Here is a 57,671-nt window from a genome sequence, read left to right as displayed (position 1 = left end):
ATGTCTCGATAGGTTTCGTGGCGCGCCTGCTCGCAAAGCTCGGTGTAGATGGTGATGTTGCCGCCGAACAGGGTCTGCAGTCCGCCAAGGAAATTTCCGACGATCGAGCGGGACCGCACCGTAATGCCGCGGACCAAACCCAGGTTGCGAGCGATCCTGTAACCCGGGAGTTCCAGCGCAGTCGTCACCATCGCGTCGTTCAGAGGCGAGACGGCCGTATGGGTTGCCGAGGAGTTGTATGGATCGGTCATGTCGGCTCCTGGTCGAACGCTCGTTGGGCCGCCAGCCAGCGGCAACCGGCCGAGTATGCCGCATCCTCAACCGATTCGAGCCGGCGGACAATTACTGCCGGCCCGCTGGATTTCTGCCTTCCGCGGACCTGCACGTCACCTCGTCCGTGCCAACGCCAGGGCCAGGGCCAGGGCCGTGCCGACGATGCTACTCCCCCGCCCCCACCGGCAACACCACATCCATCAACGTCGCATCCTCTGGGTCCGGCGTGGCCTTGAACCCCAGGTGTTCGCACATCGCCAGCATGGTGCGGTTCTCGCGCAGGACCTGGCCTTCGACGACGTTGAGGCCGAGCCAGCCGGCGTATTCGATCATGATCCGCATCAGCTGCCAGCCGATGCCGTGGCCCTTGAGGTCGGAGCGGATCAGGATGCCGTATTCGCCGCGGTCGTAGTCGGCGTCGGCGTGCAGGCGCACCGCGCCGAGCATGTCGCCGGTCTTGGGCTCGATCGCCACCAGGGCGATCGAGCGGGCGTAGTCGAGCTGGGTCAGGCGCGCGATGAATTCGTGGCTGAAGTGCTTCACCGCCTGGAAGAAGCGCAGGCGCAGGTCCTCGTCAGTGACGCGGGCGAAGAAGCTGCGGAACAGCGCATCGTCTTCCGGGCGCACCGGGCGCACGAACGCGGCGGCGCCGTCGTTGAGCACGATGCGCCGCTCCCACTCCTTCGGATACGGGAAGATCGCGAAGCGCGGGTGACCGCGGCCCTTGTGCAGGCGCCGCGACGGCGCCACCGCGACGCGCGCGTCCACCGCGATCACGCCGTCGCGGTCGGCCAGCAGCGGGTTGATGTCCAGTTCGCGGATCTCGGGCAAATCGGCGGCCAGCTGCGCGAGCTTGACCAGCACCATCGCCACGGCGCGCTCGTCGGCCGCGGGCACGTCGCGGTAGGCCTTGAGGATGCGGCTGACGCGGGTACGGCCGATCAGTTCGTGGGCCAGGCGCAGGTCCAGCGGCGGCAGCGCCAGTGCCTTGTCGTCGATCACTTCCACCGCGGTGCCGCCGCGGCCGAACACGATCACCGGGCCGAAGGTGGGGTCGTCGGCGATGCCGGCGATCAGTTCGCGCGCCTTCGGCCGCAACAGCGTGGGCTGCACCAGCACGCCGTCGATGCGCGCGTCCGGTCGCGCGGCGCGCGCGCGGGCGAGGATGCCTTCGGCCGCGTCCTGCACCGCCTGCGCGCTGACCAGGTTCAGGCGCACGCCATCGACGTCGGACTTGTGCGGGATGTCGGCCGAATGGATCTTCACCGCGACCGCCAGGCCGTCGGCCAGCATCGGCGCCGCCGCGTGCGCGGCCTCGGCCGCAGTGGCGGCGTGCACCACCGGCGCGGTCGGGATGCCGTAGGCCGCGAGCAGGCGGTTGGTGGCCAGCGGGTCGAGCCAGGTCTGCCCGGCGGCCAGGGCGGCATCGACGATGCCGCGCGCGGTGGCGGCATCGAACACGAAATCCTCGGGCAGGCTTGGTGGCGTCTCCATCAGTGCCGCCTGCGCTTCGCGGTAGCGCACCAGGTGCATGAAGCCGCGCACCGCGTCGGCCTCGGTGGCGTAGGTGGGGATGTGCGCGGCGTTGAGGGTGGCGGTGGCGCTTTCGTCGTTGCCGAGCCAGACCGCGAACACCGGCTTGTCGCGATGGTGGCGCGGGCGCAGGCCGAGGGTGCGGGTCAGCGCCTGCGCGGCGTCGGCCGAGGAGGTGAACGCGGTCGGCACGTTGACCACCAGCACCGCGTCGTTCTCCGGATCGGCCAATAGCGCTTCGGCGGCGGCGGCGTAGCGCTCGCCGTCGGCGTCGACCACGATGTCCACCGGGTTGGCGTGCGACCACTCCTGCGGCAGCGCCTGCTCCAGGCGTTGCAGGGTCTGCGGCGACAGCGCGGCCAGGGTGCCGCCGAGGTCGGCCAGCTTGTCCACCGCCAGGCGGCCGACGCCGCCGCCGTTGCTGAGGATCGCCAGCCGGCGGCCGGGGAAGGTGCTGAGCCGGCCCAGGGTCTCGGCGGCAGCGAACAGTTCGTCCAGCGCGCGCACGCGCAACAAGCCGGCGCGGGCGAAGGCGGCGCCGTAGACTGCGTCGGAACTGGCCAGCGCCTGCACGTGGGTGTCGGCATTGGGATCGATGCGCAGCTGGCGCCCGGACTTCACCACCACCACCGGTTTGGCGCGCGCCGCGGCCCGCGCCGCGGACATGAACTTGCGCGCGTCGCGGATGTGTTCGACGTACAGCAGGATGGCGCGGGTGCGGTAGTCGGTGGCGAAGTAGTCGAGCAGGTCGCCGAAGTCCACGTCCAGCGCATCGCCCAGCGACACCACCGCGGAAAACCCGACCGAGCGCGCCACGCCCCACTCCACCAGCGCCGCGGCGATGGCGCTGGACTCGGAGATCAGCGCCAGGTCGCCGGGCTGCGGGCAGTGCGCGGCGATGCTGGCGTTGAGCTTGGCGTGCGGTGCGATCACGCCCAGGCAGTGCGGGCCGAGGATGCGCAGGCCCTTGGCGCGCGCGGCCGCTTCGACCCGCGCCGCGGCCGAGCCCGGGCCTTCGCCCAGGCCGGCGGTGAGGATGATCGCCGCGGCCACGCCGCGCCGCGCGGCGATGGCGACGATGCGCGGCACGATCCGCGCCGGCGCGGTGATGACCACCAGGTCCGGCACCCACGGCAGATCGGTGAGCCGGCGCACGGTGGGCACGCCGTCGATCTCGCGGTAGCGCGGGCTGACCCAGCCGATCTGCCCGGGAAACCCGGCCGCGCGCAGGTTGCGCACCACCGCGCGCCCGGCCGAGCGCTCGCGCGGACTGCCGCCGACGATGGCGACCGAGGCGGGGCGGAACACGGACTGCAGGTGATAGGTGCTCATGGCGGGCGCGGGGCGGGCAAGCGGTGCGACAACGGTACACGGCTGATGCTGGCGTGGGGATGATCGGAAGATGCGCGCTCCGCGGCCTGCCGCATCGCGGCTTCGGCCGATGCGGGAAGACCAGTGGGTTGCGGCGTCCGCGCGTCGGGGCTGAAGCCCCTCCCACAGTGCACCCATCGGCCAATCGCGAGCTCCTTGGAGCGGTTGCAACCGCGGCCAGCGCAGCCGCGGACATTGCGAAACCGGATCCTGTGGGAGGCTGAAGCCCCTCCCGCAGTGCCCCATCGGTCAATCGCGAGTTCCCTGCAGGAGCAGGTGCAACCGCGACCAGCGCAGCCACGGACATCGCGGCGCCGGGTCCTGTCGGGGCCGAAGCCCTTCCCACAGGGAATCGGAATCTGGCCGCAAGTCCCTGTGGGAGCGACTTCAGTCGCGACGAACGAAGCAGGTCCGCTCGCCTAGCTAGCGCCCTTTCGGAGCCGACGGCCCAAGGCCGCCCGGCATCCCTCCCGCGGCTTCCCTCCACCGCACCTGACGGCGCCGCAAGCCTGGACCCGCCTGCCTACCCCAATCCGGGGTAAGCGAATGGTCGCGTGGCGGCTGCATAATGTCCGGATGGAGACGACTCGTGCATAGCGGCGGCCTGGAGCTGGCGCTGGTCTTGCTGCTGGCCGCGGTCATCGCGGTGCCGGTATTCAAGCGCCTGGGCCTGGGTGCGGTGCTGGCCTATCTCGCCGCGGGCGTGGTGCTGGGTCCGGACGGGCTGGGCTTCGTGCAGGACACCGACCGCATCCTCAACGCCGCCGAGATCGGCGTGGTGATGCTGCTGTTCCTGATCGGCCTGGAACTGTCGCCGGCGCGGCTGAAGCTGATGCGCCGCGCGGTGTTCGGTGCCGGCACCGCGCAGGTGGTGCTGACCGCGCTGCCGTTGGGCGCGCTGCTGCTGTGCCTGGACCTGAACTGGAAAAGCGCGCTGGTGGTGGGCCTGGCGCTGGCGCTGTCGTCCACCGCGGTGGGCCTGCAGTTGCTGGCCGAGCGCAAGGCGCTCAACAGCGACTACGGCCGGCTCGGGTTCGCGATCCTGCTGTTCCAGGACCTGATCGCGATCCCGCTGCTGGCCGCGATCCCGCTGCTCGGCGGGGCCAAGAACGACACCCTGACCTGGCCCGAAGTGGCGCAGGCGCTGGGCGCGCTGGCGGTGGTGGTGCTGTGCGGCCGCTTCGTGCTGCGCCACCTGTTCCGCATGGTGGCGCGCACGCGCATGCCCGAAGTGTTCACCGCCAGCGCGCTGCTGGTGGTGCTGGGCAATGCGTGGTTCCTGCAGAAGGCCGGGCTGAGCCCGAGCCTGGGCGCGTTCCTGGCCGGCGTGTTGCTGGCCGATTCGGAATTCCGGCACGAACTGGAAGCGCAGATCGAACCGTTCCAGGGCCTGCTGCTGGGCGTGTTCTTCATCGCCGTGGGCATGGGCATCGACCTGGACCGCATCGTCGCCGAACCGTGGCTGATCGCCGGCGGCGTGGCCACGCTGCTGCTGGTCAAGTTCAGCCTGCTGGTCGGCATCGGCCGGGTGGCGCGGCTGCCGCTGCGCAGCGCATTGCTGCTGGGCAGCCTGCTGTGGCTGGGCGGCGAGTTCGCGTTCGTGGTGTTCACCGAGGCGCAGCGCGTGAAGCTGCTCGACGACGCCAACCACGACCGCCTGGTCGCGGTGGTCGGCGTGTCGATGGCGCTGACCCCGCTGCTGCTGATCGGCATCCAGCGCCTGCTCGACGGCAGCGAGACGGCCAAGGCCAAGCGCGCGCCGCCGCCGGCCGCCAGCTACGACACCGTGGACGAGCAGCGCGCGCAGGTGCTGATCGCCGGCATGGGCCGCTTCGGCCAGATCGTGGCGCGCCTGCTCACCGCGCAGCGCATCCCGTTCGTGGCGCTGGAGCACAACCCGGACACGGTGGAAGACCTGCGCCGCTTCGGCAACAAGATCTACTACGGCGACCCCAGCCGCCCGGACCTGCTGCGCGCGGCCGGCAGCGACGGCATCCGCGTCTTCGTGGTGGCGATGGACGACCCGGAGACCAACATCAAGACCACACGGCTGATCCGCCGCCTGTACCCGAAGGCGCAGGTGCTGTCGCGCGCGCGCAACCGCCAGCACGCCTGGCGGCTGATGGACCTGGGCGCCGAACCGTTCCGCGAGGTGTTCGCCTCCAGCCTGGAGCTGAGCGAGAAGGTGCTGGTGAACCTGGGTCTGAGCGCGGACACCGCACGCGACCGCATCGCCCGTTTCCGCCAGCACGACGAGCAGCTGTTGCGCGCGCAACACCTGGTGTACGACGACGACACGGCGGTGGTGCAGACCTCGCGCGATGCGCGCGCGGATTTGATGCAGCTGTTCGAAGCGGACGTGAGCGAGGCGCCTGTGGAAGCGGCGGACCGCGAGGCGGTCGTTAAAACGCAGGCGTAGCGGCTGATCGCCAGATGGCGTGTCTCTGTGGATCGTTGCAGGGACACGTGCGGGAGGGGCTTTGGCCCCGGCACGGCCCCAAGCCTGGCGACTCCACCGCTTCGTTCGTCGCGGCTGAAGCCGCTCCTACACGGGGTTTACGGGCGGTCGCGGCCTTGCGTGGCTGCGGCGCTTGTAGGAGGGGCTTCAGCCCCGACAGGATCCGGAGCCGGTCAGCTCCATCGCTTCGTTCGTCGCGACTGAAGTCGCTCCCACAGGTGTTGCTGCCAGGTACTTGGCGCACTGTTGGAATGGCTCCATTGGCATTGGGCCATTGGCGCCGACTAGGGGCTGGAGCCTGGCAACTTCGCCACTTCGCTCGTCGCGGCTGAAGCCGCTCCTACAGGGTTTTACGGGTGGTCGCGGCGCTTGTGGGCTGTGGCGCTTGTAGGAGGGGCTTCAGCCCCGACAGGATCCGAAGCCGGCCGGCTCATCGCTTCGTTCGTCGCGACGACGGCCGCGGCCTCGCCCGCCGCGAGGGCGAGGGCGAGGGCGAGGGCGAGAGCGGCAAGGGCCGCCTTCATCTGAAGTCGCTCCCACAGAAACTTGCGGCGAGCTGGCTGGGTGCACTGTGGGAGGGACTTCAGTCCCGACTGCAGCCATGTCCTCGTCGTTCGAATGGCCCAAGACCATCCGAAGCCGCCCAGACGGGCGTCGCGCGTTGCCGGTCAGCGCTCGGTCCCGGATCGCTTGGCCGGCGTCGCGGGCGGTTTCTTCGCCACGCGCCCGGTCGCTTTCCCGGGCGCGGATTTGACCGCCTTCCTGGGCCCGGCCGTCTTCTTGCGTGCTGCCGTTGGCTTGCCCTCGGCTGGCCTCGTCGCCTTGGCCGCCTTCCTGGGCGAAGCGGCAGCGGCAGTGGCCGCGGCGGTTTTCTTGGACTTGGCAGCGCCTGGCGCCGTCTTGGCCTTGGACTTGGCCTTGGCTACGGCAGGCTTGGCCGCAGCCTGGCGCTTCGCTGGCGCCGCCGGCTTGGCCTCGGCACCGCCTTCCGCTGGGCGCCGCGGCGGTGGGCGGCGGCCGGCGGTCAGGGTGCGCCAGGCGTGGCCGCCGTTGAGCGCGAGCAGCGCGTCGGCGGTGGCCGGGCCGGCGCTGCCGGCCGGGTATTGCGCCACTTCGTCGGACGAGCCCTGCCACGCGTCCAGGATCGGCTGCACGATGCGCCACGCCGCTTCGACCATCGTCGCGTCCTGGAACAGGCCGGCCTCGCCGTTCATGCAGTCCTGCAGCAGGCGTTCGTAGCCGACCGTGTATTCCTTCGGGAACCAGTCGCGGTAGCGGAAGTCCATGCGCACCGGCGCCAGGCTGACCCGTGCGCCCGGGCGCTTGACGTCGAACTGCAGCGAGATGCCTTCGTCGGGCTGGATGTGCAGCACCAGCCAGTCGGGGCCGTAGCCGCCGATCTCGGCGCTGCGTAGCGGCGCCAGCGGCGCCGGCTTGAAGCGGATCGCGATCTCGGTGGTGCGTTCGCGCAGGCGCTTGCCGGTGCGCAGGTAGAACGGCACGCCGGCCCAGCGCCAGGTGTCGACCTGCAGCTTCATCGCCACGTAGGTTTCGGTGTTGGAGTCGGCCGGCACCGTGTCTTCCTCGCGGTAGCCGGGCACCGCGTTGCGCCCGATCGCGCCGGCCGCGTACTGGCCGCGTACCACGTCGGCCGGGGTCAGCGGCCGCACCGCCTCGATCACCTCGGCACGCCGGCGCAGCATCGCGGTGGGAGTGAACGCCGCCGGCGGCTCCATCGCGATCATCGCCAGCAACTGGAACAGGTGGTTGGGCACCATGTCGCGCAGGCAGCCGGTGGGATCGTAGAAGCGCCCGCGACCTTCCACGCCGATGGTCTCGGCGGCGGTGATCTGCACGTGGTCGATGCGGTCGCGGTTCCACACCGGCTCGAACAGGCCGTTGGCGAAGCGGAAGGCGAGGATGTTCTGCACCGTCTCCTTGCCCAGGAAGTGGTCGATGCGGAATACCTGGTCCTCGTCGAGCACGCGGCCGACGATGGCGTTGAGGTCCCTGGCGCTTTGCAGGTCGTGGCCGAACGGCTTCTCCACGATCACCCGCCGCCAGCCGCCGTCGGCGCGCTGCTTGACCAGCCCGGCCGCGCCCAGCTGCTCGATCGCCGGGCCGAAGAAGCGCGCCGCGGTGGCCAGGTAGAACAGCACGTTGCCGCCGGTCTGGTACTGCGCGTCGTACTTTTCGATCACCTCGCCCAGCGTGCGGTAGGTCGCCGCGTCGGCGAAATCGCCGCGCAGGTAGTGCATGCGCGTGCGCAGCCAGCCCCACACTTCCTCGTTCAGGCCATCGGCCTTGAACTCGGCGTCGCGGTCGGCGATCAGGCCGCGCAGCGCGTCGCCGAGCATGCGCCGCCAGCTGGCTTCGCTGATGTCGCCGTGGTCCACGCCGATCACTGCGAACTGCTCGGGCAGCGCGCCGCTGCGGCGCAGGTTGTACAGCGCCGGCAGCACCAGGCGCCGGGTCAGATCGCCGCGCGCGCCGAAGACCACGATCAGGCAGGGCGGAGTCGCTTGCGTCGCATCGCTCATGGATGGGTTTCCTGTTCGCCGAGTAAGCCATGCAGGCGCAACGCGGCGTGGACCAATGCCACGTGCGAGTAGCCCTGCGGAAAGTTGCCGAGCATGCGGCCGCTGCGCGGATCGTATTCTTCGGCCAGCAGGCCGACGTCGTTGCACAGGCCGAGCAGGCGTTCGAACAGCGCGCGCGCCTGCGCGCCGCGGCCGAGCAGCACGTAGTTCTCCACCAGCCAGAAGCTGCAGGCGATGAAGGTGCCTTCGCCGGCCGGCAGGCCGTCGCCGCTGGCGTCGTCGGCGCGGTAGCGCTCGACCAGGCCATCGATGCTCAGGCGCTGCGCGATCGCGTCGGCGGTGGCGGCCACGCGCGGATCGTCCGCCGGCAGGAAGCCGACCAGCGGGATCAGCAGCGTCGCCGCGTCCAGCCGGCCGCTGCCGTAGCTCTGCACGAAATAGCCGTCCGGGTGCACGCCCTGCGCCAGCACCTGCGCATGCACTTCGTCGGCCAGGGCGCGCCAGTGCGCGCGTTGCGCGGCATCGGCGTCGGTGACCCCGTCGCGCGCGCCGCAGTCGAACGCCAGCCACGCCATCACCTTGGAATGCACGAAATGGCGGCGCTGGTCGCGGATTTCCCAGATGCCCTCGTCCGGCTCGCGCCAGCATTGCTCCAGCACCTCCAGCAGCTGCCGCGCCAGCGAGCGGCCGTGCACCGCGGTCGGCAAGCCTTCCTTGTGGGCGCGGTGGAAGGTGGCGATGACCTCGCCGTACACGTCGAGCTGGAACTGGCCGGCGGCGGCGTTGCCCACGCGTACCGGCAACGCGCCTTCGTAGCCGGGCAGCCAGTCCACTTCCCATTCGGGCATGCGCCGCTCGCCACCGATGCCGTACAGCGCCTGCAGCTGGTCCGGCGAGCCGGCCACGGTGCGTTGCAGCCAGCCATGGAAGGCGGCGGCCTCGTCGGAATAGCCGGCCGCGCGCAACGCGGTCAGGGTGAATACCGCATCGCGCAGCCAGCAGAAGCGGTAGTCCCAGTTGCGTTCGCCCTCCAGGCGCTCCGGCAGCGAGGTGGTCGGCGAGGCGACGATCGCGCCGGTCGGCAGGTAGCTCAGGCCTTTCAGCACCACCAGCGAGCGCCGCACCGCCTCGGTCCACGGGCCGGCGTGCACGCAGCGGTGCGACCAGCCATGCCAGAACGCCTCGGTCTGCTCCAGCGCCTGTTCCGGCGCCAGCGGCGGCGGCAGTTCCAGGTGCGAGGCGCCGTGGCTGAGCACGAACCAGGTGCTGTCGCCGGCTTCCAGGCTGAAGTCCGCTTCGGTGGCGAAGCCGTGGCCATGCATCGGCTGCGGGCTGCGCAGCGCGATCTGGTCCGGCCCGGCGATCGCCTGCAGGCCGCCGTCGATCTGCGACACCCAGGGAATGGTGCGGCCGTAGTTGAAACGCAGCTGCAGTTGCATGCGCATCGGCACCCGCCCGCGCAGCCCGCGCACGATGCGCACCACGTGGTTGTGCAGTTCCTCGTTGTGGCTGGCAGCCATGAAGTCCAGGACCGCGACGGCGCCCGCGTCGGTCTCGAAGACCGTTTCCAGTACCAGGCTGCCGTCGCGGTAGTGGCGCGTGCTGCGGAACGCGCCCTGCGGCGCGATCGACCAGCGGCCATGTTCGGGGGTTCCCAGCAGCGCCGCGAACAGCGCATCGGAATCGAAGCGCGGCAGACACAACCAGTCGATCGAGCCGTGCTTGTCCACCAGCGCCGCGCTGCGGCAGTTGCCGAGCATGGCGTAGTCTTCGATACGTGAGGCCATCATGGGCGCCGTGGCAGGGAAGCGGCGAGTGTGGCAGCCGCCGCGTTTGTACGGCGTAAGTACCCGCACGCGCCGGGCCGGCGAGCGCACGCCGGCCGCTGCGGCTACACTGCGCCGGCGCATGAATGCCGACACCGCTGCCACCGCCCTGCGCGTCCTGCTCCTGGAGGACGATCCGACGCTACGCGACCGCATCCTGATCCCGGGATTGCGCCGCTTCGGCTTCGAGACCGCCGGCTACGGCACCGGGGCGGACCTGGAGTCGCGCTTGCAGCAAGACGGCGCCGACATCGTGGTGCTCGACGTCGGGCTGCCGGACACCGATGGCTTCACCCTGGCCGGCGCGCTGCGCCAGCGCTATCCCGAGCTCGGCATCGTCATGTTGACCAGCCTGGGCCAGACCGAGGACTGGGTGCGCGGCCTGACCGGCGGCGCCGACGCCTACCTGGCCAAGCCGGTGGAAATCGACCTGCTGGCCGCCACCCTGCACAGCCTGGCACGGCGCCTGGGTGCGCGCGCACCGGCGGCGCCGGCGCGCGGGCGCTGGCAAGTGAGCGAGGACGGCTGGTGCCTGCTGGCCCCCTCGGGCACGGCGGCGGCACTGACCGGCAGCGAACGGCGCCTGTGCCTGCGGCTGCTGGAGCAGCCCGGATTGCTGGTGGCGCGCGAGGCGCTGATCGCCGCGCTCACCGACCGCGTGTACGACTTCGATGCGCATCGGCTGGATTCGATGGTGCACCGCCTGCGCACCAAGGCGCAGCGCCGCTGCGGCGTCGCGCTGCCGCTGGCGGCGGTGCACGGCAAGGGCTACATCTTCGATCCGGCCGGCTGAGCCGCGGCCGCCGCGCCGACGCGCGGCAGGGCGATGCGGAAGCGGGTGCCGGCGCCGACCTCGCTGTGCACCTCGATGTGCCCGCCGTTGCGCACCACCAGGTCGCGCACCACCGCCAGGCCCAGCCCGGTGCCGCTGTCGGCGGGCTTGGTGCTGTAGAACGGCTCGAACACCCGCGCCACCACGTCCGCCGGCATGCCGTGGCCGTCGTCGGCGACCTCGATGATCGTCCACGCCTCTTCGCTGCGCACGGCGATGTCCAGATGGCCGCGGTCGGCGATGGCGTCGCGGCTGTTGCTGGCCAGGTTGAGCAGCATCAGGTCGAACTGGCTGCGATCCAGGTGGATCGGCGCCGGCGCCGCGGGCAAGGCGCAGCGCAGCACGATGCGCGCTTCCAGCAGTTGCCGCAGCATCGGCTGCAGCGCATCGATGGCGGCCGCGGCGTCGAAGTCCTCGGCCTGTTCGCCATCGCGGCGGCTGAAGCGCAGCAGCCGGCGGATGACGGCCATGCCGCGCCGCGCCGATTCCTCCACCGACGCCAGGCTGCCTTCCAGCTGCGCGACGCGCTCGCCGTCGCTGCCGGCGTCGTCGTCGTGGCGCGCGGCGGAGAAGCCGACGATCACCGCCAGCACGTTGTTGAAATCGTGCGCCAGGCCGCCAGCCATGCGCTCGACGATCTCGCGCTTCTGCGCATGGATCAGCTGCGCCTGCGCCCGCTCGCGCTCGAGCATCTCCTGCTGCAGGCGCTGGCCGCGCGCATTGGATTCGCGCAGGCTCTCGCGTAGCGCTTCGGTGGTGCGGTCCAGCAGCAGCGTCACCAGCAGATAGCTGAACAGCACCGACGGCAGGTTGTAGAACGCGCGCGCCGGCTCGTCGACGAATTCAAGCAGCGCGTCGTGGCCCACGCCCACGCCCAGCATCAGCAGCAGCGCGCCGAAGGTGATCCACAGCGCGCGGCGCCCGAGCACCAGCCCGGCCAGGATCAGCACCAGCATCTGCGCCAGCTGATCCGGCAACTGGCGCTGCAGGCCGTTGACCGCGGCATTGACCAGCAGCGACGCCAGCATCGCGGCCAGCAGCAGCCCGACGCCGGCGCGCAGCGCGCCACGGCGCACGCGCACGAAGCCGATCGCGGCGCACACCGCGATCAGCAGACTCATCGCCAGCGAGACCACCATGCCCGGCGGCACCGCGTGTCCACGCAACTGCGGCCAGGCGAGCGTCAGCGCGACGGCGAACGTGGCCGGGATGGTGATCGCCAGGAACAGCAGCAACAGCTGGATCACGCGCACGTTGCGCCGGTCCACCTCGTCCACGACCGGCGCCCGATCGAACCAGTTCAACAACGCCCTCACCATCCGAATGTGCTCCCCATCCCACTCGATCGGTGAGAACCCGGTGATGATCGTGCGAGAACTTGCGGGTGACAAGCAAATGACGCCGCGCATAAGTTCGCTGTACGGAGCGTGCCCAGGGTCAGCGGCGCACCCCAACACCACCGATCCCGAAGCGGCGCGCCTGCGCGCCGCTGACGTCGCCTCCTGTCCACCGCCTCAGCACCGAGAGATCGCCATGAACGAATGCACGACCATACGCGGCACCGCCGCCTATCGCCCGATCGGCCATGCCGCGCCCGCGGTTTCGCGCGCTGGCGCCCGTAGCGCGCTGGCGCTTGCCTGCGCGCTGTGCCTGGCGACGTCGTCGCTGGCGCAGGCCGCCACCGCCCCGCCCGCGGTGCCGGCCGCCGCCCCGGCTGCGACTTCGGTTGCGACCGCCGATGCGGCGCCGACCGACGCGGACGCGGTGCCCGCGGATGCGAGCGGCGACACCGCCCTCTACTTCCAGGCCACCGGCAGCGACAGCAGCAACGCCGGCGCCTACGCCGACGGCGACGAGGCGCTAGCCGCCGGCGAGGCCGCCTCGGCGGTCGGCACCGGCACCGTCGCGCTCGGTGCCGGCGCGGTCAGCTACGCCAACCAGGCGCTGGCGGTGGGCCACAACAGCCTGGCCACCGAAGTCTCCACCACCGCGGTCGGCGGCGTGCTCGACCTGGACTTCTCCTACCAGCCCTCCGGTGCGGTCATCCTGCAGCAGACCTCCGCCTCCGGCATGGCCGCGACCGCGCTGGGCGCCGGCGCCCAGGCCAGCGGCAAGTACAACCTGGCCGCCGGTGCCGGCGCGATCGCCAGCGACCGCTCCAGCGTCGCCATCGGCGGCATCGTCGACGTGGGCGAAGACGGCTTGGGCGCGGAAGGAATTCAGTTGCAGGCCACCCAGGCCACCGGCCCGATGTCCACCGCGGTGGGCGGCGGCGCGATGGCCACCGCCTACAGTTCCACCGCGGTCGGCGTGCTGGCCGAGGCCAGTTCCGAACGCACCGTCGCGGTAGGCCAGAGCGCCACCGCCAACCAATATGCTGCGGTCGCGCTGGGCGCGCAGACGCAGGCGACCGGCGAATGGGCGACCGCCGTGGGCAATGGCGCGCGGGCGCTGAGCGATCGCGGCCTGGCGGTCGGCGCACAGGCCTTCGCGCAGGCGGAAAACGCCACCGCGGTCGGGTATTCCGCACTGGCGCTGCAGCAGGACGCCACCGCCCTCGGCAGCGGCGCCTGGGCCGGCGGCACCCGCAGCATCGCCATCGGCAAGGCGATGGTCTGGAACGGCAATTTCTGGGGCGACACCCCGATCCTCTTCAACGACAGCATCGCCATGGGCACCGGCGCGGACGTCTATGGCGACCAGTCGATCGCGATCGGCGCCGGTGCGCGGGTCGGCAACTCCACCTTCGTCAACGATGTGCAGCTGATCACCAACAACAGCGTGGCGCTGGGCGCCGGCGCGGTCGCCGAGCGCGACAACACCGTGTCCATCGGCCACGCCGGCGCCGAGCGCCAGCTCACCAACCTGGCCGCCGGCACCACCGATACCGATGCGGTCAACCTGGCGCAGCTGCGCGGCGTGGCCAGCGCGTTCGGCGCCGGCAGCACGGTGGACGCCAACGGCAACCTGATCGGCGGCAGCTATCTCATACAGGGCACGCGCTATACCGACCTGGGCTCGGCGATGGGCGCGTTCGACACGGCGCTGACCGGCTTCGACACCCGCATCAACGCCATCGCCAGTTCCGGCGGCGGCCAAGGGGTCAGCATCGGCGGCGGCGACGTCACGCCCCCCAGCACCGGCACCGGTACCAACGCCGTGGCGGTTGGCTCCGGCGCCACCGCCAACGGCGACAACGGTCTAGCGCTGGGCGCCGAATCGCTGGCCTACGGCCCCAACGACACCGCGATCGGCGCCAATGCCAAGGTCAACGCCGACGGCAGCACCGCGGTCGGTGCCAACGCCCGCATCGCCGCCGTCGCGACCAATGCGGTGGCGGTCGGCGAGAGCGCCAGCGCCTCCGCCGCGTCCGCCACCGCGCTGGGCCAGGGCGCTTCGGCCACCGCCGCCAACGCCGTCGCGCTGGGCCAGGGCTCGGTCGCCGACCGCGCCAACACGGTCTCGGTCGGCAGCGGCGGCAACGAGCGCCAGATCGCCAACGTCGCCGCCGGCAGCACCGGCACCGATGCGGCCAACGTGGCGCAGATGCGTTCCGGCGACAGCGCCACGCTGAGCAGCGCCAACGCCTACACCAACACCCGCGTCACCGCGCTCGACGACAGTTTCAACCAGCTGCGTACCGACACCGAGCATCGCCTGGACGGCATGGATCGGCGCATGGACCGGCTGGGCGCGATGAGCGCGGCGATGCTCAACATGGCGATCAACGCCGCTGGCACGCAGAGCCCGCGCGGGCGCGTGTCGCTCGGCGCCGGCTTCCAGGGCGGCGAGCAGGCGCTGTCGATCGGCTACGCCAAGAAGCTCGGCACGCGCGCCTCGTTCAGCCTGGGCGGCTCGTTCAGTGGCGGCGAATCCTCCGCCGGCATCGGCGTGGGCCTGGACCTGTGACGCCGCGCGGCACCATCCGCGCCGCACGTTTCCTTCTCTCTCTTCTTGGTTTCTAGGATCTGCAGATGATTTCTTACAGCAAACTCGCCGCCGCTCTCGCCGCCGCCCTGCTCGCCAACGGCGCACAGGCGGCCTCTCCCGTCATCGGCCGCGGCGGCGTGCAGGAGGCGGTGCCGCAGTCGGCGCAGACGCTGGACAGCGGCCAGCGCTTCATCGTCAAGACCCGCGAGACCGGCACGCAGGCGCGGCGCTCGCTCGACAGCACGCTGTCCACCGCGGTCGCGCGCAGCGGCATGCAGCGCGCCCGCGCGGCCACGGCCGGCGCGCCGGCGCGCAGCGCGGTCGGTGCCAAGGTGTTGCGCAACATGGCCGTGCCCGGCTGGCACGTGGTGCAGACCTCGCGCCACCTCGACGACAGCGAGCGCGCCGCGTTCATCGCCGAGCTCAAGGCCGATCCGGCGGTGCAGTCGGTGCAGGTCGACCGCCTGTACCGGCGCCTGGACGAAGCACGCGTGACCCTGCCGCGCGCCACCGCCTTGGCCTCCACCACACCGAACGATCCGGCCTACGCCCAACTGCAGTGGAATTTCCACGATCCGGTCGGCGGGGTGAACGCCGAGCAGGCCTGGACCCGCTCCACCGGCCAGGGCGTGGTGGTGGCGGTGGTCGATACCGGCGTGGTCAAGGACAACCCTGACCTGGCCGCCAACGTGCTGCCCGGCTATGACATGATCACCGACCGCCGCGTCTCGCGCCGCGACAGCGACGGCCGCGCGCCCGGCGGTTTCGACCTGGGCGACTGGGTCGATGCCGACTACTGCGTCGCGCTCGGCGCCCCCGGCAACCAGGCCGAAGCCAGCTCCTGGCACGGCAGCCACGTCTCCGGCACCATCGCCCAGGTCACCAACAACAGCCTGGCCACCGCCGGCCTGGCCCACGACGCCAAGATCGTGCCGGTGCGCGTGCTCGGCGCGTGCGGCGGCTTCGGCAGCGACATCGCCGACGGCATGCTGTGGGCGGCCGGCCTGCCGGTGGACGGCCTGCCGGCCAACCCGAACCCGGCCGAAGTGATCAACATGAGCCTGGGCAGCAGTGGGCCGCAGAGCTGCCCGCAGCTGTACCAGGACGCGATCGACCAGATCAACGCCGCCGGCAGCATCATCGTGGTCGCCGCCGGCAACTCCAACGCCGACGCCGGCACCTACACCATGTCCTCCTGCAACGGCGTGATCAGCGTGGGCGCAACGCGCATCAATGGCGGCCGCGCCAGCTACTCCAGCTACGGCACGCGCGTGGACATCGCCGCGCCGGGCGGCGGCGGCGGCGTCGACGGCAATCCGAACGGCTACATCTTCCAGGTGGTCAATGCCAGTACGCAGGCCCCGACCGGCGATTGGCAGATCGGCGGCATGGCCGGCACCTCGATGGCCTCGCCGCACGTGGCCGCGGCGGTGGCGATGGTGCAGAGCGTGGCCAAGACCCCGTTCACCTGGAGCGGCATGCGCGACCTGCTGCGCGCAAGCGCGCGCCCGTTCCCGGTCGCGATCCCGACCACCACGCCGATCGGCGCCGGCATCCTGGACGTGGACATGCTGCTGCAGATGGCGACGACGCCGCCGTGCGATCCGTCGGACAGCAGCTGCGTTCCGCCGACCAAGACCCTCAGCAACAAGGTCGAGCTGCGCAACCTCAGCAGCCAGGGCGGCGACGGGCTGTACAGCTTCCAGGCCGAAGCCGGCAAGGCGGTGAGCTTCATGACCTTCGGCGGCAACGGCACTGTCGCGCTCTACGCAGCGGCCGGCAAGACGCCGAGCAGCGGCAGCTACGACGCACGCTCGGTGCGTGCCGGCACCACCCAGACGATCCGCGTCACCCCGTCCAGCGCAGGCACGTACTACCTGCGCCTGTCCGGCAGCTACAGCGGCCTGACCCTGGTGGCGCGGCAGTAAGCGAGCAAACGGCAAGCGGCGGCGCCGTTCGCCGCCGCGCCGGCGTGCGCGGGAGGGCATCCTCCCGCGCACGTTCTGGAGGAACGACCGGCCCGCCATGCGCGGGCACTTTTTTAGGCGCAGCGCGGAAGCGACGCCGCGCGATCATTGCAGTGGCGGTCGCATCGCGAAGCACGGGTTGCCGGGATTGCGCTTGTCGGGTGGCGCGCAGAACAAACCGGACAGCGGCCGGCGCGCGGCGTCCAGCGCCCGTCGCCAGCGCGCATGCGTACGCACCGCACGCACCGCATGGACAGCCGCTAGCGGCTTTCGCGCAGGAAGCGGGCCATCGAGGACACGCCCGGCAGCGCCGGCTGGAACTGGCCGGCGACGTCGACGAAGCCGCGCATCACCGCGATCTCGCGCGGCGGGCGGTTCAAGGTATCGCGCAGATCCGGATCGGCGCCGGCGCGCAGCAGGCGCTGCACCAGCAGCGGCAGGCCGTGCAGCGCGGCCAGGTGCAGCGGGCCGAAGCCGCGCGGGTCCTGCACGTCCAGGCTCACTTCTTCGTCAAGCAGGCGCTCCACGCCGGCCAGCACCACCGGCTCTTCGCAGGCGGTGCCCGGTTCGGCGCGCGCGCCGAGCAGCAGCAGCAGCGGGGTCACCCCGCCGGCGGCGCTGCGGTCGGGTTCGGCACCGGCCAGCAGCAAGGTGTCCAGCAGCGCCAGCAGGCGCGACTTGTCGCGCGCGGTGAAGCCGTACAGCGCGGCGCAATGCAGCGGCGCCAGCTGTTGCGCGTCGCCGGCATGCACGTCGGCGCCGGCGGCCAGCAGGCGTGCGGCGATGTCCGGCAGGCCCAGCGCGCAGGCCAGCATCAGCACGGTGACGCCGCCGGGCAGGCGGTGCTCGATCTGCGCGCCGGCCGCCAACAGTGCGGCGACGATGTCGGTCTGGCGCATGCTCACCGCCGCCGACAACGGCGTGGCGCCGCTGGCCGCGGCATGCTGCAGGTTGGCGCCGCGCGCCAGCAGCAGGCCCACCGCCGCGGCATGGCCGCCGCCGGCGGCGCGCAGCAGCGCGGTGCAGCCCTGCGCGTCGACCGCATCGACGGGCAGGCCCAGGTCGATCAGGCGGCGGATCGCATCGGCGTCGCCGACCATCGCCGCGGCCGGCAGGTCGGCCTCGCGCAGCGGGCGCCGCGGCAACGGCCAGATCCGCCAGTCCAGCCAGTCGGCCAGGTCGCGGCGGCCGCTGGCCAGGGCCACGCCCAACGGCGTCTGCCCGTCGGCGGCGCGCGCTTCCGGCGAGGCGCCCTGCTGGATCAGCAGCTTCAGCGAGGCCTCGCGGCCCAGCGCGGCGGCCAGGTGCAGCGCGGTCATGCCGTGGCTGTCGCGCGCCTCGCGGTCGGCGCCACGTTCGAGCAGGTGCAGTTGCAGGCGCAGCCAGCCCAGGCGCACCGCCAGCGACAGCGGCGGATCGCCGGCCGGCGACGGCGCGAACGGATCGGCGCCGCGGTCGAGCAGGTCCAGCGCGAACTGCTCCAGCGCGCGCGAGGCGTGGTCGTGCTGGGCGCAGGCGGCGAGCAGCCGGGTCAGGCCGCCACCGCCGGCCGGCGACACGCCCTGGCGCAGCATCGCCTGCAGGCTGGGCACCGCTTCCACGCCGCGCGCGAGCAGCGCGAACATCGGCGTGTCGCCGCAGGCGTCCAGCACCTCCGGGGCGGCGCCGTGCGCCAGCAGCCAGTCCACTGCCTGCGGATTCAGCGCCAGATGCGGATCGTGCAGCAGCGCGCCCAGTTCCTCGGCCGCGCACAGCCGCGCCAGCGCCGCCAGGCCGTCGCGCTGGCCCAGCTGCAGGCCTTCGCGCAGCAGTTCCAACGGCGGCCGGTCGGGCAGGCTGGCGCTGCCGACCTCGCCCTGGCCGTCGCTGACCGCGGCCGGCAGCGGGTAGTCCGGATCCAGCGCGGACACGATCGCCCAACGCCCGGCCTCGGCGGCCAGGTCGACCGCGCGGCGCCCGCTCAGGTCCGGCTGCGCGGCGGCGATGCCCAGTTCCAGTAGGCGCCGGATCAGGCCCGGCGAGACCTGGTCGGCGGTGCAGGCCAGCAGCACCGCGTTGCGGCCGTCGCCATCGACCGCGGTCAGGTCGGGCTTGTGCGGCAGCAGGTGTTCGAGCACCGCGACGCGGCCATGGCGCGCGGCTTCCAGCCACGGCGTACGGCCCAGCGCGTCGCGCGCTTCCAGGTTCGCGCCGGCGCCGAGCAACGCGTCGACGATCTCCACGTGCCCGGCCTGCGCCGCCTCGTGCAGCGCGCTGCGGCGCTGGCGGTCGCGCGCGTCGACCCGTGCCTTGTGCTTGAGCAGCAGCTGCACGCCGGCCGGATCGTCTTCCTCGGTGCCGGCCGCGGCCAGCAGCACCGGGCTGCCCTCGGCCGGTTCCGGCTTGGCGCCGCGTTCGAGCAGGAACTTGGCCATGCGCCAGTTGCCGACGTGGCAGGCCACCGCCAGCGGGGTCAGGCCGTCGCGGTTGAGCGCGTCCAGTTCGGCGGCGGCGTCGCGCAGCAACGCGGCCACGCCCGGATCGGAACTGCGCGCGGCGTGATGCAGCGGGGTGTTGCCGTCGCCGTCGCTGGCGCGCGGATCGGCACCGTTGGCGAGCAGGGTCATCACCGCCTCGGGGCGGCCGTGCCAGCTGTCGCGGGTCGCGGCCAGCAACGGGGTCATGCCCAGGTGCGGCTGGTTGACGTCGACGCCGCGCACGATCAGCTCGCGCAGCAGGCGCAGGTCCGGCAGCACCGCGGCCAGCACCGGCAGGCTGCGCTGGTCGCGCCAGTCCGGCGCCGGCAGCGCGTGCGGGTCGGCACCGGCCTGCAGCAACTGCAGCCCGCGATCGACGCGGCCGCCGCGCGCGGCGTCGTACAGCGCCGCATGCAGTTCGTCCGGCGCGGGCGCCGCCTCGTCCTCGCGCGGCGCGGAGGCCGCGCTCAGTTCGGCGAACAGGTCCGCCGAGGACGCCGGCAGCGCCAGCGCCTGCGGCGCGGCCACGCGCTGCAGCACGCCATGCAGCAGCGGCGACAGCAGCGCATAGGCCAGCGCCAGCGGCCAGCGCGCGGCAGCGGCCAGCAGCCCCGGCCAGGCCAGCAACACGCCGACCCCGGCCAATACCAGCACCAGCGCCGCCACCGCCAGGCCGCGCCAGGCCTGCACGTCCTGCTGCGCCAGCGCATGCCAGCGCGCGCCCAGCGCGCCGCCCTCGCATTCGCTGCCATGCCACAGCGGCCAGGTGCGCCACAGCCCGAGCAGCGCCGCGCTGGCGGCCACGCTCAGCGCCAATGCGGCGGCCAGGCTGCCGCTGTCGCGCAGCGCCGCCAGCGGCCACGCCACCAGCAGCGCGACCAGGCCCAGCCCGCCGGCCCACAGCGCCAGCAACGGCAGCAGGTCCCGGCCCAGTGCCTGCACACTGGCCGGCCGCGGCCGGCTGCCGCGCTGCCAGGACAGCGCCAGCGCGAACGCCGGCTGCGCCAGCCAGGCGCCCAGCGCCGCGGCCAACGGTCCGACCCCGGCGACCAGCGCCAGCAGCGCGCCCAGCGCTGCGGCGATCCAGGGAGCGCGCGCGCGGAAGGGGGAGTCGGTCATCGTGTCGGATCGGTCCGGCCGTCGGGAAGCGGCGGCAATTGCAGATGGAAGCCGCAGCCGGCCAGATTCGCGCGTACCGCCGCGGGATCGGTGCGGGCCAGGGTGCGCTCGGCGGTCAGCGCCACTTCGAGCACGAACGCCAGCGGCTGCAGCGACGCCAGCAGCGCCTGCGGCAGGCAGCCGAAGTCGTCGCGCTTGGCGAGGTAGAGGTAGGTGTCCGGCTTGCGTTGGCTTTTGTAGACGTAGGCTTGCATGCCCGTGGCGTGCGCCTGGCGTGGAAAGGCAAGCGATTGTGGAGGAAATGCGCCAGCGGCGAAAGCGCGCGCCGCGCGTTGCATTTATAAATGCATGCGCCATGCCTGTTCACGTTCAGCGCGGCGTGCGCTTCACGGCTTTGCGGACCGCGCCGATATACTCCTGCGATCCCTCCTCTACGGAATATCGCGTGACCGAAGCGCCCCCGTCGCCCCGCATGGCACCCGTCGCAATTCGTGCGTACACCGCGACCACCGCGCTCGGCAGCGGACTGCAGGCCCAGGCCTCGGCGTTGCGCGACAGCCGCAGCGGCCTGCGCCGCAACGATTTCGGCGCGCAGCCGCTGCCCTGCTGGATCGGCCGGGTGGACGCGCTGGAGACCTTGCCGCTGCCGCCGGCGCTGGCCGCATGGGACTGCCGCAACAACCGCCTGGCGTGGCTGGCGCTGCAGCAGGACGGCCTGCGCGAGGCGGTCGCCGCCGCCGCGCAGCGCCACGGCGCCGAGCGCGTGGCGGTGGTGATGGGCACCTCCACCTCCAGCATCGGCGCCAGCGAAGAGGCCTATACCCGGCTCGACCAGGACGCCGACGGCGCGTGTTTCCCCGCGGACCTGCAACGGCCGATCGTGCACACGCCGCATTCGCTGGGCGACTTCGTGCGCGAAGCCACCGGCCTGCGCGGCCCGTGCATCACCGTCGCCACCGCCTGTTCGTCCAGCGCCAAGGTGTTCGCGCAGGCGGCGCGGCTGATCGCCGCCGGGGCGGTGGATGCGGCCCTGGTCGGCGGCGTGGACACCTTGTGCGGCAGCGTGCTGTTCGGCTTCAACGCGTTGCAGCTGGTGTCGCCGGAGCCGTGCCGGCCGTTCGACGTGCGCCGGGTCGGGCTGTCGCTGGGCGAAGCCGGCGGCTACGCGCTGCTGGAGCGCGCCGACGCGGCCGATGCGCCGCCGGCGCTGGCGGTGCTGCGCGGCTACGGCGAATCCAGCGATGCGCACCACATGTCCGCACCGCACCCGCAGGGGCTCGGCGCGCGCCTGGCGATGGGCGCCGCGCTGCGCCGGGCCGGCGTGGACGCCGCCGAGGTCGGCTACCTGAACCTGCACGGCACCGCCACGCCGGCCAACGACAGCATCGAGGCCGCCGCGGTCGCGGCGCTGTTCCCGGCCACCCTGCATGCCAGTTCGACCAAGGCCTGGACCGGGCATACGCTGGGCGCGGCCGGCATCGTCGAGTCGGTGTTCGCGCTGCTCGCGCTGCGCGAGGGTCTGCTCCCCGGCACCCTCAACAGCGACCAGCCCGATCCCGAGTGCGGTCCGCAGATCCGCTTCGCCAATGCCCACGCACAGGTCCGTTACGCGATGAACAATTCCTTCGGCTTCGGCGGCAACAACTGCTCGCTGCTGTTCGGCCGCGCATGAGCACGCCGATGTTGACCGCGACCATCGAAGGCATCGGCTTCTGGACCACAGGCCTGCCGACATGGGCGGCGGCGCACGCCTTCGCCGCCGGCAGCGGCGGCACGCTCGAAACGCCGGCGCGGCCGGCGTCGCAGCTGCTGGCGGCCAACGAGCGGCGGCGCGCGCCCGATACCGTGGCGGTGTCGCTGGAAGTGGCGCTGGCCGCGTGCCAGGACGCCGGCCGCGATCCTTCCACGCTGCCGTCGGTGTTCACCTCCACCCATGGCGACCTGGCGATCACCGACTACATGTGCGCCACGCTGGCCGACGATCCGCTGGCGATCTCGCCGACCAAGTTCCACAACTCGGTGCACAACGCCGCCGCCGGCTACTGGACCATCGGCGCCGGCGCCACCGCCGCGGCGACCGCAATCAGCGCGCACCAGGCCAGCTTCGCGCAAGGCCTGCTGGAAGCGCTGTCGCAACTGGCCGCCGGCGAGGCGGCGGTGCTGCTGGCCGGCTACGACAGCCGCGCGGCCGGCCCGCTCGGCCGCGTCTCGCACAGCGAAGGCCTGCTCGGCGGCGCGCTGGTGCTCGGCGCCGCGGCGCTGCCGGGCAAGCCGCGCCTGCGCGTGCGCCTGGGCGACGGCCCAGCCGACGTCGGCAACGGCGCGTTGGCGCGGCATGCCGCCGGCAACGCGATGGCGCCGATGCTGCCGCTGTTCGACGCGCTGGCCACCGGCGCCGGCGGTTGCGTGCTCGACGCCGGCGGCGGCCGCTGCCTGGTCGTGGAGCTGACGGCATGAGCCGCATCCTGCTGCGCGCCGACGAGGCCGCGATCCTGATCCCGGCACTGAACGAATCGCTACGCATCCGCGAAGTGGTCGGCGATGCGCTGGCGCACTGCCCGCGGGTGATCGTGGTCGACGACGGCTCCGACGACGGCACCAGCGACTGCATCGCCGACCTGCCGGTGACGCTGATCCGCCACCCGCAGCGGCGCGGCAAGGGCGCCGCGCTGCGCAGCGGCTTCGCCGAAGCGCAACGCCAGGGCGTGCGCGCGGTGATGACGATGGACGGCGATGGCCAGCACAGCGCCGCCGATTTCCCGCGCCTGCTGGCCGCGGCCAATCGCCATCCCGGCTGCGTGATCGTCGGCGCGCGGCTGCGCAAGCGCGCCAGCCAGCCGACCATCCGCCGCATCGGCAACGACTTCGGCGACTGGGGCATCGCCTGGGCCTGCGGCTTCCAGCTGGTCGACAGCCAGAGCGGGCAGCGCCTGTACCCGCAATCGGTGTTCACCCTGCCCGACGTCCCCGGCGAGGGCTTCGTGTTCGAGGCGCAGCTGCTGATCTCCGCCGCACGCCAGGCCGGCGCGCGGGTGGTGGCGGTGCCGATCGAGACGCGCTATGCCAACCCGACCTGCGAGTTCCGCAAGAGCCATTTCCGCCTGGTCCGCGACCTGTGGAAGATCACCTCGCACGTGGTCGTGCAGGTGTGCAAGTACGGCCACGTGCTGCGCGAATACCGCCGCGTCCGCGCCAACCCGGTGCTGATCGACGACACGGCCGGCGAGTTTTCCAAGGTGCCCTCCCCTTTCGGCAAGGAAGAAACGACATGAACGAGCGGCATGCGGACGTGGTGATCACCGGCGGCGGCCTGGCCGGGCTGACCCTGGCCCTGCAACTGCGCCAGCGCGACCCCGACCTGCGCATCAGCGTGCTGGAACGGCGCGCGCACCCGGTGCGCGAGGCCGCGTTCAAGGTCGGCGAATCCTCGGTGGAGATCGGCGCGCACTATTTCGCCAACGTGCTCGGCCTGCGCGAGCATTTGGAAACCGAACAGATCCGCAAGTTCGGCTTCCGCTTCTTCTTCTCCGAGGGGCGCGAGGACATCGACCGCTGCACCGAACTGGGCGTGAGCCAGCTGCTGCCGACGCCGTCGTGGCAGATCGACCGCGGCCGCTTCGAGAACTTCCTCGGCGAGCGCGCACGCGCGCTGGGCGTGGAATTCATCGACGGCTGCACGGTGCGCGGCATCGACCTAGCCGAGGACGACGCCGACCACCAGGTGCGCTACGAACGCGACGGCGCCGCCGCCACGCTGCGCGCGCGCTGGGTGGTGGACGCCAGCGGCCGCGCCGGCCTGCTCAAGCGCAAGCTGGGCCTGGCCCAGGACAACGCGCACAACGCCAATGCGGTGTGGTGGCGGGTGGACGGACTGGTCGACCCCAACGGCTGGTCGCAGGACAGCGACTGGCTGCAGCGCTGCACGCCGCCGGACCGCTGGCGCTCGACCAACCACATGTGCGGGCCGGGCTACTGGTTCTGGCTGATCCCGCTGTCCTCCGGCGCGCATTCGCTGGGCATCGTCTGCGATGCGCAGATGCATCCGCTGGAGACGATGAATACGCACGAAAAAGCGATGGCCTGGCTGCACCAGCACCAGCCGCAGGTGGCGCGCACGCTCGAACAGAGCCAGCACGCGCTGCAGGACTTCCTGTTCCTGCGCAAGTTCTCCTACGGCTGCAAGCAGGTGTTCTCGGCGCAGCGCTGGGCGCTGACCGGCGAGGCCGGGGTGTTCCTGGACCCGTTCTATTCACCGGGCAGCGACTTCATCGCCATCTCCAACACCTACATCTGCGAACTGATCGGACTCGACCGCGCCGGCCGCAACATCGCGCCCTACGCCGAGCTGTACCAGCAGCTGTATTTCTCGTTCTACGAGAACACCCTGACCCTGTACCAGGACCAGTACCCGTTGTTCGGCGATGCGCAGGTGATGCCGGTCAAGGTGATCTGGGACTACACCTACTACTGGGCGCTGCTGGCGCCGCTGTACTTTTCCGACCGCATCGCCGACCTGTCCATGCTGGGCCGGCTGCGCCCGGACTTCACGCACGCGCGCCAGCTCAACCTGGGCATGCAGGCGCTGCTGCGCGACTGGGGCCGCCACAACGACGCGCAGGACCGGCCGCAGGCCGATGGCCGGCTGCTCGACCAGTACCTGATCGGCTGGTTCCACCAGCTCAACGCGGCACTGCGCGACGAACTGGACGACGCGGCGTTCCTGGCGCGGGTGCGCGAGAACGTCGCGCGGATGGGCTGGCTGGCGCGCGAAGTGCTGGACCAGGCGCGCGCGCAGCATCCGCAGATCGACGACCACGGCCTGGACGCGCTGCTCGCCGATACGCTGGACGGCGAGAGCTCGCTGGCCGACAGCTGGTACGCGCGCGCCGCGTGAGGTCCGCGCGCCGTGCCGGGACGGCGCAGGGTCCGGCGATGGAGACCGGCGGCGCCCGCCACGTGGAGCGCCACGGCGTTTGACCGTCGCTACCGGCACTCGCCGCGTCGCGCGCGGGCGACAGGCGCGCTCACTCCGCGTCGGCGCCGCGCGAGCGCGGCGCTTGCGGCGCGGCGTCTGGATCCGGTTCGCCCTGCTCCGCCTCCGCCGGCTCGCTGCCGAAGCGATCGAACACGTCCGGATCGAACAGGCTGGCATTGGCGATGTCGCCGGTGGAGATCACCTTCGCCGCCGGCAGTTCGGAACCGGAGAAGATGTCCTCGGAGTAGTTCTCGGTCACCACCACCCGCAACGTCTGCGCATCGCGGTAGCCGCTCCACACCGGGATCAGGCGCAGGTACGGCGAGGCGTCGGCGCGCAGCGGCGGGATCCATTCCAGCCAGCCGGCATAGACCTTGCGATCCTTCAGCGACAGCAGCACCGGCACCGGCGCGAGCAGGCCGTCGCTGGTCTCCAGCGCGTCCAGGCGGTCGGCCGGGTGCGCATCCGCCCCGGCCTGGTCCGACGCCGCGCGCGGCGCCAGCAGGCGCGACAGCCAGCGGCCCAGGCGCAACGGCGGATGCCACAGCATGCGCAGCGCCAGCTCGGCGACGAAGCCGCGGGTGCGGACCTGCTCCACGCGCAGCACGCTGAGGAAGAACAACCGCTCCAGGCTGTTGTAGGTGCCGGTGCCGTACAGCCACAGCGCCGCCTCGTCACGCGGCCAGAACCAGTTGATCCACACCCGCAGCGCCAGGCAGATCAGGAAGGCGAGCAAGGCGGTACCGATGCCCGGATACGGCGCGACCAGATGCAGCAACTGCCAGGCCTCGCGACCCCACGCGGTGGCCATCAGCAGCACCGCCAGCACCCGCGCCGCCGCCAGCGCGACGATGCCGACCAGCGCCGAGGCCATCAGCAGCTGCTCCTTGCCCTGGCGCGAGGCCCAGTAGGAGGTGATGAAGGTGAAGTTGACGAACAGATAGCCGCCGATCAGCGGCAACAGCAATTGGTTGAAAGGCATTCCTTGCCCCTGCGGCTACTTGGCGCGCTTGGCCTCGACGCGGCCGCGCACCGTGCGCGCCACCTTGCTCACCGCCTGGCGCCCGGACTCGCTGTTGAAGAACGCCTGCAGGTCCACGCGCACGCCCGACCCGGTGAACACGGCATAGGTCCGGTCCTTGAGCTGGGACACGGTCGCAACCGTGCCGCCCGGGATCCGGCTGGGGCGCTTCTTGGTGGCAGGCACGGCGGACATGACCCGACTATAGGCCCGCCCCGCCCGCATTCCAAGTGCCGCGCCGCCAGGGCGTGTCATCCATTCCCGAGTAGGTCGCGTTGGGTCTGTCAGGTCGCCAGCCGGTACTGCGTGGCGCAGCGCCTGACCGGTGGTCAGGTCAAGCCGCGCGGTGCCCGCCGGCGGCCTGACAGGCCCAACCCGCAAGGCCACGCTTGCGCGTGCACGCTGCCGTGTCAGCGCCGACGTGAACACGCATGCACGGCAGTGGCGCGAGCTGCTCGGGGATGGATGACACGCCCTAGCCCATGCCGCCGTTGATGCCGATCACCTGGCCGTTGACGTAGCCGGCCGCGTCCGAACACAGGAAGCCCACCAGCGCGGCGACCTCCTCCGGCTTGCCGGGGCGACCGGCCGGCACCAGTTGCTTGATCGCCTCCGGCGCGAACGCCTCGCCGGCCATCGCACCCTCGATGACCCCGGGCGCGACCACGTTGACGCTGATCCCGCGGCTGGCCATCTCCCGCGCCAGCGATTTGCTGGCGCCGTGCAGCGCGGCCTTGGCCGCGGCGTAGTTGGTCTGCCCGCGATTGCCGAGCACCGCCGCCACCGACGACACGCTGACGATGCGGCCCCAGCGCGTGCGCGCCATCGGCAGCAGCAGCGGCTGGGTCACGTTGAAGAAACCGTGCAGCGACACGTCGATGACCCGGTGCCACTGCGCCGCGCGCATCCCGGCCATCGGCGCGTCGTCGTGGATGCCGGCGTTGTTGACCACCACCTGGATCGACCCGGCCTCCAGCAGCGCGGCCAGCGCCGCGGCGCTGGCGTCGGCGTCGGCCACGTCGAACGCCACCGCCTCGGCGCTGCCGCCAGCGGCGGCGATGTCCTGCACCACCGCCGCGGCGCGGGCCAGGTTGCCGTTGGCATGCACGATCACGTGCAATCCGTCGGCGGCCAGGCGCCGGCAGATCGCCCCACCCAGGTCGCCGCTCCCGCCGGTGACCAGGGCGCGGCGTTTCGTCGAAGGATCGGTCATGCGCACGTGCTCCGTATTGCGTCGTTGCAGGACGCAACATCGTAGAACACGGCGAGGGCCGGGTCAGTAGCGGGCAACGCGCCGGCGCGCGCAGGCGGCGCAGCGCTTTGCCAGCACGATGGCGGCGGACGTAGCATGCCCCGCGACCGCGCCAGCCGCGCCTGTCGCGATCGACGCACGCCACTTTCAGGAATCACCCGATGAACGCCCTCCTTCGCGCCCGTTCGCTGGTGCAGGCGATCTACCAGCAACCGCAGCGCTGGGACGCCAACCTGGCCGAGGCGGAAGCGCTGCTACGCGACGCGCTGCGCACGCAGCCGCACGATCCCGAGCTGCTGACCGGCCTGGGCACGGTGCTGTGCGACCTGGGCCGCCACGATGAAGCGGCGTCGGTGCTGCGGCAGGCGCTGGAGCGCGGATCGCGCGACCGCAACACCTGCTTCAACCTCGGCGTGGCCTTGCGCAACGGCGCCGGGCGCAGACACGCATCGCTGTATTTCGCCAAGGCCGCGGCGCTGCAGGCCTCGCCCCGGTCCTGGGAAGCCTACTTCGACCCGCAGGCGCAGTGAACGCCCGCTGGCGCCGTGCAGCGCCGGATCGCGATTCCTTCGCTATGCCGCGCCCAGCATCACCGTGGCGCGGCCTTCGGCCAGCAACTGCGCACCATGCACGATGCGGAAGCCGTATTGCTGGCTGTCCTCGGCCTGCAGCAGCACCTCGGCCTCGCATTCGATCGCCTCCGGCAACTCATGCAGATCGGCCACGTGCAGTTGCACGCCGCGCAGCGCGACCAGCATGCCCGGGCGCACCGGCTTGCCACTGGCGCGGCCGAGCAGGCCGCCGTGCACCGCCATCGCCTGCGCACCGTATTCGCACAGGTGCAGCGCGCGCAGGCGGCCGCCGCCGCGCAGCGGATGCTCGGGCTCACGATGCGCATGGCTGCGCAGCACGATGCGCTGCGCGTCCCAGGCGACCACTTCTTCCCACAGGCACATCAGGCCCTGGTGCGGCACCAGCGCCGCGATCGCGGCGCGTCCGCGCGCAAGCGCGCTCATGCGGCGCGCTCCCGGTGCGCGATGGCCGGCGCATCGCTGGCGGTCTCGCGCGAGATCAGCAGCGCCAGCACGAAGTTGAACAGCACGCCCAGCGCCACCGTGCTGCCGATCGCGCGCAGCACCGGGATGCTGGACGCTGCGAGCAGCGCGAACACCAGCAGCGTCATCAGGCTGCACACGATCAGCGCGTGCAGCGTGCGCAGCTGGTCGGCGCGGTCGTCGCCGGCGTGGTCGAAGAACAGCGCGTAGTCCAGGCCCAGGCCGGCCGCCAGGATCAGCGCGATCAGGTGGAACAGGTTCAGTTCGACCCCGCAGCCGCGCAGGATCGCCAGGATCAGCAGCGTGGTCAGCGCCATCGGCAGCAGCACCCGCGCGATCCGGCGCGGCGTGCGCAGCGCGATCGCCACGGTCAGCGCCAGCAGCAGCGCGGCGATGCCGAGCGCGCCGAGCACGCGCCCGCGGTAGGCGGCGACCAGCGATTCGGACGCGTCCTTGAGGTCCAGCAACTGCGCGCCGCTGCCCTGCATCGCGGCGGCCAGCAGCGCCGGATCGCGCAAACCGGTCAGCGACACCAGCGCGGTGGCGCGGTCGGCACGGTCCAGCAACAGGCCATCGACGGTGGTCGCCAACGGCGTGCCGTGCAGGTCGCGCGCGGTCAGCGGCGGCGCGCTGCGGGCGCGCGCCAGGTCGGCCAGGAACGGGGCGAAGGCGTCGGCACGGAACGGCGTGGCGGCGACCGCGGCGGCGGTCAGCGCCTGCGCCTGCGCCGCGTCCGGCAATGCCGCCTGGCGCCGCCGCTGGGTCGCCGCGCTGGGCAGGTAGCGTGCGGCCATGTCGTAGCCGGCCAGCTCGCCGCGCGCCACCAGTGCGTCCAGGCGCGGACGCAGCCGCTCGGAGGCGGCCAGCGCGGCGTCAGCGGACGCGGCCGGCAGCGCCAGCACGTAGCGCACGTCCGGCGCACCCAGTTCCTGGCGCAGGTGCGCGTCGCGGGCCAGGCCGTCGGCCGGCACCGGGGTCAGCTTGGACAGGTCGTTCTGCCAGAACGGGCCCGGCGCGAACGCGATCACCGCCGCCGCGACCAGCGCCAGCGGCAGCAGCGACCAGCGCGGCCGCGGCAGGCGGGCGATGCCGCGCCATAGCCGCGCCAGCGCCGGCGAATCGGCATGGTCGCGCGGCGAAGGATCGATCAGCGCCGGCAGCAGCAGACGCGTGGTCAGCGCCGCCACCAGCAGCCCGGCGATGGTGAACACCGCCAGCTGGCGCAGGCCGTCCACGCCGGAGAACAGGAAGGTGACGTAGGCGATGCAGGTAGAGACCACGCCGGTGGCCAGCGTCGGCCACAGGTGGCGCGCGTTGGCGCGCGGATCCAGCCCGGGGCGTTGATGGCTGAACAGGTGGATCGGATAGTCCTGCACCACGCCGATCAGGGTGAAGCCGAACGCCACGGTGATGCCGTGCACGCCGTCGAACAGCAGCGCCACCGCGCCCAGTCCGGCCAGGCCGGCGCTGGCCAGCGGCAGCACGCCGAGCACCGGGATCTTCCAGCTGCGGTAGGCGACCAGCAGCAGCACGACCAGGCCCAGCGTATCCAGCATGCCGATCCACTGCGCCTCGTTCTGGGTGCGCCCGCCGATCTCCACCGAGAACGCGCCGGGCCCGGTCAGGGTCAGGCGGCTGGCGGTGCCGGCGCTGGCCTTGGCGAAGGCGGCGTGGATCGCGTCCACCGCGCGCTGTTGCCCGGTGGGGTCGAAGCCGGCGGCGCGGGTCTGCGCGACCAGCAACGCGTCCTTGCCAGCGCGGTCGAACCAGACGCCTTCGCGCTGCTGCGGGCCGCCGGCCGGCTGCAGGCTTTCGGCCAGGTGCAGCACTTCCAGGGTCGGGTCGCGCGGCAGCAGCGGCTCGACCATCGCCGCGGCCGGCGAACCGAGGTCCTGCAGCCGCGCCTGCAGCGCGTCGGCCAGCGTCGCCGCGTCCAGCGGGTGCGCATCGAAGCTGTCGCTGAGCAGGTAGCGGTAGGCCAGCAGGCGCTCGGGAATCGCGTCCAGGCCGGCATCGGCGCCGTTGGCGACCAGTTCGAAGGTGTCGCGCTGCGCGGCCAGCTGCGCATGCATCGCCTGCGATTGCCGCGCCAGCGTCGGCGCATCGGCGCCGGACAGCGACATCAGCAGCAGCCGCGAGCCCGGGCCTTCGCCGAGTTCGTCGAGCAGCAGTTTCTGCGCGGGGGTCTGGGCTTCGGGCATGAACTTGCGCAAGTCGCCTGACACCTGCAGCACGTTGCCCAGCCACCAGCCGCCGCCGGCCAGCAACGCCAGCCACAGCAGCGCCAGCGAGATACGCGCTTTCGAACTCAGTTGGCGTTTCATCGATGCGGCCCGGCAATGGCGCGCAGGTCCAGCAGCGGGGCAGCGCACGCGGCGGCGCGCGGCGCGGGCCGCCGCGCGTTATCGCAGGCGGGCGGCATCAACGTGCGTCGCCGTGGCACAGCGCGGTCAGCGCCTCGGTCTCGGCCAGGCTGGCCGCGTCGCGCGCGGCGCCGGCCAGCAGGGTGCGCTGCACGTCGCCCTTGGCCGGAGTGGTCTCGATGCAGCGCAGCTCGGCGCCGCGGCCGTACAGGCGCAGGCTGCGCACCTGCGCGGCCAGTGCCGCGTCCTTGGGCTGCAACTGCAGCTGCCAGCGTTCGCGCGTGCCGCTGCTGCTCAGCGTGTAGTGCTGCTGCAGTTGTGCGCGGTCGCCGGACAGCAGCGCGCCGAAGCCGTTCTGCAGGCCGGCCAGTTCCGGCACCCGCGCCAGCGAGAAGCGCCGCGGCGCCTTGCCGGCGCGCTCCAGGGTGGCGTCGCCGCCGCGCAGGGTGGTGGTCTCGAGGTACGGCGCGGTCACTTCGCGCACCAGGGTGGCGTTGTCCGGGCGGCGGTACTGGCCCTGCACCCGCAGCGGCGCCTTCAGCAGCGCCGAGCCACGCAGTTCGACGAAATCGGTGCTGACCGGGGCCGGCCGCGCCAGCTTCTGCAGGATCCAGTCGGGGTCGAGCGGCTCAGGCGGCGCGGCGCACAGCGGTGCGGCGCTGCACAGCAGTATCAGCATCCACGGCAAGGTGCGACGCATCGGCATGGCGGTTGTTCCAGAAATCGTAGAAGTTGAACCAGTTGTACGGCGCGGAGCGCGTGTAATGTTCCAGCCTGGCGGCGTAATCGCGGATGAGCGCCGCCAGCACCGGCGCGCGCTGCCGCCGCGGCAGGTCCAGGCCTTCGCTGAAGGTCTCGAACACCAGCTGGTAGCGGTTGCCGCCGCGGTACAGGCCGAACGCCAGCACCACCGGCACCTTCAGTGCCGCGGCGATCAGCCACGGCGAGGTCGGGAACATCGCGCCCTGGCCGATGAACGCGGCCGGCAGCGCCGGGTCTTCCGGGCGCGGCCGGTCCACCAGCAGCGCGACCAGTGCGCCTTCGTCGGCCGCCTGCTTGATCGCCATGACGATCGAGGTGCTGTCCATGCCGGCGTCGATGATGTTGGCCGCCAGCTGCGGGTTCAGCGCGCCCAGCAGTTCGGTCATCGCCGGGTTGTGGGCCTTGTCCAGCACCACCTTGACCTGCACGTCGGGACGCTCGGTGGCCAGCACCCGCAGCGCGTCGAAGCTGCCCAGGTGCGAGCCGAAGATCAGCACGCCGCGGCCGCGGTCCATCTGCGCGTGCAACTGCTCCAGGCCCTGGATGTCGACCTGGAAGCGGTGCATCTGCCCGCACAGCATGAACACCCGGTCCAGGATGGTGGAGGCGAAGGTGTGGATGTGCCGGGCCACGTCCAGCAGCGTGGCCGGGCGATCGAACACGCGGCTCAGGTAGTCGCGCGAGTCGCGCCGTTCCGGGCCGCGCACCAGCAGGAAATACAGGGTGATCGGATACAGCAGCAGGCGCCCGACGGCGCGGCCGCCGTAGCGGGCGATGCTGCGGATCAGCCACAGCGCGAACCGGCCGCCGCCTTCCGGGCGGTGCTTCCAGCTGGCGCTCATGGCGCCGCGTCCGCGACCAGCTCGCCGCTGACCAGCAGGTCCTCGCCGCGGCGCACGCGGAAGCGCCAGCGCGGCGCCGCCCCGTCCAGTTCCACGCGCGCCGGCTGCCCGGGCAGCAGCGGCTGCAGGAATTTCACCTGCGGCAGGCGCAGCGGCCCGCGCGCGCCATGCGCGGCCTCCACGGCCTGCAACACGTGGTCCAGCACCACCACGCCGGGCACCACCGGGTGGCCCGGGAAGTGCCCTGGCAGGCTGGGATGATCATGCGGTACGACGAAATCCATAGGGGTAGCGACTCAGATCCTGGGTTCGAGCATGGCACGGACGGCCTGGTGCGCGCGCTGGGTCAGCTGTTGCCGGTCCAGCGGGCCATCGGCGCCGTTCACGTTGATCGGCGCGCCGATCCGCACCCGGATCACCCCGGGCCGGACCCGGAACAGGCTGGTCGACGGCAGCACCTTGCCCGCCCCGTCCAACGCCACCGGCACCACGTCCACGCCAGCATCGATAGCGGCCTGCAGTAGCCCGGCCTTGAATTCGGCCAGTTCGCCGCTGCGGCTGCGGGTGCCTTCCGGGAACAGGCACAGGTCCTGGCCCTTGCCCAGCAGGGCCGCGGCCTGGCGCCGGACCATGGCCCCGGCGCGGCGGCTGTCGCGGTCCAGGAACAGCATGCCGGTGGCGCGCGCGTACCAGCTCACGAACGGCACCTGCAGCATTTCGTCCTTGAGCAGGAAGCGCAGCGGCACCGGCAGCGCCGCGAACAGCGCGCAGATGTCGATGATCGACTGGTGGTTGCTGACGAACAGGTGGTTGCGCGACCAGTCCACCCGCTCCTGGCCTTCCACTTCGAACCGCACCCCGGCGCCGAAGAACAGCACCGGCGCCCACACCCGCGCGCCCATGCGCAGCGGCAGGCGCGGCCCGAACAGCAGCAACAGGCCCAGCGCCACGACGATGCCCACCCCGGTGAAGCTCAGGGTGAACAGCAGTTGCAAAGCGTTCCACACGGCCCAGGCCATGCGCGACGGCATCCCTGCCTGCGGCATCTTCAGTTTTTCCTTGGTGATCTGCACAACCCTCTGCCCCCGCGATGCGCGCGTCAGCGCAACAGATCGCGCCAAAAGACCGGCCCCAGCCGCGCCAACCGGTGCAGGAAGTCAGGCAGATTACGGTAGGGACGCTGCGGAAACCAGCGCCCGCGCAGGAAGTACTCGCCGACGAAGAAGCCGCCGATGACCCCGTAGCCCAGCAGATTGGCGATCAGCGAGGCGTGCGCGTCGGCGATCGGCAGCGGCGAGGCCTGCCCCAGCTGCGCCAGCACCCCGCTGGGCACCGCGCACAGCGCCAGCACCAGGTTCAGCAAGGTCATGGCGGCCAGCAGCAGCGCCCACGCCAGGGTCAACCGGCGCGTGTAGCGCAGCTGCGCGGGGGTGAGCGGCAGCCCGGCCTGGCGATACAGCGCCTCGACGATGCGCGAGATCAGCGGAATGCGCCCACGCTGCAGGCTGCGCCCGAAGAACCAGGCCACCCAGGCGGTGAACAGCACCGGCGGCGCGGCCAGCAGCAGCAGCGCGTGCGGCGAGCGCCACAGCGGCACCAGTGCCGCCAGCGCCAGCAACGCCAGCGCCCAGGCCCACGGCCGCCACCGCGCCATCGGCTCCACCAGCAGCATCAGCACCAGCGCCGCGCCGGCCAGCACGGCCAGGTCGGAACGGTGCGCGGCATTGGCCCAATGCGCCAGCGGCGAATACGCCAGCGCCAGCAGCACGCTCAGCGCCAGCGCCCACGGCGCGGCGTCGGCCGGATCAGCTGGTCTTGTTGGCTTCGACATGCGCCGACAGCGCGCGCAGCGAGGCGAAGATGCGGCGGTTCTCGTCGTTGTCCGAGCGCAGCTGGAAGCCGTAGCGCTTGCTGATCGCCAGCGCCAGTTCCAGCGCGTCGATCGAGTCCAGGCCCAGCCCGGTGTTGAACAGCGGCGCCTCCGGATCGATGTCGCCGGGCTGCACGTCCTCCAGGTTCAGGCTCTCGACCAGCAGCTCGGCCAGTTCACGTTCGGCGGCGGTTTGCGAAGACATCCAGGGGCTTCCAGGCGGTGAGGACAGGTGCGACAAGATGGTGCATCGGGCGCAGCGGCGCAACTGTCCGACCCTGGCCGGCAAGCTATCATGACGCTCGTCTTACATGTCCGCCGCAGGTTTTTCAGGATGAATTCCACCGCTCCCGCCCGCGCGCCCGCGCCCTCGCCCGCCACGCCGCAGGCCGCCGCGGCGGAAACGCCCGACGTGCTGGTGATCGGCGGCGGCCCGGCCGGCTGCGCCGCGGCGACCCTGCTGGCGCAGAAGGGCTGGCAGGTGACCCTGCTGGAGAAGGACCACCACCCGCGCTTCCACATCGGCGAATCGCTGCTGCCGATGAACATCCCGATCCTGCAACGGCTGGGCGTGCTCGAGCAGGTGCGCGCGATCGGCGTGCTCAAGCTCGGCGCCGATTTCCCCAACGACGCCGGCGGCTACAACACCTTCCGCTTCGCGCGGGCGCTGGGCGCGCAGTCGGACTACGCGTTCCAAGTGCCGCGCGCCGAGTTCGACCGGGTCCTGTTCGCGCACGCCCGCGCCGCCGGCGCCGAGCTGCACGAGGGCGTCAAGGTCGAGGCGGTGCAACTGGACGGCGAGCGGCCGCTGGTGCAGGCGCGCGGCGCCGACGGCGTGCGCACGTTCCGCCCGCGCTACCTGATCGACGCCAGCGGCCGCGATACCTTTCTCGGCAACAAGCTCAAGCTCAAGCGCGCCAACGCGCAGCACCAGTCGGCAGCGCTGTTCAGCCACTTCCGCGGGGTGGCGCGGCGCCCCGGCGAGGACGCCGGCAACATCAGTATCTACCGCCATCCGCACGGCTGGATGTGGCTGATCCCGCTGCCCGACGACGTGATGAGCGTCGGCGCGGTGTGCTACCCGGAGTACATGAAGACCCGCCAGGGCGACAGCGAGGCGTTCCTGCTGCGCACCCTGGCGCTGAACCCGGACGTGGCCGCGCGCATGCAGGGCGCGCAGCGCGTGGCGCCGGTGCACGCCACCGGCAACTACGCCTACGAGTGCACGCGCATGAGCGGGCCGCGCTGGCTGATGCTCGGCGACGCCTACGCCTTCGTCGACCCGATGTTCTCCTCCGGCGTGTACCTGGCCATGCACAGCGCCGAGCGCGGCGCGGCGATGGTCGACGCGGCGCTGCGCGATCCGGCGCGCGAGGCGCGGCTGCAGCGCGGCCTGGAGAAACACCTGCGCCGCGGCCTGGACGAATTCAAGTGGTTCATCTACCGCTTCACCTCGCCCACCATGCGCGAGCTGTTCGCGCATCCGCGCAACGTGCTGCAGGTGGAAGAGGCGGTGGTGGCGATGCTGGCCGGCGACGTCTTCGACAACCGCGCGGTGATCCGCCGGCTGCGCGTGTTCCGCGCGATCTACGCCATGTCCGCGGTATCGATGCTGCCGCGCGCATGGAGTGCCTGGCGCCATCGTCGCCGCCAGGCACGCGAACAGTTCCAAGGCGACACCCTGCACGGAGACAACGCATGAGCCGGCCGCACCCGCAGTTCCCGCCCCACGACCAGCGGCATCCGCAGCTGGAGGTGGACTACGTCGCCGAAACCGATCCGGGCGACCTGCTGCGCGACGAACGGGTACTGGCCGTGTTCGGCTTCGGCAACGACGCCCCGCATCACGACGATCCGCGCTACCTGCGCGTGCCGCTGCAACCGCACGGCCCGCGCATGCTCGAGATCTGGCGCACCGACGCGCCGGTGCGCAGCGGCCGCGACGGCGACATCGCCTGGGCCAGCGACGGCCGCCTGCAGTTCGGCGTGATCGAGATCGACGAGCAGACGCTGGACATCGAAGAAGCCTCGGCGCTGGCCTACGCGCAGATCACCGCCTTCGTCGCCGGCAGCGCCACTCCGCGCCTGCTGCGCATCTGGAACTACCTGGACGCGATCACCCTGGGCAGCGGCGACCGCGAGCGCTACCGCCAGTTCTGCGTCGGCCGCGCGCGCGGGCTGGGCGATTTCGACCCCAGCCAGCTCCCGGCCGCCACCGCGGTCGGTCGCTGCGACGACGCGCGGGTGATCCAGATCTACTGGCTGGCCGCCGCGCAGGCCGGCACGCCGCTGGAGAACCCGCGCCAGGTCAGCGCCTACCGCTACCCGCGCCAGTACGGCCCGCAATCGCCGAGCTTCGCCCGCGCGATGCTGCCGCCGGCCGGCAGCGACATGCCGCTGCTGCTGTCCGGCACCGCCAGCGTGGTCGGCCACGCCTCGATGCACAGCGGCCAGCTGCTGGCGCAGCTGGAGGAAACCTTCGCCAACTTCGACGCACTGCTGGCCGCCGCACGCAGCCACGCCCCCGACCTGCCGGCACAGTTCGGCGACGGCACCCGGCTGAAGGTCTACGTCCGCGAAGCGGCCGACCTGCCGCTGGTCGCCGACGCCCTCGACGCCCGCTTCGGCGACCGCGTCCCGCGCCTGCTGTTGCACGCAGTGATCTGCCGCAACGAGCTGGCGGTGGAGATCGACGGCGTGCATGGCTGAGCCGGCGCGCGGCTGACGGCGCCAGCGCCGCAGCCGCGGCCTAGCGGATGCTCGACAAAAGGCACCGGGCCGCGCAAGACGTTCGGCTACACCCCATGCCGGCGTTCGCGACAGACTGTGCTCCCGGCGACGGCGACGCTCGACGCGATGCGGAAAACTCGGTTGCAGGCGCGCTTTGCCGTTTACGTTGGCGCGCATCCTGATCGCATGTAGCGTCGCAAGGCCAGCGACGGTGGCCGACAGCGACCCTCTGCCACGTGGATGCGGCAAGCCACAAAGGCGCGCTATCGGCGCCGCCCTCAGCCCTCGCGCTCGCCCGCCAACAACGCCAGCAGGCGGTCGCGCGGCAGCTTGCCGGTCTCGTTGCGCGGCAGGGCGTCGAGCTTGCGCAGCCGGCGCGGCAGGAACACCGGATCCAGTTCGCGGCGCAGCGCGGCCAGGATCGACGCCTCGTCCAGGGTCGGCGCGACCACCACCGCGGCGATGCGGCCGACCGCCTGGCCGGATTCGGGCTCCAGTTGCAGCATCGCGCCGTCGACCACGCCCGGCAGCGCCAGCAGGCGCCGCGTCAGGTCGGCCAGCGAGGCGCGCTTGCCGGCGATTTCCAGCAGGTCGGCCTGGCGCCCGCGCACCTGGAAGCGGCCGTCGGCGTCCACGTCCATCAGGTCGGCGAGCAGCACCGGCTGCGACAGGTGCGGTGCGTACACCAGCGTGCCGTCCGGCTGCGGCAGCACGCGCACGCCGGGCAGCGGCGTCCACTGCGCATCGCGCGCCGTGCGGCGGCTGGCGAACACGCAGGTCTCGGTGGACCCGAACATCTCGCGCACTTCGCCGCCGAAGCGGGCCTCGGCGGCCGCGGCCAGTTCCTGCGCCAGCGGCGCGGTGGCCGAGACGATGCCGGCCAGCGGCGGCAGCGCCACGCCGGATTCGACCAGCGCACGCAGATGCACCGGCGTGGTCACCAGCAGCCGCGGCGCCGGCACCTGCGCCAGCGCGCGCGCCACGTCCTCGGGGAAGAACGGCCGCCCGGCGTGCACCGCCAGCGGCGTCACCAGCGGCAGCAATACCGACAGCTCCATGCCGTACATGTGCTGCGGCGGCACCGTCGCCACGACCTGCGGGACGGCGTCCGCCGGCCACAGTCCGGTCAGCGCCAGCAGGTCCTGGCGGGTGCTGGTCAGGAAGCTGCCCCAGGTCTTGGGATTGGGCTTGGGCGCACCGGTGCTGCCGGAGGTGAAACCGATCGCGACCAGCGCATCGTCCGCCAGCTGCGGCATGTCGCCGTCCAGGCTCGGCAGCGGCTCGGGCAATTGCCAGTAGTGCGGCGGCGGCTCGGCCAGCGCCAGGTCGCCCAGGCAGTAGCTGTCGGCATGGCTGCGCTGCACCTCGGCGACCACCGCCGGCGCGCGCGAGGACGGCAACAGCGAGGTCTGCCCGCGCAGCGCCACCGCGCAGAACGCGACCATGAAACGGTAGCGGTCCTCGCACAGGTTCAGCGCATGCCGGCCCGGCGGCAGCACCGCGGCCAGGCCGCGCACGTGGCCGAGGAAGGTGGCCAGATCGATGTGCTGGCCGCCGGCGTAGGCCAGCGCGCGGTGCGCCTCGCCGACCGCGAGCGGATGCAGCAACGGCGTGGAAACAGGGGAAGGAACGGCAGGCATGCGTGGCGACGGCTCGGCGGGCGACTGGCCCGCAATGGCAGCGGGTCACGTAGCTTGGCCGCCGCCATCGTCGCTGGCAAGCCGGACGCGCGCGCCGGCGGGCGCGGCCCCGCCCGTCGCCCGCCACCACCCCGCAACGCGCAGGCTCAGTGGTGGTAGCCGGTGTCGGCGGTGATCTTGCCGCGGAACACCCGGTACGACCAGGCCGTATAGCCCAGGATCACCGGCAGCAGCACCGCCAGCCCGACCAGCACGAAGCCCTGCGAGGACGGCGGCGACGCCGCTTCCCAGATGGTCAGCCCCGGCGGCACGATGTTCGGCCAGATGCCCAGCACCAGGCCGAAGAACCCGAGCACGAAGAAGCACAGGGTCAGCACGAACGGGCGCGCGTCGCGGCCCTGCGCCATCGCCGCGCGCCACAGCGCGAACGCGTTGACCAGCACCAGCAGCGGCACCGGCGACAGCCACCAGAAATTGCCGTCGTGGAACCAGCGCGCCATGATCCGCGAGTCCAGGAACGGCAGCCACGCGCTGACCAGGCCCATGAACACCACCACCACCAGCACCAGCGGCCGGGTCAGCGAGCGCGCGATGCGCTGCATCGGCCCTTCGGTCTTGAGGATCAGCCAGCTGCCGCCGAGCAGCGCGTAGCCGAACACCACCGCCGCGCCGGTCAGGATCGAGAACGGGCTGAACCAGCCGAGCACGCCGCCCAGGTACTTGCCGCCCTGCAGCGGCATGCCCTCGACCAGCGCGCCGAGGATCACCCCCTGCCAGAACGCCGCGCACAGCGAGCCGGCGGCGAACGCCCAGCCCCACAGGTACTTGGAGCTGTGCGCCTTGAAGCGGAACTCGAAGGCCACGCCGCGGAACACCAGCGCGATCAGCATCATCAGCACCGGCAGGTACAGCGCCGACAGCACCACCGCATACGCCTTCGGGAACGCCGCCAGCAGCCCGGCACCGCCGAGCACCAGCCAGGTCTCGTTGCCGTCCCAGATCGGCGCGGCGGTGTTCATCATCAGGTCGAGCTGGTCCTCGTCCTCGGCGAACGGCGCCAGGATGCCCAGGCCGAGTACGAAGCCGTCCAGCAGCACGTACATCAGCACGCCAAAGCCGATCACCCCGAACCAGATGACCGGCAGCACGGTCGCCATGTCCATCAGCGCGCCTCCTCGATGTAGTCGTCGGCCGCCGAGATCGGCCGCGCCGGGGTCTTGTCGCCGTCCTGCATGTGCGGCTCCGGCTCGTGCGGCAGCGGCCCGCTGCGCAGCATCTTCAGGATGTACCAGCTGCCGAAGCCGAACACGAAGGCATACGCGGCCACGTACACGCTCAGCGACACCCACACCATCGCCGGGCTGACCGCGCTGACCGCATCGCGGGTGTGCAGCAGGCCGTAGACCACGTACGGCTGGCGCCCGATCTCGGTGACGAACCAACCGGCCAGCAACGCGACGAATCCGGCCGGCAGCATCGCATTCCACGCCACATGCAGCGCGCGCCGTCGCAGCAGCGTGCCGCGCCACCAGAAGAACAGCGACACGAACGCCAGCAGCAGCATCGCCATCCCCAGCCCGACCATGACCCGGAACGCGTAGAACACCGGCTTCACCGGCGGCCGCTCGTCCTTCGGCACCGTGGTCAGCGGCGCGATCTGCCCGTCCAGCGTATGGGTCAGGATCACGCTGCCCACGCGCGGGATCTTCACCTCGTAGTCGTTGCGCTCGGCCTCCTCGTTGGGCACCGCGAACAGCACCAGCGGCACGCCCGCGCCCGGCGCCTCGTTGCGCCAGTGCGCCTCCATCGCCGCCACCTTCATCGGCTGGTGCTTGAGCGTGTTCAGGCCATGCGCGTCGCCGGCGGCGATCTGCAGCGGCACCGCGATGGCGGCGAACGCCACCGCCAGCTTCAGCATGCGCCCGGCGGCCTGCAGATGCTCGCCGCGGCGCAGGTACCAGCCGCTGACCCCGCCGATCACGAAACAGGTGGTGATGAACGCGGCCAGCACCATGTGCGTGAGCCGGTAGGGGAACGACGGATTGAAGATCACCTCGCGCCAACTGGCCGGCTGGAACACGCCATCGACGATCGCGTAGCCGGCCGGCGTCTGCAGCCAGCTGTTGGCCGACAGGATCCAGAACGTGGAGATCAGCGTGCCGAGCGCGACCAGGCAGGTGGACAGGAAGTGCAGCTTCTCCGGCACCTTGCGCCAGCCGAACAGCATCACCCCCAGGAACGAGGCCTCCAGGAAGAACGCGGTCAGCACCTCGTAGCTGAGCAGCGGACCGAGGATGTTGCCGGCGCGCTCGCTGAGCACCGACCAGTTGGTGCCGAACTGGAAGCTCATCACGATGCCGCTGACCACGCCCATGCCGAACGACACGGCGAAGATCTTCAGCCAGAAGAAGTACAGGTCGCGCCACAGCGTGTCGCGCGTGCGCAGCCAGCGCCACTCCAGGAACGCCAGCCAGCTCGACAGGCCGATGGTGAAGGCCGGGAACAGCACGTGGAAACTGATGACGAATCCGAACTGGATGCGCGACAGCAGCAATGCGTCCATGGACGTGCGCTCGTGAAACCGTAACTGAGCGTCATTGTTAGCCCGAGGCCGTGAAATTGCGTGTGACGGGTTGTCGCAGGGCCCGGGATTGGGAATTCGGGATTGGGGGATTCGCAGTGGCTTTTCGCTTTTGCCAATCCCGAATCCCGAATCCCGGCCCCTCCATGACCAACGGCGCAGTCGCCGCCGCGCCGCGGCTGCTACCCTCGCCGCTTGCCCGTTCGTCCGGAATCCAGATGCGTCGCGTCCCCTTGTGCCTTGTGTTGCTGTCCCTGTCCTGCCTGGCGCCGCTGGCCGCCGCGCAGGACGCCGCCGCCCCGTTGACGATCGAGCAGGCGATGGCCGATCCGGACTGGATCGGGCCGCCGGTCGAGGATGCCTGGTGGGCGTGGGACGGGCGCCAGGTGCAGTACCAGCTCAAGCGCGCCGGCAGCCCGGTGCGCGACACCTACCGCCAGGGCGTCGACGGCAGCGCCGCGCAGCGCGTGGAGGACACCCAGCGCAGCACGCTGGATGCGGCCAATCCGGTCTACGACACGGGCCGCCAGCGCATGCTGTTCGTGCGCAACGGCGACGTGTTCCTGCGCGACCTGCGCAGCGGCGCGCTGACCCAGCTGACCCGCAGCAACGAGGCCGCCTCGCGCCCGCAGTTCACCACCGACGGCGGCGCGCTGTGGCGGGTCGGCAACGACTGGTACCGCTGGAGCGCCGGCGGCGGCACGCAGCAGGCCGCGGTGCTCAAGGCCGAACGCGATCCCGACGCCGCGCCCAAGCCCGATGCGCTGCGCGAGCAGCAACTGCGCACCCTGGAAACCCTGGCCCGCGACCGCGCGCAGCGCGACCTGGCGCGGCAGCAGGAGCAGGCCTGGCGCCGCGCCGACGGCAGCCGCGCGCCGGCGCCGGTGTACCTGGGCGAGGACGTGGCCATCGACGACAGCGCGCTGTCGCCGGACGGCCGCCATCTGCTGGTGGTGACCCATGCCAAGGGCGCCGACGAAGGCCGCGGCGGCAAGATGCCCAAGTACGTCACCGAGTCGGGCTACGAGGAATTCCAGGAGACCCGTACCCGCGTCGGCCGCAACCTGCCGCTGGCGCAGACGCTGTGGCTGGTCGACGTGGCCGCCGGCAGCGCGCGCAAGCTCGGCGTCGACGCCCTGCCCGGGATCGACGCCGATCCGCTGGCGACGCTGCGCAAGGCCGCCAAGCAGGAGCCGCTGAAGGGCCCGCGCGCGATCCGCGTGGAGACCGACGGCGACGGCGCCGGCCCGGCGATCCACTGGAGCGACGACGGCCGCAATGTTGCGGTGATGCTGCGCGCGGTCGACAACAAGGACCGCTGGATCGCCAGCGTCGACCTGGACAAGGCCACGCTGCAGAACCGCCACCGCCTCACCGATGCGGCCTGGATCGGCTGGAGCTTCAACGAGTTCGGCTGGCTGCCGGACAACCAGACGCTGTGGCTGCTGTCCGAGCAGTCCGGCTACGCGCACCTGTACACCCAGCGCGGCAACGACAAGCCGCGGCAGCGCACCTCCGGCAAGTGGGAAGTCTCCGCGCCGGTCGTCACTGCCGACGGCCAGGGTTTCCTGTTCCTGTGCAACCGCAAATGGCCGGGCGACTACGAGGTGTGCAAGCTCGACCTGCGCGAGGACCGCGTCAGCGAGCTGACCGCACTCGACGGGGTGGAGGACTTCGCGTTGTCGCCGGACGGCCAGCAGCTGCTGGTGCGCTATTCGGGCAGCTACCTGCCGCCGCAGCTGGCGGTGCTGCCGGTGACCGGCGGCAGCACGCGCACCCTCACCGACACGCGCAGCGCCGCGTTCAAGGCGCGCGACTGGATCCAGCCGCAGTACGTGCAGGTGCCGTCCAAGCACGGCGCCGGCACGGTCTGGGGCAAGTACTACGGCCCGCAGCATCCCGAGCCCGGCAAGCGCTACCCGATCGTGATGTTCGTGCACGGCGCCGGCTACCTGCAGAACGTGTCGGCGCGCTACACCCCGTATTTCCGCGAGCAGATGTTCCACAACCTGCTGGTGCAGAAGGGCTACGTGGTGCTCGACCTGGACTACCGCGCCAGCGCCGGCTACGGCCGCGACTGGCGCACCGCGATCTACCGCAACATGGGCCATCCGGAGCTGGAGGACTACCTGGACGGCCTGGACTGGCTGGTCGCCGACAAGCAGGGCGACCGCGACCGCGCCGGCATCTACGGCGGCTCCTACGGCGGCTTCATGACCTACATGGCGCTGTTCCGCAGCCCCGGCACGTTCAAGGCCGGCGCCGCGCTGCGCCCGGTGGGCGACTGGAGCCAGTACAACCACGAGTACACCGCCAACATCCTCAACACCCCGGAGCTGGATCCGCAGGCCTACCGCACCTCCTCGCCGATCGAATACGCCGCCGGCCTGCGCGACCACCTGCTGATCGCCCACGGCATGATCGACGACAACGTGTTCTTCCGCGATTCGGTGAGCATGAGCCAGAAGCTGATCGAACTGCACAAGGACAACTGGGAGATCGCCCCGTACCCGCTGGAACGGCACGGCTTCACCCGCGCCGACTCGTGGCTGGACGAATATAAGCGGATCCTGAAGCTGTTCGAGCAACAGCTGAAGTAAGTTTCTTGCGCGAGCGTGACCGTTCCTGCCGCGCAGGAACGGCTGCGGCAGCCGCAGCGGCAACACGGCAATGGCCTTCCCGGCGCTGCACGCCGCCGGGAATGAAGCCCTCCCGCAGCCGCGCCGCAAGCCACTGTAGGAGCGGCTTCAGCCGCGACAAACGCAGCAGCGCGCTTCCCGGCGTAGTTCATCGCCGGGAGCCAATGACCAACAAAGCGATGGCCCGGCGGCATCCGCCAACGGCTTGCGTCGCCGGCCGCGCGCCCTATCCTTGCCGGACGCTACGCGGCACCCACTGCCGCCCTCCCACCGAAGGACCGCCGCATGTCGCCCCCGCCCCTGCCCGTTGCGCGCAACCCGATGATCGACTCGATGGCGAAGGTCTCGCTGCTGGTCGGCGTGCTGTGGCTGTTGTACGCGCTGGCGCAGGCGCTGCTGGTGACGGTGCTGCCGGACGGCGCGATCGCGCAGATGCTGCTGCTGATCGAGCTGCGGCTGCCGCCGCTGCTGCAATGGTGCACGGACCACCTGCTGGCCTTGTCGTGGCTGTCGGCCGCGTTGGCGCTGGCGTTCTGCGCCACGTCGTGGTCGCTGCTGCGCCGGCGCGAATGGGCGCGGGTGGCGTTCGTCGTATTCCTGGTGCTCACCGCGCTGGCCAACTTCGTCAGCCTGCCGCTGCTGTGGGAGGTGTTCGATGCGTTGCAGGCGTGGCTGCCGCACGGCGCCCAGTACGGCGCCGATGCGTCGGAGCTGCACGCCGAGCTGCGCAGCGGGCGCATCGCAGGCATGTTCAGTGCGGTGCTGACCTGCCTGGTCTTCGCCGCGCTGCACGGATGGATCGTCTACCTGCTGTACCGGCCGGCGGTCCGCGCCGAATTCCGCACCTGATCTCACTCCCCCGCCGGCATCGCGCCGGCTCCGAAAAGGATTTCCGATGACAGCGTATCGCCCCAGCCGCCGCTTCCTGGCCGGCGCCACCTTGTTCGCGCTGGCCTGGCTGGGCATCGCCGCCTGCGCCGACGCCGCGCCCGCCGCGCCGCTGTGCGGCCTGTACATGGACGATGCGCAGAACGCGCTGTACCTGGAAAGCGCCGACAGCGCACGGCTGGAACCGGAGCAGGACACGCCGCGGCGGTTCCATCTGCAGCGCCAGGGCGACGCCCTGCAGCTGTTCGACCTGGACAGCGGCCGCAGCGAGCGTTACGCGCTGTCGGCGGATGCGGCGCAGGTCCGTGCGCCGGACGGCACCGTCTATCGGCGCGGCAGCACGGCGCCCTGCCAGGCGCCGACGCAGGCGGCGACAGCGGCGATCACGCAGTGCCGTGCGGACCTGCCGGCCTGCGCGCAGCGGCTGGCGCAAGGCGGGCACGCGCAGGCCGCGGCGCTGTGCGGGCCGCAGCTGCCGTTCGCCTGCCACGCGCTGCTAGATCCCGCACCGGCGGCGGCCGCGGCGCCCGCCCAGGCCAGCGCCGCCTTGCAACCCGAAGCCATATGCCAGCGCAGCGCCTCCCCGCGCGTCTGCACCGCGGCGGCGGAGCGGCTGTGGGACGCCGGCCAGTTCCTGCGGGCGAAGGCGCTGCTGGAACTGGCCTGCGCCCTGTCCGATCCGGTCGCCTGCGGCCGCACCACCGCCTTGGAAGAGGTGGACGCGGCGCTGCTGCAGTCGCCGCCGGCGACGCGGCTGCCGTGCGGCCGCTTCATCGCCCCCATCGGCAACGCGATCAGCCTGCAGTTCGGCGCCGACGGCCGCGTGCGCAGCGGCGATGGCGAGGCGCTGGACGCGCGCCTGGACGATGGACAGGTCGTGCTGCGCCAGCGCGACGGACAGCAATGGCGGTTGCGTCCGCTCGGGGCGAACCACCTGCTCGGGCTGGATCGCGCGCACCGCTTCGCGGTGTTCTTCGGCGACGGGGCCGGCCGCTGCGACGCCACGGAACGGTAACCGCGCAATCCAGCCGCCACAGCTGCCATGGCGCTACTGCGCCCGCTGCACTGCCTGGCATCGCTCCTTCTCCCTACGAGACCATGGCCAAAGGTGCGCGATGGGCGGATGAGGTGACGGACGAAGCGCCACGGCAACCTGGGCGCCGCGCCCGAAGACCCCCGCGATCCCGGTCGCGTTAACAGGGGCCTGGCACGGCCACGCAATAATGTGGCGTGCCCTTGCCGCCTCGCCCAGCGCAGATGGCTGACTAGCACCTCTTCCCCACTGCCCGACTGCCATACCGCCCATGACCGAGTTCGACCGAGTACGCGACTACCTGACCGGCCTGCAGGACCGCATCTGCGCCGCCATCGAGGCCGCCGACGGCCGCGCCCGCTTCGCCGAGGACCTGTGGCAGCGGGCGGAAGGCGGCGGCGGGCGCACCCGCATCCTGCGCGACGGCGCGGTGTTCGAGCAGGCCGGGATCGGCTTCTCCGACGTGTCCGGCACGCGCCTGCCGCCCTCGGCCAGCGCCAACCGTCCGGAGCTGGCCGGCGCCTCGTGGCGCGCCACCGGCGTGTCGCTGGTGTTCCACCCGCACAGCCCGTACCTGCCCACCACCCACGCCAACGTGCGCTTCTTCCGCGCCGAGCGCGACGGCCAAACCGTGGCCTGGTGGTTCGGCGGCGGCTTCGACCTGACCCCGTACTACCCGTTCGACGAGGACGTGCGCCATTGGCACCGCACCGCGCAGGCGCTGTGCGCGCCGTTCGGCGCAGACCGCTACGCGGCGCACAAGCGCTGGTGCGACGAATACTTCTTCCTCAAGCACCGCAACGAGACCCGCGGCGTCGGCGGGCTGTTCTTCGACGACCTGCATGGCGACTTCGAACGCGACTTCGCCTACCAGCGCGCGGTCGGCGACGGCTTCCTGGACGCCTACCTGCCGATCGTCGAACGCCGCCGCGCGCTGCAGTGGGGCGAACGCGAGCGCGAGTTCCAGCTGTACCGGCGCGGGCGCTACGTCGAGTTCAACCTGGTCTACGACCGCGGCACCCTGTTCGGCCTGCAGAGCGGCGGCCGCAGCGAGAGCATCCTGATGAGCCTGCCGCCGCGGGTGCGCTGGGAATACGGCTTCCAGCCCGAGCTAGGCAGCGCCGAGGCGCGCCTGGCCGACTACCTGGTGCCGCGCGAGTGGCTGGCATGAGCGCGCCGCTGCCATCGGGCGTGCTGGGGCGCGAGGAGAAGGCGCAGATCGCCGAGCAGCTGCAGCGCTATCTGCGCGACGAGCTGCAGCAGGAGATCGGCGCCTTCGAGGCCGAATTCCTGCTCGATTTCGTCGCCGAACGCATCGGCGCGCATTTCTACAACCGCGGCTTGCAGGACGCGCGCACCGCGCTGGCCGCCCAGCTGGACGCGCTGGACGACGCGCTCTACCAGCTCGAGCAACCGACCGAGCCGCGTCGCTAACCCGACCCTATTCGACCACCATTCTGCCGGCGCGCGCTCTTGTAGGAGCGGCTTCAGCCGCGACCGGGGCGTTACCGGGAAAGCCCGGTCGCGGCTGAAGCCGCTCCTACAGGGGGCTGCCAACTGCTTAAAGCGCCGAGCCGCTCAATCGCCCTTGCCGGCGACGATGGTGATGTGGCCGTTGGTCTCCAGCAGCGCCAGCCTGACCTCGTCCAGCTGCAGGCAGCCCTGCTGGCGCATCGCCGCCTCGAAGTCGGCGTTGCTGACCAGTTCGCGGCGCAGCACCTGGCGGAACACATGCCCGTCGCGCGCCAGCACCACCGGCTCGCCTTCGATCAGCCGCTCGGCGCGCGCACTGCGCGAGGTGAGCAGGCCGACCCCGAAGTTCAGGGAGATCAGCGTCGCCGCCAGCAGCAGGCCGCCGCCGAGCGAGGTGTCCTGGCCGAGCAGCGCGTTCTGCACCGCATTGCCGAGCAGCACGATCAGCAGCATGTCGAACGGCGTCAATTGGCCCATCGCGCGCTTGCCCGACACCCGCACCATCGTCAGCACCGCCACGTACACCACCACCGCGCGGAAGATGAATTCCCACCACGGCATCGACAGACGGAAAAGATCGGGCATCGCACGCTCGCAGCTAAGGTTGGGCCGCGACCTGATGCCGGCCTGCGCCGGCGGCTGTGGCGGCGCAGTGGATTGGCGCTGGAACTTTTTCGCAGGCAATAAAAAGCCCCGCGGACCAGGGGGAGGTCGGCGGGGCCAGGGAACGGAGACTTGGGGAGGAGTCGCCGTTCCTAGATCTGCTCCAGGGGATGGGAGGAGATCCGCGACAGGTATTGCGCCTGTCGAGGGATATAAAAACACTTTCTACCTTGCTAGTTCGTGAAGATTTTAGTTAAAAATTTGTCGGATTAAGGACCGATTCATTCGCGAAATTCAGTGCAACGCAAGGTTCCAAAAACAACTGTGTTTTATAGGGCGGATTCATGCACAGGAACGTCAGGCAGCGCCCGCGCGATGCGCCATGCATCCCGGAATCACGCGTTGTCGCCAATCTGGCGCATCCATGCTCCAGCATCCCTACGCTGAAATCGGCGCGCGATGAATGAAGAAGTTTTAGACGCAATCATCGCCTCGAGGCTTCCGCATCCCGCCCGGCACCTTTTCGGCACCGCCCGCAGTCCGGATGAAGACATTCAGGCGCCGCGCGCGTTCGATTCAGCCGCCCCTCGCCTCGCCTCGCCTCGCCTCGCCGAGTCCCGAGTCCCGAGTCCCGAGTCCCGAGTCCCGAGAAAAGCCTAATGCGCCTCGTCCCAGTTGTCGCCGACCCCGCTGTCCACCACCAGCGGCACCTTCAGCTCGGCGGCGCCGGCCATCAGCCGGGTCACTTCGGGCAAGAGCGTCTCGACGAAGTTGGCATCGGCCTCGAACACCAGTTCGTCGTGCACCTGCAGGATCATCAGCGCGCGGTCGCGGTGCCGCTCCAGCCAGGCGTCCACGCTGACCATGGCGCGCTTGATGATGTCCGCGGCGGTGCCCTGCATCGGCGCGTTGATCGCCGCGCGCTCGGCGCCGGCACGCAGGCCCTGCTGCTTGGCGTTGATGTCGTTCAGGTACAGCCGGCGGCCGAACAGGGTTTCCACGTAGCCCTGGGTGCGGGCTTGCTCGCGCATGCGCTCCATGAAGTCGCGCACGCCCGGGTAGCGGCTGAAGTACAGCGCCACGTAGTCCTGCGCCTCGCCGCGGCCGATGCCCAGGTTGCGGGCCAGGCCGAACGCGCTCATGCCGTACATCAGGCCGAAGTTGATCGCCTTGGCGGCGCGGCGCTCGTTCGGCGTGACCTCCTCCAGCTTGCGCCCGAACACCTCGGCGGCGGTGGCGCGGTGCACGTCCACGCCGGCGCCGAAGGCGCGCAGCAGGCCCGCGTCCTCGGACAGGTGGGCCATGATCCGCAGTTCGATCTGCGAGTAGTCGCAGGCGATCAGCTTGCGCCCGGGCGGGGCGACGAAGGCGCGGCGGATGCGGCGGCCGTCCTCGGTGCGGATCGGGATGTTCTGCAGGTTCGGATCGGCCGAGGACAGCCGCCCGGTGGCGGCGCCGGCCTGGTGGTAGCTGGTGTGCACGCGGCCGGTGTCGAGATTGATCATCTCCGGCAGCTTGTCGGTATAGGTGCTGCGCAGCTTGGCCAGGCCGCGGTATTCCAGGATCACCCGCGGCAGCTCGTGCTCGGCGGCGATCGCCTCCAGCGCCTCTTCGTTGGTGCTGGGCTGGCCCTTGGGGGTCTTCAGCAGCGCCGGCAGCTTCAGTTCGTCGAACAGCACCGCCTGCAGCTGCTTGGGGGAATCCAGGTTGAAGGTGCGCCCGGCCAGCGCGGTGGCCTTCTGCTGCGCGGCCAGCATGCGCTGGCTCAGGTCCTGGCTCTGCTTGCGCAGTTCGGCCATGTCCACGCTGACGCCGTTGGCCTCGATCCGCGCCAGCACCGGCACCAGCGGCATCTCGATCTCGCGGTAGACCTTGGCCAGGGCCGGCTCGGCATCCAGCTGCGCGGACAGCGCGCGGTGCAGGCGCAGGGTGATGTCGGCGTCCTCGGCGGCGTAGCCGGTGGCGTCGTCGATGGCCACCTGCGAGAACGCGATCTGCTTGGCGCCCTTGCCGGCCACGTCCTCGTACTTGACCGTCTCGTAGCCCAGGTAGCGCCGCGCCAGCGAGTCCATGTCGTGGCGGCTGGCGGTGGAATTGAGCACGAAGCTCTCCAGCATGGTGTCGTCGGCGTAGCCGCGCACGTCGATGCCGTGGCGGCGCAGCACGTGCAGGTCGTACTTGCCGTGCTGGCCGACCTTGGCCTTGGCCGGGTTTTCCAGCAATGGTTTCAGCGCGGCCAACGCCAGCTGCCGGTCCAGCTGCACCGGCGCGCCAGGATAGTCGTGGCCCAGCGGCAGGTAGTCGGCACGGCCCGGCTCGATCGCGAAGCTGAGCCCGACCAGGTTGGCGCGCATCGCGTCCAGCGCGTCGGTCTCGGTGTCGAAGGCGAAGCGGTCGGCCACGCGCAGGCGCTCGAGCAGGTGCTCGAACTGCGCCGGGGTCATGACCGCGGCGTAGTCGCCCTTGGCCGCCAGCGCCGGGTCCAGGGTTTCGTCGATGGGCGCGGCGGTGCGGGCGTAGCCGGCGGCGGTGCCGCGCAGGCTGGGCGCGCCCTCGGCGGCGCCGGCCGGGGCGGCCACGCCGCCGTCCAGGTCGCGCAGCGCCTGGGTGAAGCCGTAGCGCTGGTACAGGCCGCGCAGCAGCTCCGGCTCCTGCTCGCGCAGGACCAGCGTGCGCGGGCCGCCGGGCAGGGCCACGTCGGTCTTGATCGTGACCAGTTCGCGGTTCAACGGCAGCCGCGCCAGCGCGGCGCGCAGGTTCTCGCCGATCTTGCCCTTGATCGCGTCGGCGTTGGCCATCACCCCGTCCAGCGACCCGTACTCGGCCAGCCACTTGGCCGCGGTCTTGGGCCCGCACTTGTCCACGCCCGGCACGTTGTCGATGGCGTCGCCCATCAGCGCCAGCAGGTCCACGATCTGGCTCGGCCACACGCCGAACTTCTCCATCACCGCCGCGTCGGAGTCCATGCGGCTGCCGCTCATGGTGTTGACCAGCTGCACGCCCGGGCGCACCAGCTGGGCGAAGTCCTTGTCGCCGGTGGAGATGGTCACGTCCAGACCGTCGCCGGCGCCCTGCAGGGCCAGCGTGCCGATCACGTCGTCGGCCTCGACCCCGCCCTCGCGCAGGATGGTGATGCCCAGCGCGTGCACGATCTGGCACATCGGCTCGACCTGCGCGCGCAGCTCGTCGGGCATCGGCGGGCGATTGGCCTTGTACTGCGGGTACAGGTCGTCGCGGAAGGTCTTGCCCGGCGCGTCGACCACGAAGGCGACGTATTCCGGGCGCTCCTTCAGCGTGGCGCGCAGCATGTTGACCACGCCGAACAGCGCGCCGGTGGGCTCGCCGGCGGGATTGGTCAGCGGAGGGAGCGCGTGGAACGCGCGATACAGGTAACTGGACCCGTCGATCAGGACTAATCGGCTCATCGGGCAATTCTACGCTGGGTGGGTTGGGGACTCGGGACTCGGGACTCGGAAAAGCATCGGGCCGCCTGGGGCCGTTGTCAGCTAAAGAACAGCCGGCGCATGCCTTAGCCCCTCTCCCGCCGGGAGAGGGGTTGGGGTGAGGGTTCGGCGCGAAAGCGTCTCGTGGAGTTGGGTGCACGAGGCTGCGCACGTACCCTCATCCGCCCCTGCGGGGCACCTTCTCCCGAGGGGAGAAGGGGAGCAACCTAGCCCCTCTCCCGCCGGGAGAGGGGTTGGGGTGAGGGTCCGGCGCGAAAGCGTCTCGTGGAGTTGGGCGGATGAGGCTGCGCCCTACCCTCATCCGCCCCTGCGGGGCACCTTCTCCCGCAGGGAGAAGGGAACAGCGCGCGTGCCTTGGCCCTCTCCCACCGCCGGGTGCGTCCAGCCCTTCGCGCGCCGAATCCGGCCGCGCGGCGCATAATCGGCGGCGACGACTTAGGCTGTGGAGAATGCTGCGATGAAAGCCCTGATGCTGGTTCCGTTGTTGCTGCTGGCGGGCTGCGCCTCGACCGGCATCGGTCCGGACGGTGCGCCGGTGGACGTGCGCGGTGCGGACGTGACCCAGCGCAAGCTGGACAACGGCGACACCGTGGACGAGTACCGGGTCTCCGGCCAGCTGCGCATGGTCAAGGTGACCCCGGCCAACGCTCCGGCCTACTACCTGTACGACCAGAACGGCGACGGGCACATGGACGGCAACAAGGACAACGTGTCGCCGGTGTACTGGAAGTTGTACAGCTGGTAAGACCGGATCGAAATGCTCGATCCAGCGCCGGCCACGCACCGCTGCCGGCGACGCCAGGTGGCCTCGGCCACCATCGCGAAACGGGGCCTGGCGGGCTTTCGGATACTCCGCGCGTCCGGGCTGGAGCCCCTCCTGCAATGCACCCGACAAGTCGGCCGCTCCCTGCCAGGAGCGGTTTCAACTGCAACGAGCGAAGTAGTCCAGTGATCCGGCTTGGAAGCAGTCGGGACTGAAGTCCCTCCCACAGTGCACCCGGCCGGCTCGTCGCAAGCTCTTGTAGGAGCCCTCCTAAATCCGACAAGCCGGTCGCTCCCTGTAGGAGCGGTTCCAACTGCGACGAGCGAAGTAGTCCAGCGATCCGGCTTCGGAAGCAGTCGGGACTGAAGTCCCTCCCACAGTGCACCCGACCGGCTCGTCGCAAGCTCTTGGAGCCCCTCCTAAATCCGACAAGCCGGCCGCTCCCTGTAGGAGCGGTTTCAACCGCGACGAGCAAAGTAGTCCGGCTATCCGGCTTCGAAGCAGTCGGGACTGAACTCCCTCCTACGGTGCGCCCGGCCGGCTCGCTGCAAGACCTTGTGGGAGCGACTTCAGTCGCGACGCGAGGAGCCTGAAACGCCCCGACTTCGGCAGTGCCAGGCCGAAGCTCCCTCCGGCGGACAAACTGACACCGCTCTGGCAGCGGGCGGTGCGCGCCGGCTCAGGCGTCCTCGTCGCGGACGCCGGCCACGTGCTGCAGTTCGCTGACCCCGCCCGGGGCCAGTTCCTTCAGCAGGTCCAGGAAGTTGCGCCCGACCAGACGCTGCGCGCGGCGCAGCAGCAGCGGCACCGGGCTGGAGGGTTCGTGGCTGGCGTAGTAGGCGCAGATCTCGTCGAGACGGCGCATCACGTCGTCGGGGCTGGCGATGCGGGCGTTGCCACCGCCGCCGGCCGGCGCCGCGGCGCCGCCCTCGGCCTGTCCGGCATCCGCATCGCCCTCGCCCTCGGCGCTGCCGCCAGTACGCGCGGTCCACTGCGGCAGCAGGAAGCGCTCCAGGTCGCGCAGGTCGCCGAGCAGCGGCTTGAAGTCCGGTGCGGCGCTGCCGATGCGTTCGGCGAACAGCGCGTCCACCTCGCGCGCCGATTGCAGCGCGCGCTGCACCGCGGCCACGGTCTCGCCCAGCGCGTCCACCGGACAGTCCAGGCAGCAGGCTTCGATCTCGGTCAGCGAGGGCACGCTGTCGGCGGCGTTGGCCGGTTTCACGCTGCCGTTGGCCACGCGCAGGTCGCGCAGGCTGAAGCGGCCCAGCCGCGGCGATTGCACGAACGCGGTGGCGCGCAGCGCGCCGAGCAGGCCCAGCGGATCGACCAGGGCGACCACCGCATTGACCCGCGCGGTCGGGTCGTCGTCGTCCTCGGCGTCCAGCTGCGGGTGCACGCTGTCCCAACGCTGCGCCAGCAGCGCATGCAGCAGGGCCAGGCCGTCGGCCCAGCCGGGCAGGCCGCGCAGGCGCAGCCAGGCCGCGCTCAGGTGGATCGCCACGCGCAGGTCGTGGCTGCGGCGGAACAGCGCCAACGCCAGCGTCTGCACCTTGTCCCAATCCGGTTCCTCGGCAGCGATCACGCTGTCGCCGACCGCGCGCTCGGCCTTGTTCGCCGCGGCGCGGTCCAGCGCCAGGAAGTCCGGGTCGTATTCCAGGTCCGGGCCGGACGCGGCGTCCTCGGCGATCGGTGCCAGCAGCGCGTCCAGGGTGGGTTCGGTGGTCATGCGCAATCACTCCGGGTCGGGGTCGGCCGGCGTGGCGATGGCCCACGCCGGCGGGGAAACGGGACGGCGTGCGGTGCGCTCACTCGTGCGCGCACTGCGCATCCGGGTCGTCCGCATCGCACGCCGGCTGCTGGTCGACCGGCAGGCGCAGGCCCGGCTTGACCAGCCCGAACGCGCGGTAGCTGGCGTTGGCCGCACTCAGGTCGACGTAGGCGATGGTGCGGTTGCTCGAACTCTGCGCGCGGCTGGCGAACACCGAGGTCGGCACGTTGATGCCCGATTCGCCGTCCACGCCGAGCAGGCTGCCGTCGGCGGCGAGCGCGTAGAAGTACGCCGGCGGCAGGCCGACCGCCGCCACGGTCTGGTTGCGCACGCCGAGCACGTAGATCGGATTGGCGGCGGTGCCGATACGGCCGCTGGCCGAGAACGTGCCGGCGCCGTCGTAGAGCCAGGTGGTGTCGGTCTGCAGCAGGTCGCCGAGCACCGCCAGGTACAGCGCCGCGGTGCCGGCATTGACGGTGTAGGCGCTGCCGTTGAGCGAGGACAGGGTCAGGCTCTGGCCGTTGCTCAGGCTGAAGCCGCCGGGCGAGGCGAAATCGCCCAGGGTGCCGATGCGGTTGTCGATCGCCGCACCGGCGGCGCCCAGCCGGGTGCTGCCGCCGACGCTGCCGCTCAGTGTGTCGGTGCTGAGGCGGCCGGCGCTGCCTTCGGTCAGGTCGCCACCGGCCTGCAGCCAGGCGCTCTGGGCGCCGACGGTGCCGTCGATGGCCAGGTCGCCGCCGGCGTCCAGGCGCAGCGCCCCGGCGACCGCGATCGGGCCGGTCACGCGCAGGTCGCCGAGCGTGCGCAGGCTCAGCTGGGTCGCGCCGAACTCGCCGAGCGCGGCGATCGCGTTGCCGCCGGTCAGGGCGGTGGCGCCGCCGGAACGGCCGCTCAACGATGCGGCGCGCAGCGTGCCGGCGCTCTGCGCGATCGCGCCGCCGCTGCGCAGCTGCAGCGCGCCGCCGCTGGTCACATCGTGGCCCAGGCTCAGGTCGCCACCGGCGCTCAAGCCGATGCTGCTACCGCTCAGCGTGCCGGCCGTGCGCAGCGCGCCGGCCGCGCTCAGCGCCAGCGCGCCGCCGGCCTGCGCGGCCACGGTCAGATCGTCGCGATCGGCGATGGCGATGTCGCCGCCGCGCGCCTGCACCAGGCCCTGGAAGTCGTTGCCGGCATCGGTCAGCGCGATCGCGCCGTTGCCGGCGTCGAGCGTGGTGGCGCCGGCGACGGTCAGCGCGCCGCGCTGGCCGATGCCGCCGCCGCTCGCCGCCGGCGTGGCGGCGCTGGCGGCGACGATGGCGGACGCGCCGGCGCCGGCGACCGCGCTGCGCGCGACCAGGTCGCCGCCGATGCTGCCCTGGCCCAGCGACAAGGCGCCGTTGCTGGTCGCGGTCAAGCCGGCGACGGCCACGTCGCCCAGGGTCAGCGCGTTGCGGTCGCGCACGCTGGTCGCGCCGCCGCTGAGGTTCACCTTGCCACCGAAATCGTTGCCGGCATCGTCCAGCGTGATCAAGGCAGCGCCGCTGTCGATCGTGCTGCTGCCGCCCACCTGCAGCGCGCCACGCTGGGTCAGCGTGTTGCCACCGCTGTCGGCGACCAGGGCGCCGGCGATGCTGCCGTCGCCCACGTTCAGCGCGCCGTGGCTGGCGACGTCCAGCGAGGCCAGCGCCAGCGTACCCAGCGCCAACGCATTGGCGTCGCGGATGCGGGCAGCGCCGCCGGCGAGCGACAGCGTGCCCTGGAAGTCGTTGCCGTCGTGGTCCAGCGCGATCGCGCCGTTGCCGGTGTCGATCGCGGCAGCGCCGGTCACCGTCAGCGCGCCCTGCTGGCGCAGCGCACCGTTGCTGGTGAGCTGCAGCGTGGCGACGTTCGAGGTACCCAGAGTCAGCGCGTCGATGCTGCGGATGCGGGTGTCGCCGCCGTTGAGCTGCAGCGTGCCGGCGAACCGGTTGGCCTGGTCGAGGGTGATCGAGCCGCTGCCGGCGGTCACGATGGCGTCGCCGTCCACGCGCAGCGCGCCGCTCTGGCCGATCGCGGCGTTGCCGCTGTCGGCCTGCAATGTGCCGCGCACCTGGCCCTGGCCCAGGCCGAGGGCGCCGCCGCTGGTGACCGCCAGGCTGTCGACCGACAGGGTGCCCAGGCGCAGCGCACCGCTGTCGCGCAGTTGCGTGGCGCCGCCGGTGAGATCCACCGTGCCGCCGAAATGGTTGCCGGCGCCGGTCAACGCGATCGCGCCGCTGCCGGTGTTCACGGTGGTGGCGCCGTCGACCGTCAGCGCAGCGGTGGCCGCCTGGTCGAGCGCGGCGTTCGCGGTGGTGATCTGCAGGTCGCCGCTGGCGGCGACATCGTCGGTGAGGAGCAGGGCGTTGCCGCTGCCCAACGTGAGGTTGTGCCCGCTGAGCGCGCCGCCCAGGCGCAGCGTGCCGGTGCGCGCGACCAGGCTCAGGTCGCCGCTGCCGGTGGCGATCGCGGCGGCCGGCAGGAACAGCGAGCCGTCGGCGACCAGCGCGACGCGGCCATCGTTGCCGTTGTGCAGCGCGGCGACCTCCAGGTCGTTGCGGTCGGCAAGCGCGATGCCGTTGCCGGTCAGGTCGACCGCGCCGACGAAGTCGTTGCCGTTGGTGGTCAGGGTGATCGATCCGGCGCCGGCATCGAGGTCGCTGGTCCCGGTGACAGTGAATCCGTTGCTGGCCGACTGGGTGATGGCGCCGCCGTTGCTGGTCGCGGTCAAGGCGCCGGTTACCGTGCCACGGCCCAGGTTCAACGCGCCATTGCTGGCGGCGGTGAGGTTGCCGGTGGCCAGGTTGCCCAGCAGCAGTGCGTTGCTGTCGGCGATCGCGGTGCTGCCGCCGGTCAGGCCGACCGCCTGGCCGAAGTCGTTGCCGGTGGTGGTCAGGGTGATCGACCCGGTGCCGGCATCGAGGTCGCTGGTCCCGGTGACGGTGAGCCCGGTGGTGGTCGACTGGGTGATGGCGCCGCCGTTGCTGGTCGCGGTCAAGGAGCCGGTCACAGTGCCGCTGCCGAGATTCAACGCGCCATTGCTGGCGGCGGTGAGGTTGCCGGTAGCCAGGCCACCCAGCAGCAGCGCGTTGCTGTCGGCGATCGTGGTGCTGCCGCCGGTCAGGTCGACCGCGCCGACGAAGTCGTTGCCGTTGGTGGTCAGGGTGATCGATCCGGCGCCGGCATCGAGGTCGCTGGTCCCGGTGACAGTGAGTCCGTTACTGGCCGACTGGGTGATCGCGCCGCCGTTGCTGGTCGCGGTCAAGGCGCCGGTTACCGTGCCGTGGCCCAGGTTCAACGCGCCATTGCTGGCGGCGGTGAGGTTGCCGGTGGCCAGGTTGCCCAGCAGCAGTGCGTTGCTGTCGGCAATCGCGGTGATGCCGCCGGTCAGGCCGACCGCCTGGCCGAAGTCGTTGCCGGTGGTGGTCAGGGTGATCGACCCGGTGCCGGCATTGAAGTCGCTGGTCCCGGTGACAGTGAGTCCGTTGCTGGCCGACTGGGTGATGGCGCCGCCGTTGCTGGTCGCGGTCAAGGCGCCGGTTACCGTGCCGCGGCCCAGGTTCAACGCGCCATTGCTGGCGGCGGTGAGGTTGCCGGTGGCCAGGTTGCCCAGCAGCAGTGCGTTGCTGTCGGCAATCGCGGTGATG

42 protein-coding genes (1 of these 42 running past the window's edge) are annotated in these 57,671 nt (G+C 71.5%); 17 read left to right on the top strand and 25 right to left on the bottom strand.

What is annotated here, in order from left to right; translation table 11 throughout:
• Together J2Y70_RS20460 and J2Y70_RS20455 are read right to left on the bottom strand one after the other, a co-directional pair.
• Nucleotides 1–251: the 5' portion of a YbjQ family protein gene (locus J2Y70_RS20460; RefSeq protein WP_309921859.1), read on the bottom strand. The gene continues 127 nt to the left of window position 1, outside the view; only the first 251 of its 378 coding nucleotides appear in the window; the start codon lies at nt 249–251; its stop codon lies beyond the left edge, outside the window.
• Between the two features lie 187 nt (nt 252–438).
• A complete protein-coding gene (locus tag J2Y70_RS20455) occupies nt 439–3,138 on the bottom strand; it encodes a bifunctional acetate--CoA ligase family protein/GNAT family N-acetyltransferase (protein WP_309921856.1) in 2,700 nt (899 codons plus the stop codon).
• 628 nt (nt 3,139–3,766) lie between these two features.
• Between J2Y70_RS20455 and J2Y70_RS20450 the strand changes: the two genes are divergently transcribed.
• Nucleotides 3,767–5,596 (top strand): monovalent cation:proton antiporter-2 (CPA2) family protein, encoded by a 1,830-nt coding sequence (locus J2Y70_RS20450; RefSeq protein ID WP_309921854.1) that lies wholly within the window; start codon nt 3,767–3,769, stop codon nt 5,594–5,596.
• A gap of 707 nt (nt 5,597–6,303) precedes the next feature.
• On the opposite strand, the gene zwf is transcribed toward J2Y70_RS20450, so the two are convergent.
• Together zwf and J2Y70_RS20440 are read right to left on the bottom strand one after the other, a co-directional pair.
• On the bottom strand, nt 6,304–8,175 hold the full coding sequence (zwf, locus tag J2Y70_RS20445) for a glucose-6-phosphate dehydrogenase (RefSeq protein ID WP_263396702.1): 1,872 nt from the start codon (nt 8,173–8,175) through the stop codon (nt 6,304–6,306).
• The gene (locus tag J2Y70_RS20440; protein WP_309921850.1) at nt 8,172–9,962 is read right to left on the bottom strand and encodes a glycoside hydrolase family 15 protein; all 1,791 of its coding nucleotides are present in this window, start codon (nt 9,960–9,962) and stop codon (nt 8,172–8,174) included. The genes zwf and J2Y70_RS20440 overlap by 4 nt, the downstream gene beginning before the upstream one ends.
• A 121-nt stretch (nt 9,963–10,083) precedes the next feature.
• Here J2Y70_RS20440 and J2Y70_RS20435 point away from each other — a divergent pair, with 121 nt between their 5' ends.
• Entirely contained in the window at nt 10,084–10,794 is a 711-nt protein-coding gene (locus J2Y70_RS20435) for a response regulator transcription factor (protein ID WP_309921847.1), read from the top strand.
• On the opposite strand, the gene J2Y70_RS20430 is transcribed toward J2Y70_RS20435, so the two are convergent.
• Nucleotides 10,770–12,137 (bottom strand): ATP-binding protein, encoded by a 1,368-nt coding sequence (locus J2Y70_RS20430; RefSeq protein ID WP_309921844.1) that lies wholly within the window; start codon nt 12,135–12,137, stop codon nt 10,770–10,772. The genes J2Y70_RS20435 and J2Y70_RS20430 overlap by 25 nt on opposite strands.
• Before the next feature lie 229 nt (nt 12,138–12,366).
• On the opposite strand from J2Y70_RS20430, the gene J2Y70_RS20425 reads away from it, so the two are divergent.
• Complete coding sequence (locus J2Y70_RS20425) at nt 12,367–14,742, top strand: YadA-like family protein (protein WP_309921841.1); 2,376 nt, start codon at nt 12,367–12,369, stop codon at nt 14,740–14,742.
• 65 nt (nt 14,743–14,807) lie between these two features.
• A complete protein-coding gene (locus tag J2Y70_RS20420; protein WP_309921837.1) occupies nt 14,808–16,691 on the top strand; it encodes a S8 family serine peptidase in 1,884 nt (627 codons plus the stop codon).
• 299 nt (nt 16,692–16,990) lie between these two features.
• Here J2Y70_RS20420 and J2Y70_RS20415 read toward each other — a convergent pair whose 3' ends face one another.
• The gene (locus tag J2Y70_RS20415) at nt 16,991–20,305 is read right to left on the bottom strand and encodes an ankyrin repeat domain-containing protein (protein ID WP_309921834.1); all 3,315 of its coding nucleotides are present in this window, start codon (nt 20,303–20,305) and stop codon (nt 16,991–16,993) included.
• Nucleotides 20,302–20,559 (bottom strand): YcgL domain-containing protein, encoded by a 258-nt coding sequence (locus tag J2Y70_RS20410; protein ID WP_263398592.1) that lies wholly within the window; start codon nt 20,557–20,559, stop codon nt 20,302–20,304. Before J2Y70_RS20410 ends, J2Y70_RS20415 begins: the two co-directional genes overlap by 4 nt.
• 218 nt (nt 20,560–20,777) lie before the next feature.
• Between J2Y70_RS20410 and J2Y70_RS20405 the strand changes: the two genes are divergently transcribed.
• The 4 genes from J2Y70_RS20405 to J2Y70_RS20390 are packed head-to-tail and all read left to right on the top strand — an operon-like array spanning nt 20,778 to nt 25,199.
• Complete coding sequence (locus tag J2Y70_RS20405; protein ID WP_309921831.1) at nt 20,778–21,977, top strand: beta-ketoacyl-[acyl-carrier-protein] synthase family protein; 1,200 nt, start codon at nt 20,778–20,780, stop codon at nt 21,975–21,977.
• Between the two features lie 8 nt (nt 21,978–21,985).
• On the top strand, nt 21,986–22,762 hold the full coding sequence (locus J2Y70_RS20400; RefSeq protein ID WP_309921829.1) for a beta-ketoacyl synthase chain length factor: 777 nt from the start codon (nt 21,986–21,988) through the stop codon (nt 22,760–22,762).
• The gene (locus tag J2Y70_RS20395) at nt 22,759–23,577 is read left to right on the top strand and encodes a glycosyltransferase family 2 protein (RefSeq protein ID WP_309921826.1); all 819 of its coding nucleotides are present in this window, start codon (nt 22,759–22,761) and stop codon (nt 23,575–23,577) included. Before J2Y70_RS20400 ends, J2Y70_RS20395 begins: the two co-directional genes overlap by 4 nt.
• Entirely contained in the window at nt 23,574–25,199 is a 1,626-nt protein-coding gene (locus J2Y70_RS20390) for an NAD(P)/FAD-dependent oxidoreductase (RefSeq protein ID WP_309921823.1), read from the top strand. Before J2Y70_RS20395 ends, J2Y70_RS20390 begins: the two co-directional genes overlap by 4 nt.
• Before the next feature lie 130 nt (nt 25,200–25,329).
• Here the strand turns inward: J2Y70_RS20390 and J2Y70_RS20385 are convergent, their stop codons facing one another.
• The 3 genes from J2Y70_RS20385 to fabG form a co-directional block, all read right to left on the bottom strand.
• The gene (locus tag J2Y70_RS20385; RefSeq protein WP_309921819.1) at nt 25,330–26,262 is read right to left on the bottom strand and encodes a hypothetical protein; all 933 of its coding nucleotides are present in this window, start codon (nt 26,260–26,262) and stop codon (nt 25,330–25,332) included.
• A 15-nt stretch (nt 26,263–26,277) separates the two neighbouring features.
• On the bottom strand, nt 26,278–26,433 hold the full coding sequence (locus J2Y70_RS20380; RefSeq protein ID WP_309921816.1) for a hypothetical protein: 156 nt from the start codon (nt 26,431–26,433) through the stop codon (nt 26,278–26,280).
• 343 nt (nt 26,434–26,776) lie between these two features.
• Entirely contained in the window at nt 26,777–27,514 is a 738-nt protein-coding gene (fabG, locus tag J2Y70_RS20375; protein WP_309921812.1) for a 3-oxoacyl-ACP reductase FabG, read from the bottom strand.
• Nucleotides 27,515–27,714: 200 nt separating this feature from the next.
• On the opposite strand from fabG, the gene J2Y70_RS20370 reads away from it, so the two are divergent.
• Nucleotides 27,715–28,083 carry a tetratricopeptide repeat protein gene (locus J2Y70_RS20370; RefSeq protein ID WP_309921807.1) on the top strand — a complete coding sequence of 123 codons (369 nt, stop codon included), beginning with the start codon at nt 27,715–27,717 and terminating at the stop codon, nt 28,081–28,083.
• A 42-nt stretch (nt 28,084–28,125) separates the two neighbouring features.
• On the opposite strand, the gene J2Y70_RS20365 is transcribed toward J2Y70_RS20370, so the two are convergent.
• From J2Y70_RS20365 to xanC, 8 genes are all read right to left on the bottom strand, one after another.
• The gene (locus J2Y70_RS20365) at nt 28,126–28,569 is read right to left on the bottom strand and encodes a phosphotransferase (RefSeq protein ID WP_309921804.1); all 444 of its coding nucleotides are present in this window, start codon (nt 28,567–28,569) and stop codon (nt 28,126–28,128) included.
• The gene (locus J2Y70_RS20360) at nt 28,566–30,932 is read right to left on the bottom strand and encodes an MMPL family transporter (RefSeq protein ID WP_309921801.1); all 2,367 of its coding nucleotides are present in this window, start codon (nt 30,930–30,932) and stop codon (nt 28,566–28,568) included. Before J2Y70_RS20360 ends, J2Y70_RS20365 begins: the two co-directional genes overlap by 4 nt.
• Nucleotides 30,933–31,029: 97 nt before the next feature.
• The gene (locus tag J2Y70_RS20355) at nt 31,030–31,677 is read right to left on the bottom strand and encodes a LolA-related protein (RefSeq protein ID WP_309921798.1); all 648 of its coding nucleotides are present in this window, start codon (nt 31,675–31,677) and stop codon (nt 31,030–31,032) included.
• Nucleotides 31,601–32,575, bottom strand: a complete 975-nt coding sequence (locus J2Y70_RS20350; protein ID WP_263111449.1) for an acyltransferase — start codon at nt 32,573–32,575, stop codon at nt 31,601–31,603. The genes J2Y70_RS20355 and J2Y70_RS20350 overlap by 77 nt, the downstream gene beginning before the upstream one ends.
• Complete coding sequence (locus J2Y70_RS20345) at nt 32,572–32,859, bottom strand: hypothetical protein (RefSeq protein WP_309921795.1); 288 nt, start codon at nt 32,857–32,859, stop codon at nt 32,572–32,574. The genes J2Y70_RS20350 and J2Y70_RS20345 overlap by 4 nt, the downstream gene beginning before the upstream one ends.
• A gap of 12 nt (nt 32,860–32,871) precedes the next feature.
• Nucleotides 32,872–33,621, bottom strand: a complete 750-nt coding sequence (locus J2Y70_RS20340; RefSeq protein ID WP_263398589.1) for a 1-acyl-sn-glycerol-3-phosphate acyltransferase — start codon at nt 33,619–33,621, stop codon at nt 32,872–32,874.
• Between the two features lie 53 nt (nt 33,622–33,674).
• A complete protein-coding gene (locus J2Y70_RS20335; protein WP_309921790.1) occupies nt 33,675–34,406 on the bottom strand; it encodes a ketosynthase in 732 nt (243 codons plus the stop codon).
• A complete protein-coding gene (xanC, locus tag J2Y70_RS20330; protein ID WP_003470209.1) occupies nt 34,381–34,650 on the bottom strand; it encodes a xanthomonadin biosynthesis acyl carrier protein XanC in 270 nt (89 codons plus the stop codon). The genes J2Y70_RS20335 and xanC overlap by 26 nt, the downstream gene beginning before the upstream one ends.
• A 129-nt stretch (nt 34,651–34,779) precedes the next feature.
• On the opposite strand from xanC, the gene J2Y70_RS20325 reads away from it, so the two are divergent.
• Together J2Y70_RS20325 and J2Y70_RS20320 are read left to right on the top strand one after the other, a co-directional pair.
• Nucleotides 34,780–36,147 (top strand): NAD(P)/FAD-dependent oxidoreductase, encoded by a 1,368-nt coding sequence (locus J2Y70_RS20325; protein ID WP_309921787.1) that lies wholly within the window; start codon nt 34,780–34,782, stop codon nt 36,145–36,147.
• Nucleotides 36,144–37,154, top strand: a complete 1,011-nt coding sequence (locus J2Y70_RS20320) for a pteridine-dependent deoxygenase (protein WP_309921785.1) — start codon at nt 36,144–36,146, stop codon at nt 37,152–37,154. Before J2Y70_RS20325 ends, J2Y70_RS20320 begins: the two co-directional genes overlap by 4 nt.
• A 299-nt stretch (nt 37,155–37,453) precedes the next feature.
• Here J2Y70_RS20320 and J2Y70_RS20315 read toward each other — a convergent pair whose 3' ends face one another.
• The 3 genes from J2Y70_RS20315 to J2Y70_RS20305 all read right to left on the bottom strand — a co-directional run bounded on the left by J2Y70_RS20315 (nt 37,454) and on the right by J2Y70_RS20305 (nt 41,378).
• Nucleotides 37,454–38,815 (bottom strand): AMP-binding protein, encoded by a 1,362-nt coding sequence (locus J2Y70_RS20315; protein ID WP_309921782.1) that lies wholly within the window; start codon nt 38,813–38,815, stop codon nt 37,454–37,456.
• A 146-nt stretch (nt 38,816–38,961) separates the two neighbouring features.
• The gene (gene cydB / locus J2Y70_RS20310; RefSeq protein ID WP_263396678.1) at nt 38,962–39,978 is read right to left on the bottom strand and encodes a cytochrome d ubiquinol oxidase subunit II; all 1,017 of its coding nucleotides are present in this window, start codon (nt 39,976–39,978) and stop codon (nt 38,962–38,964) included.
• Nucleotides 39,978–41,378, bottom strand: coding sequence for a cytochrome ubiquinol oxidase subunit I (locus J2Y70_RS20305; RefSeq protein WP_309921778.1), 1,401 nt, complete (start codon nt 41,376–41,378; stop codon nt 39,978–39,980). Before J2Y70_RS20305 ends, cydB begins: the two co-directional genes overlap by 1 nt.
• 236 nt (nt 41,379–41,614) lie before the next feature.
• Here J2Y70_RS20305 and J2Y70_RS20300 point away from each other — a divergent pair, with 236 nt between their 5' ends.
• From J2Y70_RS20300 to J2Y70_RS20280, 5 genes are all read left to right on the top strand, one after another.
• Nucleotides 41,615–43,996 (top strand): S9 family peptidase, encoded by a 2,382-nt coding sequence (locus J2Y70_RS20300; protein WP_309921775.1) that lies wholly within the window; start codon nt 41,615–41,617, stop codon nt 43,994–43,996.
• A gap of 324 nt (nt 43,997–44,320) precedes the next feature.
• Nucleotides 44,321–44,884: a hypothetical protein gene (locus J2Y70_RS20295; RefSeq protein WP_309921771.1), complete on the top strand. Its 564-nt coding sequence runs from the start codon at nt 44,321–44,323 to the stop codon at nt 44,882–44,884.
• A gap of 46 nt (nt 44,885–44,930) precedes the next feature.
• Nucleotides 44,931–45,938, top strand: a complete 1,008-nt coding sequence (locus J2Y70_RS20290) for a hypothetical protein (protein WP_309921768.1) — start codon at nt 44,931–44,933, stop codon at nt 45,936–45,938.
• A 289-nt stretch (nt 45,939–46,227) separates the two neighbouring features.
• Complete coding sequence (gene hemF, locus J2Y70_RS20285; RefSeq protein ID WP_309921765.1) at nt 46,228–47,127, top strand: oxygen-dependent coproporphyrinogen oxidase; 900 nt, start codon at nt 46,228–46,230, stop codon at nt 47,125–47,127.
• Nucleotides 47,124–47,390, top strand: coding sequence for a DUF2164 domain-containing protein (locus J2Y70_RS20280; protein WP_309921763.1), 267 nt, complete (start codon nt 47,124–47,126; stop codon nt 47,388–47,390). Before hemF ends, J2Y70_RS20280 begins: the two co-directional genes overlap by 4 nt.
• A 144-nt stretch (nt 47,391–47,534) precedes the next feature.
• Here J2Y70_RS20280 and J2Y70_RS20275 read toward each other — a convergent pair whose 3' ends face one another.
• Complete coding sequence (locus J2Y70_RS20275; protein ID WP_263396671.1) at nt 47,535–48,014, bottom strand: DUF421 domain-containing protein; 480 nt, start codon at nt 48,012–48,014, stop codon at nt 47,535–47,537.
• Between the two features lie 674 nt (nt 48,015–48,688).
• Nucleotides 48,689–51,457 (bottom strand): DNA polymerase I, encoded by a 2,769-nt coding sequence (gene polA, locus J2Y70_RS20270; protein ID WP_309921758.1) that lies wholly within the window; start codon nt 51,455–51,457, stop codon nt 48,689–48,691.
• Between the two features lie 496 nt (nt 51,458–51,953).
• Between polA and J2Y70_RS20265 the strand changes: the two genes are divergently transcribed.
• Nucleotides 51,954–52,241 (top strand): DUF2782 domain-containing protein, encoded by a 288-nt coding sequence (locus J2Y70_RS20265; protein ID WP_263396669.1) that lies wholly within the window; start codon nt 51,954–51,956, stop codon nt 52,239–52,241.
• A gap of 697 nt (nt 52,242–52,938) precedes the next feature.
• Here the strand turns inward: J2Y70_RS20265 and tssA are convergent.
• Both tssA and J2Y70_RS20255 read right to left on the bottom strand, forming a co-directional pair.
• Nucleotides 52,939–53,985, bottom strand: coding sequence for a type VI secretion system protein TssA (gene tssA, locus J2Y70_RS20260; protein ID WP_309921755.1), 1,047 nt, complete (start codon nt 53,983–53,985; stop codon nt 52,939–52,941).
• A 79-nt stretch (nt 53,986–54,064) separates the two neighbouring features.
• On the bottom strand, nt 54,065–57,671 hold a 3,607-nt coding region (locus J2Y70_RS20255; protein ID WP_369011116.1), incomplete at its 5' end, for a beta strand repeat-containing protein.

It is taken from the genome of Xanthomonas sp. 1678 (assembly GCF_031455575.1).
Lineage (GTDB): Bacteria > Pseudomonadota > Gammaproteobacteria > Xanthomonadales > Xanthomonadaceae > Xanthomonas_A.
This window is presented reverse-complemented; position numbering and strand designations above follow the sequence as displayed.

What these genes read in the sequence shown, in the direction of transcription:
- J2Y70_RS20455 (WP_309921856.1), bottom strand. Translation starts at nt 3,138, where the DNA reads ATGAGCACCTATCACCTGCAGTCCGTGTTCCGCCCCGCCTCGGTCGCC.
- zwf (WP_263396702.1), bottom strand. Translation starts at nt 8,175, where the DNA reads ATGAGCGATGCGACGCAAGCGACTCCGCCCTGCCTGATCGTGGTCTTC.
- J2Y70_RS20440 (WP_309921850.1), bottom strand. Translation starts at nt 9,962, where the DNA reads ATGGCCTCACGTATCGAAGACTACGCCATGCTCGGCAACTGCCGCAGC.
- J2Y70_RS20435 (WP_309921847.1), top strand. Translation starts at nt 10,084, where the DNA reads ATGAATGCCGACACCGCTGCCACCGCCCTGCGCGTCCTGCTCCTGGAG.
- J2Y70_RS20425 (WP_309921841.1), top strand. Translation starts at nt 12,367, where the DNA reads ATGAACGAATGCACGACCATACGCGGCACCGCCGCCTATCGCCCGATC.
- J2Y70_RS20420 (WP_309921837.1), top strand. Translation starts at nt 14,808, where the DNA reads ATGATTTCTTACAGCAAACTCGCCGCCGCTCTCGCCGCCGCCCTGCTC.
- J2Y70_RS20415 (WP_309921834.1), bottom strand. Translation starts at nt 20,305, where the DNA reads ATGACCGACTCCCCCTTCCGCGCGCGCGCTCCCTGGATCGCCGCAGCG.
- J2Y70_RS20410 (WP_263398592.1), bottom strand. Translation starts at nt 20,559, where the DNA reads ATGCAAGCCTACGTCTACAAAAGCCAACGCAAGCCGGACACCTACCTC.
- J2Y70_RS20405 (WP_309921831.1), top strand. Translation starts at nt 20,778, where the DNA reads ATGGCACCCGTCGCAATTCGTGCGTACACCGCGACCACCGCGCTCGGC.
- J2Y70_RS20400 (WP_309921829.1), top strand. Translation starts at nt 21,986, where the DNA reads ATGTTGACCGCGACCATCGAAGGCATCGGCTTCTGGACCACAGGCCTG.
- J2Y70_RS20395 (WP_309921826.1), top strand. Translation starts at nt 22,759, where the DNA reads ATGAGCCGCATCCTGCTGCGCGCCGACGAGGCCGCGATCCTGATCCCG.
- J2Y70_RS20390 (WP_309921823.1), top strand. Translation starts at nt 23,574, where the DNA reads ATGAACGAGCGGCATGCGGACGTGGTGATCACCGGCGGCGGCCTGGCC.
- J2Y70_RS20385 (WP_309921819.1), bottom strand. Translation starts at nt 26,262, where the DNA reads ATGCCTTTCAACCAATTGCTGTTGCCGCTGATCGGCGGCTATCTGTTC.
- fabG (WP_309921812.1), bottom strand. Translation starts at nt 27,514, where the DNA reads ATGACCGATCCTTCGACGAAACGCCGCGCCCTGGTCACCGGCGGGAGC.
- J2Y70_RS20370 (WP_309921807.1), top strand. Translation starts at nt 27,715, where the DNA reads ATGAACGCCCTCCTTCGCGCCCGTTCGCTGGTGCAGGCGATCTACCAG.
- J2Y70_RS20365 (WP_309921804.1), bottom strand. Translation starts at nt 28,569, where the DNA reads ATGAGCGCGCTTGCGCGCGGACGCGCCGCGATCGCGGCGCTGGTGCCG.
- J2Y70_RS20360 (WP_309921801.1), bottom strand. Translation starts at nt 30,932, where the DNA reads ATGAAACGCCAACTGAGTTCGAAAGCGCGTATCTCGCTGGCGCTGCTG.
- J2Y70_RS20355 (WP_309921798.1), bottom strand. Translation starts at nt 31,677, where the DNA reads ATGCCGATGCGTCGCACCTTGCCGTGGATGCTGATACTGCTGTGCAGC.
- J2Y70_RS20350 (WP_263111449.1), bottom strand. Translation starts at nt 32,575, where the DNA reads ATGAGCGCCAGCTGGAAGCACCGCCCGGAAGGCGGCGGCCGGTTCGCG.
- J2Y70_RS20345 (WP_309921795.1), bottom strand. Translation starts at nt 32,859, where the DNA reads ATGGATTTCGTCGTACCGCATGATCATCCCAGCCTGCCAGGGCACTTC.
- J2Y70_RS20340 (WP_263398589.1), bottom strand. Translation starts at nt 33,621, where the DNA reads ATGCCGCAGGCAGGGATGCCGTCGCGCATGGCCTGGGCCGTGTGGAAC.
- J2Y70_RS20335 (WP_309921790.1), bottom strand. Translation starts at nt 34,406, where the DNA reads ATGTCGAAGCCAACAAGACCAGCTGATCCGGCCGACGCCGCGCCGTGG.
- xanC (WP_003470209.1), bottom strand. Translation starts at nt 34,650, where the DNA reads ATGTCTTCGCAAACCGCCGCCGAACGTGAACTGGCCGAGCTGCTGGTC.
- J2Y70_RS20325 (WP_309921787.1), top strand. Translation starts at nt 34,780, where the DNA reads ATGAATTCCACCGCTCCCGCCCGCGCGCCCGCGCCCTCGCCCGCCACG.
- J2Y70_RS20320 (WP_309921785.1), top strand. Translation starts at nt 36,144, where the DNA reads ATGAGCCGGCCGCACCCGCAGTTCCCGCCCCACGACCAGCGGCATCCG.
- J2Y70_RS20315 (WP_309921782.1), bottom strand. Translation starts at nt 38,815, where the DNA reads ATGCCTGCCGTTCCTTCCCCTGTTTCCACGCCGTTGCTGCATCCGCTC.
- cydB (WP_263396678.1), bottom strand. Translation starts at nt 39,978, where the DNA reads ATGGACATGGCGACCGTGCTGCCGGTCATCTGGTTCGGGGTGATCGGC.
- J2Y70_RS20305 (WP_309921778.1), bottom strand. Translation starts at nt 41,378, where the DNA reads ATGGACGCATTGCTGCTGTCGCGCATCCAGTTCGGATTCGTCATCAGT.
- J2Y70_RS20300 (WP_309921775.1), top strand. Translation starts at nt 41,615, where the DNA reads ATGCGTCGCGTCCCCTTGTGCCTTGTGTTGCTGTCCCTGTCCTGCCTG.
- J2Y70_RS20295 (WP_309921771.1), top strand. Translation starts at nt 44,321, where the DNA reads ATGTCGCCCCCGCCCCTGCCCGTTGCGCGCAACCCGATGATCGACTCG.
- J2Y70_RS20290 (WP_309921768.1), top strand. Translation starts at nt 44,931, where the DNA reads ATGACAGCGTATCGCCCCAGCCGCCGCTTCCTGGCCGGCGCCACCTTG.
- hemF (WP_309921765.1), top strand. Translation starts at nt 46,228, where the DNA reads ATGACCGAGTTCGACCGAGTACGCGACTACCTGACCGGCCTGCAGGAC.
- J2Y70_RS20280 (WP_309921763.1), top strand. Translation starts at nt 47,124, where the DNA reads ATGAGCGCGCCGCTGCCATCGGGCGTGCTGGGGCGCGAGGAGAAGGCG.
- J2Y70_RS20275 (WP_263396671.1), bottom strand. Translation starts at nt 48,014, where the DNA reads ATGCCCGATCTTTTCCGTCTGTCGATGCCGTGGTGGGAATTCATCTTC.
- polA (WP_309921758.1), bottom strand. Translation starts at nt 51,457, where the DNA reads ATGAGCCGATTAGTCCTGATCGACGGGTCCAGTTACCTGTATCGCGCG.
- J2Y70_RS20265 (WP_263396669.1), top strand. Translation starts at nt 51,954, where the DNA reads ATGAAAGCCCTGATGCTGGTTCCGTTGTTGCTGCTGGCGGGCTGCGCC.
- tssA (WP_309921755.1), bottom strand. Translation starts at nt 53,985, where the DNA reads ATGACCACCGAACCCACCCTGGACGCGCTGCTGGCACCGATCGCCGAG.